This window comes from Microcoleus sp. AS-A8, assembly GCA_039962225.1.
In the GTDB taxonomy this organism is placed as follows: Bacteria; Cyanobacteriota; Cyanobacteriia; order Cyanobacteriales; family Coleofasciculaceae; genus Allocoleopsis.
In genome coordinates this window covers 1-57671 of sequence record JAMPKV010000011.1, presented here as the reverse complement: position 1 = coordinate 57671, position 57671 = coordinate 1, and the positions used below count along the sequence as shown (strand labels likewise).

Annotated in this window: 46 protein-coding genes and 1 pseudogene (1 of these 47 running past the window's edge); 28 read left to right on the top strand and 19 right to left on the bottom strand. The window is 47.3% G+C overall.

Annotated features, from left to right (window positions below; translation table 11 throughout):
- Both NDI48_18580 and NDI48_18575 read left to right on the top strand, forming a co-directional pair.
- Nucleotides 1-377 carry the 3' portion of an ATP-binding protein gene (locus NDI48_18580; GenBank protein MEP0833180.1) on the top strand. 994 nt of this gene lie to the left of the window's left edge, so 377 of the gene's 1371 nt are visible here — the last part of the coding sequence; its start codon lies off the left edge, out of view; it ends in the stop codon at nt 375-377.
- 292 nt (nt 378-669) lie between these two features.
- Nucleotides 670-2043: a hypothetical protein gene (locus NDI48_18575; GenBank protein ID MEP0833179.1), complete on the top strand. Its 1374-nt coding sequence runs from the start codon at nt 670-672 to the stop codon at nt 2041-2043.
- On the opposite strand, the gene NDI48_18570 is transcribed toward NDI48_18575, so the two are convergent.
- Entirely contained in the window at nt 2040-2300 is a 261-nt protein-coding gene (locus NDI48_18570; GenBank protein MEP0833178.1) for a hypothetical protein, read from the bottom strand. The two genes, NDI48_18575 and NDI48_18570, sit on opposite strands and share 4 nt — an antisense overlap.
- Nucleotides 2301-2373: 73 nt before the next feature.
- Between NDI48_18570 and NDI48_18565 the strand changes: the two genes are divergently transcribed.
- Nucleotides 2374-3696 (top strand): ATP-binding protein, encoded by a 1323-nt coding sequence (locus NDI48_18565; protein MEP0833177.1) that lies wholly within the window; start codon nt 2374-2376, stop codon nt 3694-3696.
- A gap of 295 nt (nt 3697-3991) precedes the next feature.
- Here NDI48_18565 and gshB read toward each other — a convergent pair whose 3' ends face one another.
- Both gshB and grxC read right to left on the bottom strand, forming a co-directional pair.
- The gene (gene gshB, locus NDI48_18560) at nt 3992-4966 is read right to left on the bottom strand and encodes a glutathione synthase (protein ID MEP0833176.1); all 975 of its coding nucleotides are present in this window, start codon (nt 4964-4966) and stop codon (nt 3992-3994) included.
- 276 nt (nt 4967-5242) lie between these two features.
- On the bottom strand, nt 5243-5518 hold the full coding sequence (gene grxC / locus NDI48_18555) for a glutaredoxin 3 (GenBank protein ID MEP0833175.1): 276 nt from the start codon (nt 5516-5518) through the stop codon (nt 5243-5245).
- A gap of 978 nt (nt 5519-6496) precedes the next feature.
- On the opposite strand from grxC, the gene NDI48_18550 reads away from it, so the two are divergent.
- The 6 genes from NDI48_18550 to NDI48_18525 all read left to right on the top strand — a co-directional run bounded on the left by NDI48_18550 (nt 6497) and on the right by NDI48_18525 (nt 12294).
- Entirely contained in the window at nt 6497-7396 is a 900-nt protein-coding gene (locus tag NDI48_18550; GenBank protein ID MEP0833174.1) for an MBL fold metallo-hydrolase, read from the top strand.
- Between the two features lie 234 nt (nt 7397-7630).
- Nucleotides 7631-8677, top strand: a complete 1047-nt coding sequence (locus tag NDI48_18545) for a bifunctional riboflavin kinase/FAD synthetase (GenBank protein ID MEP0833173.1) — start codon at nt 7631-7633, stop codon at nt 8675-8677.
- Between the two features lie 55 nt (nt 8678-8732).
- Nucleotides 8733-9641 (top strand): MoxR family ATPase, encoded by a 909-nt coding sequence (locus NDI48_18540; GenBank protein MEP0833172.1) that lies wholly within the window; start codon nt 8733-8735, stop codon nt 9639-9641.
- A 61-nt stretch (nt 9642-9702) separates the two neighbouring features.
- Entirely contained in the window at nt 9703-10386 is a 684-nt protein-coding gene (locus NDI48_18535; GenBank protein MEP0833171.1) for a cytochrome C, read from the top strand.
- Between the two features lie 363 nt (nt 10387-10749).
- On the top strand, nt 10750-11100 hold the full coding sequence (locus NDI48_18530) for a hypothetical protein (GenBank protein ID MEP0833170.1): 351 nt from the start codon (nt 10750-10752) through the stop codon (nt 11098-11100).
- Between the two features lie 414 nt (nt 11101-11514).
- Complete coding sequence (locus NDI48_18525; GenBank protein ID MEP0833169.1) at nt 11515-12294, top strand: PRC-barrel domain-containing protein; 780 nt, start codon at nt 11515-11517, stop codon at nt 12292-12294.
- Between the two features lie 291 nt (nt 12295-12585).
- Here NDI48_18525 and NDI48_18520 read toward each other — a convergent pair whose 3' ends face one another.
- The 4 genes from NDI48_18520 to NDI48_18505 form a co-directional block, all read right to left on the bottom strand.
- A complete protein-coding gene (locus NDI48_18520) occupies nt 12586-13797 on the bottom strand; it encodes an aspartate aminotransferase (GenBank protein MEP0833168.1) in 1212 nt (403 codons plus the stop codon).
- Between the two features lie 164 nt (nt 13798-13961).
- The gene (locus NDI48_18515) at nt 13962-15116 is read right to left on the bottom strand and encodes an iron-containing alcohol dehydrogenase family protein (protein ID MEP0833167.1); all 1155 of its coding nucleotides are present in this window, start codon (nt 15114-15116) and stop codon (nt 13962-13964) included.
- Nucleotides 15117-15309: 193 nt separating this feature from the next.
- A complete protein-coding gene (locus NDI48_18510; GenBank protein MEP0833166.1) occupies nt 15310-15831 on the bottom strand; it encodes a Ycf51 family protein in 522 nt (173 codons plus the stop codon).
- 196 nt (nt 15832-16027) lie between these two features.
- Nucleotides 16028-16249, bottom strand: a complete 222-nt coding sequence (locus NDI48_18505; GenBank protein MEP0833165.1) for a hypothetical protein — start codon at nt 16247-16249, stop codon at nt 16028-16030.
- Between the two features lie 763 nt (nt 16250-17012).
- On the opposite strand from NDI48_18505, the gene glf reads away from it, so the two are divergent.
- From glf to NDI48_18455, 10 genes are all read left to right on the top strand, one after another.
- Complete coding sequence (glf, locus tag NDI48_18500; protein MEP0833164.1) at nt 17013-19598, top strand: UDP-galactopyranose mutase; 2586 nt, start codon at nt 17013-17015, stop codon at nt 19596-19598.
- A 344-nt stretch (nt 19599-19942) separates the two neighbouring features.
- Nucleotides 19943-20386, top strand: a complete 444-nt coding sequence (locus NDI48_18495) for a hypothetical protein (protein ID MEP0833163.1) — start codon at nt 19943-19945, stop codon at nt 20384-20386.
- 89 nt (nt 20387-20475) lie between these two features.
- Nucleotides 20476-22734, top strand: coding sequence for a sugar nucleotide-binding protein (locus tag NDI48_18490; protein ID MEP0833162.1), 2259 nt, complete (start codon nt 20476-20478; stop codon nt 22732-22734).
- 24 nt (nt 22735-22758) lie between these two features.
- Entirely contained in the window at nt 22759-23835 is a 1077-nt protein-coding gene (galE, locus tag NDI48_18485; GenBank protein ID MEP0833161.1) for a UDP-glucose 4-epimerase GalE, read from the top strand.
- A gap of 82 nt (nt 23836-23917) precedes the next feature.
- The gene (locus NDI48_18480) at nt 23918-24292 is read left to right on the top strand and encodes a signal peptidase I (protein MEP0833160.1); all 375 of its coding nucleotides are present in this window, start codon (nt 23918-23920) and stop codon (nt 24290-24292) included.
- 454 nt (nt 24293-24746) lie between these two features.
- Entirely contained in the window at nt 24747-25151 is a 405-nt protein-coding gene (locus tag NDI48_18475) for a response regulator (GenBank protein MEP0833159.1), read from the top strand.
- A 14-nt stretch (nt 25152-25165) separates the two neighbouring features.
- Entirely contained in the window at nt 25166-26326 is a 1161-nt protein-coding gene (locus NDI48_18470; protein ID MEP0833158.1) for a PAS domain-containing protein, read from the top strand.
- Nucleotides 26327-26373: 47 nt separating this feature from the next.
- Nucleotides 26374-26904: a hypothetical protein gene (locus NDI48_18465; protein ID MEP0833157.1), complete on the top strand. Its 531-nt coding sequence runs from the start codon at nt 26374-26376 to the stop codon at nt 26902-26904.
- A 108-nt stretch (nt 26905-27012) separates the two neighbouring features.
- Nucleotides 27013-27723, top strand: a complete 711-nt coding sequence (locus tag NDI48_18460; protein ID MEP0833156.1) for a Crp/Fnr family transcriptional regulator — start codon at nt 27013-27015, stop codon at nt 27721-27723.
- A 156-nt stretch (nt 27724-27879) separates the two neighbouring features.
- A complete protein-coding gene (locus NDI48_18455; GenBank protein MEP0833155.1) occupies nt 27880-28278 on the top strand; it encodes a hypothetical protein in 399 nt (132 codons plus the stop codon).
- 31 nt (nt 28279-28309) lie between these two features.
- On the opposite strand, the gene NDI48_18450 is transcribed toward NDI48_18455, so the two are convergent.
- The 6 genes and pseudogenes from NDI48_18450 to NDI48_18425 all read right to left on the bottom strand — a co-directional run bounded on the left by NDI48_18450 (nt 28310) and on the right by NDI48_18425 (nt 34851).
- Nucleotides 28310-29410, bottom strand: coding sequence for a M24 family metallopeptidase (locus tag NDI48_18450; protein ID MEP0833154.1), 1101 nt, complete (start codon nt 29408-29410; stop codon nt 28310-28312).
- Between the two features lie 118 nt (nt 29411-29528).
- A pseudogene (locus NDI48_18445) lies at nt 29529-29741 on the bottom strand (galactose-1-phosphate uridylyltransferase).
- Nucleotides 29656-31638: a glycoside hydrolase family 2 gene (locus NDI48_18440; protein MEP0833153.1), complete on the bottom strand. Its 1983-nt coding sequence runs from the start codon at nt 31636-31638 to the stop codon at nt 29656-29658. Before NDI48_18440 ends, NDI48_18445 begins: the two are co-directional and overlap by 86 nt.
- 329 nt (nt 31639-31967) lie before the next feature.
- Nucleotides 31968-33338, bottom strand: coding sequence for a DUF3370 domain-containing protein (locus NDI48_18435; protein ID MEP0833152.1), 1371 nt, complete (start codon nt 33336-33338; stop codon nt 31968-31970).
- A 73-nt stretch (nt 33339-33411) separates the two neighbouring features.
- Entirely contained in the window at nt 33412-34059 is a 648-nt protein-coding gene (locus NDI48_18430; protein MEP0833151.1) for a response regulator transcription factor, read from the bottom strand.
- A gap of 285 nt (nt 34060-34344) precedes the next feature.
- Nucleotides 34345-34851 (bottom strand): ferredoxin, encoded by a 507-nt coding sequence (locus tag NDI48_18425; protein ID MEP0833150.1) that lies wholly within the window; start codon nt 34849-34851, stop codon nt 34345-34347.
- Nucleotides 34852-35336: 485 nt separating this feature from the next.
- On the opposite strand from NDI48_18425, the gene groES reads away from it, so the two are divergent.
- Together groES and groL are read left to right on the top strand one after the other, a co-directional pair.
- Entirely contained in the window at nt 35337-35648 is a 312-nt protein-coding gene (gene groES / locus NDI48_18420; GenBank protein MEP0833149.1) for a co-chaperone GroES, read from the top strand.
- A gap of 106 nt (nt 35649-35754) precedes the next feature.
- Entirely contained in the window at nt 35755-37395 is a 1641-nt protein-coding gene (gene groL / locus NDI48_18415; protein ID MEP0833148.1) for a chaperonin GroEL, read from the top strand.
- Between the two features lie 186 nt (nt 37396-37581).
- Here the strand turns inward: groL and NDI48_18410 are convergent, their stop codons facing one another.
- Entirely contained in the window at nt 37582-38589 is a 1008-nt protein-coding gene (locus NDI48_18410; GenBank protein ID MEP0833147.1) for a glycoside hydrolase family 5 protein, read from the bottom strand.
- A 534-nt stretch (nt 38590-39123) separates the two neighbouring features.
- On the bottom strand, nt 39124-39390 hold the full coding sequence (locus NDI48_18405) for a Precorrin-3B methylase (GenBank protein ID MEP0833146.1): 267 nt from the start codon (nt 39388-39390) through the stop codon (nt 39124-39126).
- A 108-nt stretch (nt 39391-39498) separates the two neighbouring features.
- Here NDI48_18405 and NDI48_18400 point away from each other — a divergent pair, with 108 nt between their 5' ends.
- The 5 genes from NDI48_18400 to NDI48_18380 all read left to right on the top strand — a co-directional run bounded on the left by NDI48_18400 (nt 39499) and on the right by NDI48_18380 (nt 50556).
- Nucleotides 39499-40284 (top strand): DUF3891 family protein, encoded by a 786-nt coding sequence (locus NDI48_18400; GenBank protein MEP0833145.1) that lies wholly within the window; start codon nt 39499-39501, stop codon nt 40282-40284.
- A 322-nt stretch (nt 40285-40606) separates the two neighbouring features.
- Nucleotides 40607-42466, top strand: a complete 1860-nt coding sequence (locus tag NDI48_18395; GenBank protein MEP0833144.1) for a cellulase family glycosylhydrolase — start codon at nt 40607-40609, stop codon at nt 42464-42466.
- A 422-nt stretch (nt 42467-42888) separates the two neighbouring features.
- Nucleotides 42889-43101 carry a hypothetical protein gene (locus NDI48_18390; protein ID MEP0833143.1) on the top strand — a complete coding sequence of 71 codons (213 nt, stop codon included), beginning with the start codon at nt 42889-42891 and terminating at the stop codon, nt 43099-43101.
- A 43-nt stretch (nt 43102-43144) separates the two neighbouring features.
- Nucleotides 43145-49159, top strand: coding sequence for an AAA family ATPase (locus NDI48_18385; GenBank protein ID MEP0833142.1), 6015 nt, complete (start codon nt 43145-43147; stop codon nt 49157-49159).
- A 116-nt stretch (nt 49160-49275) separates the two neighbouring features.
- Nucleotides 49276-50556, top strand: coding sequence for a response regulator (locus NDI48_18380; GenBank protein ID MEP0833141.1), 1281 nt, complete (start codon nt 49276-49278; stop codon nt 50554-50556).
- Nucleotides 50557-50575: 19 nt separating this feature from the next.
- On the opposite strand, the gene NDI48_18375 is transcribed toward NDI48_18380, so the two are convergent.
- Nucleotides 50576-52045, bottom strand: coding sequence for an SGNH/GDSL hydrolase family protein (locus NDI48_18375; GenBank protein MEP0833140.1), 1470 nt, complete (start codon nt 52043-52045; stop codon nt 50576-50578).
- Nucleotides 52046-52138: 93 nt separating this feature from the next.
- Nucleotides 52139-53479: a glycosyl hydrolase family 8 gene (locus NDI48_18370; GenBank protein ID MEP0833139.1), complete on the bottom strand. Its 1341-nt coding sequence runs from the start codon at nt 53477-53479 to the stop codon at nt 52139-52141.
- Between the two features lie 313 nt (nt 53480-53792).
- On the opposite strand from NDI48_18370, the gene msrA reads away from it, so the two are divergent.
- Complete coding sequence (msrA, locus tag NDI48_18365; GenBank protein MEP0833138.1) at nt 53793-54263, top strand: peptide-methionine (S)-S-oxide reductase MsrA; 471 nt, start codon at nt 53793-53795, stop codon at nt 54261-54263.
- 166 nt (nt 54264-54429) lie between these two features.
- Here msrA and NDI48_18360 read toward each other — a convergent pair whose 3' ends face one another.
- Both NDI48_18360 and NDI48_18355 read right to left on the bottom strand, forming a co-directional pair.
- Nucleotides 54430-55824 carry a UDP-glucose/GDP-mannose dehydrogenase family protein gene (locus NDI48_18360; protein MEP0833137.1) on the bottom strand — a complete coding sequence of 465 codons (1395 nt, stop codon included), beginning with the start codon at nt 55822-55824 and terminating at the stop codon, nt 54430-54432.
- 194 nt (nt 55825-56018) lie between these two features.
- Nucleotides 56019-56975 carry an SDR family oxidoreductase gene (locus NDI48_18355; protein MEP0833136.1) on the bottom strand — a complete coding sequence of 319 codons (957 nt, stop codon included), beginning with the start codon at nt 56973-56975 and terminating at the stop codon, nt 56019-56021.
- Between the two features lie 370 nt (nt 56976-57345).
- On the opposite strand from NDI48_18355, the gene NDI48_18350 reads away from it, so the two are divergent.
- Entirely contained in the window at nt 57346-57507 is a 162-nt protein-coding gene (locus NDI48_18350) for a hypothetical protein (protein MEP0833135.1), read from the top strand.
- Nucleotides 57508-57671: the final 164 nt, after the last annotated feature.

Sequence of the window (57671 nt, the reverse complement as noted above, 5' to 3'; positions counted from 1 at the left end):
GAAGTGTAACCGCTCGTCCGCCCAATGTTGTCGTTTATGCTACCTCTAATCGACGACATCTGATTCGGGAATTCTTTGAGGATAGACCCCGTCCCCGCGATAGTGATGAAGTCCATGCTTGGGATACACTTCAGGAGAAGTTGTCGTTTAGCGATCGCTTTGGCTTAACCCTCACCTTTGAGCCAGCCAACCAAGACACCTATCTGAAGATAGTCCACCACCTAGCCGAACAATCCAAAATTGCTCTGAGCCATAATGAATTAGAGTATAGTGCTTTGCAATGGGCGACTCGTCATAATGGGCGTTCTGGACGCACGGCACGGCAGTTTATTGACTTCCTAAAGGGCGAATTAGCTCTTTCAAAGTCACATCACTAAAACTAATGTGTGGGTAATGGGTAATGGGTAAACTCAGATCTTGCATCAGTTGCAACAACCGCCTGTGGTTAAAACCACTGTCTCATAGATAAAGTCGTCTTCATACGACTGGATAAGAGTTTCAGTCCATTTCAATGGACTTGAGCTATAAGCCAAGAAATTAATTTCTTGGCGGGTGTGGAGGCTTACTGACAAAGGGGCAAGATGTCAGTAAACAGACTCCAATCAATGATCATTTCTCCATTACCGATTTCCCTCGTTCGTCTATTGACTGGGTTCAAATACAAGCAAGATGCAATCAATAAGGGTAGTCAATCGAATTCTGCTCGGTTCAGTTGCTTTCAGTGTCAGCTTTTTGCTGGGACTGCTGGTGAATCGAGACATCAATAAAGCACTACTGACGGGTGTCATTACAGTTCCTGGGACTTTGGCCGGAGCGGCTATCGCTGAAAAACGGCGAATTTATCAGGAAAAGTTACTCAGAGGCTCCCTACAAAACCAGATTCAAGAACTTCTGGAAGAGGAAAACCAACTTTATGAATCTCTGGCTTCAGCAACCGCGACGAGACAAGAAGTAGAAGCTAGCATTAATGCCTTGCAAGGCGAACGCAGTCAGCTCCTCAACCGAGTTTCAGACCTACATATCCAAAGGAACGAATTATATCGGGAACTGAGTGATTTTCAGAAAGAAAAACAGCAACAAGAGACTGAGTTTTATACCCTACAAACTCAACTTCAACAGCTAGAAAGACAACAAATTGAACTAGAGCAATCTATTTCGGCTAAAACGTTTCAGCTTAATCAAACAGAAGTTCAAACTAATCAATTAAAGAAGGAAATTGAGCGGCTACATAAACAAATTTCTTATAAAAAGCAACAAAAAGAAAAACTACACCCCGACTTAATTACTTTAGAAAATCAAAAACGAAATTTAGAAGGAGAAGCTTACGACTTACAAACCCAAATTCAGGTTCTTCAGCAACGTCAGGAACAACTCAATCAAGTTTTAGCACCCTTGCAGGAACAGCAAAAGCAAGTCGAAGTGAGCTTAATGGCGGGTAAAGCTAAACTCGATCAGTTACTGAGCCAAATTTCTGAAAAACGTAAGCAGCAGAAAAAACTTGATCGTGACTTAAATAATTTAGAAAGTCGCAAGCAGCAATTAGAAGCCGAGTTTCAGCATTGGCAAACTCAAATTCAAGTGCTTGAACCCCAGAAAACCACCCCATCTCCAATTTATACCCTGGATTTTTATAGCGTCATTTCTCAAATATTACCTGAAGAATGGCACGAGTGGTTGGAATTCATTCAACAACTCAGCCATCAGGAACAAAAGGCATTGAAGGCAATTCTAGAGCAAGACAGAGCTACTCTAAAAAGAATTGCTGACGAACAGTCAACCATGCCCGAAGTATTAATTGACTCTATTAATGAAAAGGCTCTGAATATCTTTGGAGATACTCTGTTTGTGAGTAGTTCAGTTGTATTAATTCCAGAAATACATGAGGATTATTCTATTACCTTGAAGGAGCCAATAATTCTGTATTTTAAAGACCTATTAGCTCTTCAATCTGCGCCCTTTAATATCAGCGATACAATTAACGATAAACCTGCAACTTCATCTTCTAGTAGGGAAATTATTGTGCCACCTCAATCCAAAACTTAGTCCTGTCTGGGGCGAGTGGGATTCTCAGTGGAGGAGCACCAAGCACATAAAGATTCAACTTTCGCCTGCTGCATCAATTGGCGGATTATTTCGTCATTGCAACCGTAGTCTTTTACCAACAATTGCTCGGCTTGGCGTTGCACTTCCTCCGCCGAGGCACCAAAAGTCATCAGTTCCTCATCCGGATTCCCTGTAACACTCTCAATCGCAATAACGCAGCTATAAAGCGGTTTTTCCTGCCTGGGTTGCTGTACCATGACTTGACCCCCTTTTTATCGAGTTTAAGCCAACATAGATAGATTGGGAAAGCCAGTAGCTTGATGAGTGATCATGCAGAAAATTCCGAAACGAGTCTCAACTGCCCTGATTAATGCCTTGGCAGCCGGTGTTGTACCAAGAGTGGGCTTAGAACATATTGCGGTGGGCAGAGAAAAGGAAATTACCGCCCTTGCTCAAGATTTGGCAAATATCGGCGAAGGGGGTGCCGCCTTCCGCTTTATTGTCGGGCGTTATGGTTCAGGGAAAAGCTTTTTGCTCCAACTGATTCGCAACCAGGCAATGGAGCAAGGTTTTGTGGTTGCGGATGCGGATTTATCCCCAGAACGCCGCCTTGCCGGAAGCAAGAATCATGGGGTAGCAACCTATCGAGAATTGATGGGAAATATTGCCACGCGAACCAATCCGAATGGTGGCGCGATCGCACTAATTCTGGAAAAATGGATTAGCTCTATTCTTAGCCAAGTTACCCAACAAAGCAGCAAGCGTTCTGGCGATGAAGGCTTTGACGACCAAGTTGAACTAAAAATTCGAGAAGTCGTCGATAACCTAGAAGGCTTAGTGCATGGCTTTGACTTTGCCAATGTGATCATTGCCTATTGGCAAGGCTACCGCGAGGACAACAACGATAAGAAGGATGCTGCACTACGTTGGTTGCGGGGAGAATTTTCCACCAAAACGGAAGCCAAATCAGCCTTAGGCGTGCGAGTCATTATTGATGATGATACCTGGTATGACTACATCAAGCTGTTTGCCCGGTTTGTTTCCGATATCGGCTACAAAGGATTATTAGTGCTGCTAGATGAAGCGATTCATTTGTACAAAATCACTCATACCGCTTCCCGCCAGAGCAATTATGACAAGCTGCTAGCTATGTTTAACGATGCGATGCAGGGTAAAGCAGAACATCTTGGCATCCTCATTGGGGGAACGCCTCAGTTTTTGGAAGATTCCCGCCGGGGACTGCACAGTGATGAAGCGTGGAGGACTCGCTTAGCCAAAAGTCGTTTTCTCAAGGAGGGTTTGCAAGATACTTCTGCACCTGTCATCCAACTAGAACCATTGACTTCAGAAGAACTTTCCCAGCTTTTACAGCGCTTAGCTGAGGTTCATGCTATCCACTACAACATCAAGAAAGCTCTCTCGGCGCGTGAAATTGAGGAATTTAAACAAGAGGTTGTTAACCGTTTAGGGGCAGATAAACTCTCAACGCCGCGTGAAGTTGTACGGGACTTCATCAGTGTTCTGAATATTCTCCAACAAAACTCACAAATTACATTCAAAGAATTAATTCATGGTTCTAATTTTCAGCCCACTCGTGTCGGCAAAAATCCTGATGTGGATGAAAATAGTGAGTTCGCTGAATTTACGCTGTGAAATTAAGTCCAGTAAATTCCTGTTCCCTAAGCTTTGATTCTTGTGGGGTAGCTGTCTCGCCTGCCCATCTCATCGCAAATGTGGGTTGACTACCCCTTTTTTGTACGAACCACTCCAGACGCAGAGTTCGCAGAGTAGAGAACCAGAGAGAATCACGAAATAAAGGCGGTTTATAGAGTCGGATTGAGTGTCATCTTCTCATCTCACCGACCCTGTATAGGGCGCGGGCAGGATGCCCACCCCACAATAAAATGAGATTTCTACAAGCATTGGGAGGCTCTGGAAGGCATCCCCATCATCCATTACCCCTTTTCGCCCCCTCTACCCACTCAATCACCTGTTTTGCCAACTGCACGTTATTGAGGCGATCAATTTCACGGATGCCGGTGGGACTGGTGACATTAACTTCGGTGAGATACCCGCCAATCACGTCAATACCGACAAAATATAAACCATCCTGTCGTAGCTTTGGCCCAACTGTGGCGCAGATTTTCTCCTCTTGCGGGGTAATCTCCGTGACTGCAACTCTACCGCCGACTGCCATGTTGCCGCGAAATTCGTTGCCGGTGGGAATGCGATTGACGGCACCAATGGGTTCGCCATTGAGCAAGATAATTCGTTTATCTCCCTCTTTGGCTTCTGGGAGGTAAGTTTGCACCATCACAGGTTCACGCCCCTGTTTGGTACTGACTTCGATCAGGGAGTTAAAATTGCGATCGCCCGGTTCTAGAAATAAAATTCCTTCACCCGCTTTGCCACCCAAGGGTTTGAGAACTGCCGCCCCTTTGTCCTCAACAAATTTGCGGATAACTGCCTTATCTTGGCTGACAATGGTTTCTGGAATCACGTCCTTAAACTGAAGGGCGTACATTTTTTCATTCGCCGCCCGTATTCCCGACGGTGAATTAATCACCAGCGTTTTTTCAGGGTTGATATAGTCCAGAATGTAGGTAGCATACAGATAAGGAACCGTCACCGGTGGGTCTGTCCGCATGAATACCGCATCCATTTCCTGTAGCGATCGCCAAACCCCGCCTCCAGACGTGTACCAGTCTTCACTAACCAGCCATCGCCCTTCCACCAGTTCCACTGGCGTCAGTTTTACCTCCTCCAACAGCGCCCATGCCTGACTATTCACCACACTCAACTTTTCAGCCTGAGTGGCCCAAACTTCGTGACCTAATTCTTGTGCGGCTTCCATAAGCGCCACACTGGTATCATGACCGGGGTCGAGCTTTGAGAGCGGGTCAATGATGAACGCAAATTTCACGCCAGAAATCCTTTAACTCGTCGGACAAATGCATCGGGTGTTTCTTCCAGGGACTGTCTCCTCCTGCCAATTGCACTTGCAGTATTGACAGTAGCTTGTGGAATTTCAGCTCACCCTGCAAAGGCTACCATGTTTTGGGAGGAATCCACTTCACGCCTTCCCTTCTTTTTAGTCATCACAATTAGCGCTCTTTTCATTGAGATAGAGAGCGAGTGAGAAGTTAGAACAGCAAGCTGTGCGACTTCCCAGGAGAATGGGTCACGCGGATTGGGTTTGTCAGCTAGCGGCAGCGTCTCCCTTTAACAGGAGATCTAATTTACCTTGAAATTCCAAATCGTAAATATCATCGCAACCGCCAATGTGTTGGTCTTTAATGAAAATCTGCGGCAATGAGCGGCGTCCATTGGCTCGCACAGCCATTTTGGCGCGTGCCACCTCATCCCCATCGATACAATACTCGGTGAAATTCACACCTTTTTGCTTTAATAAAGCCTTAGCACGGATGCAGAAGGGGCAACGACTCCAAGTGTAGATTTCCACGTTGGCTTCCATAATAGCCTCAAGTATTAATTAATATTTCTTAAATTTTAGCTCGCTGCCCGTCGCAAAAAATAACGAAGTAGGTCATTCCCGCACAGGTTGATTATGATAAATGTATAAGCATATACTGGGAATCCGTTTGATCGTCCCGTTGGAATTTGATGGGTCGCATCTCCTTAAGATAGTTCTAAGGGTCGCCAATCTATCTGGCTTCTATGGGTTAACTAGAAGTTGTCATGGCTTAAGAGTCCAAGGATGTTGCTAAACCGGAACGCCATTCTTTGCTGGTTGTTTGTAAGTCTGAATGACCCATCAACTAAAATCAATTCAAGCCGAGGGGTTGCTAACGAAACACTCTCTATGCAAAGTGATCATAATCACAAGGTTTTGTTGCATCAAGAGCAAGACAGGGTTGAGTCAAAACTGTTAATCTTTTGACAAGGGCAGGTATACCGGGAGTCCTACTTGGTAAGCAGTGTACTTCACGAAAGGATTGGCATTACGCGTGAAAATTGCGAGAGGAAACCTTCGTAGAATAGGATTGTAGATATCCCCCCTAGGGGGATATTTCCGTTGATTGGATCAGCTAATTTTGCAACACTGCGCTATGAGCAAATTCAAAAAAAACTTAAATGTAAGACGCTGGTTGTTTAATATTCGCAGGTTAGACGCTGATCAGTCTTGCTGAGCTAAGACGACCGAGGGAGTGTGTTCTGGCTCCACTGACGCTTACTAGCATTTATGAGCGGTACGCGTCACGAAATCAGTGATCAGGGTGAAAACTTCTCTTGGCTCAGTTGTTTGAAATGTTCATTTCGAGCAAATGGCGACCCTCAGCCAAACAGGGCTTGTCAACTCCGTCAAACTTTACTAAAACCTAGATGGAGCTTGAGAGGATAAACGAAAACAGACATTCCCGCTCCGGCACAACCTAAATAACCTGGTAAAACTTACTGATGAACTGCCTGAAGAAGCCTGCAAGGAAAAATTATGTCTAGTACGCAAAACTTATTCACAATTCAGTTTTGGGGCGTCAGAGGAAGTATCGCCTGTCCAGGGCCGGAGACTGTCCGCTATGGAGGCAACACGCCTTGCATCGAGATGCGAGTGGGTGGTAAGCGTCTAATTTTTGATGGGGGCACGGGTTTGCGAGTTTTGGGGCAGTCAATGCTCTCGCAAATGCCTGTAGAAGCTCATATGTTTTTCACCCACTCCCACTGGGATCATATTCAGGGAGTTCCTTTCTTTATACCTGCTTTTATCAAAGGCAATTGTTTTCATATCTATGGCGCACCCGCACCCAATGGGGCAACGATTGAGAAGCGTCTCACGGATCAGATGCTTCACCCTAATTTTCCCGTTCCCATACGAATCATGCAGGCCGATTTGAAGTTCAATGACTTAGAACTTGGGGAGATGGTTGAGATTGGGGAAATTAGGGTTGAAAATGCGCTATTAAACCATCCCGGAGAAGCTGTAGGCTACCGAGTTAACTGGCGAGGTTACTCGGCGGCTTACATTACAGATACGGAACATTTCCCAGACACTCTCGATAAAAACGTCCTCCAGTTGGCGCGGAATGCCGATGTGATGATTTACGATGCGACCTACACCGATGAAGAATACCACTCGAAGGCATCGAGTAAAGTCGGTTGGGGTCATTCAACCTGGCAGGAAGCCGTCAAAGTTGCCAAAGCCGCCAATGTGAAAAAATTGGTCATTTTTCACCATGACCCGCTGCATAATGATGATTTTCTGGATCATGTCGGAGAACAAGCCTCTCAGCAGTTTCCCAATACCCTTATGGCCCGCGAAGGTCAGACCCTACATTTAGTGGACACTGCCACAGAAAATCTCGTTGTGGTTGAAGAAGCCAAACTCACTGTTTAATGCTATTTCAGAGCGATGAGTCGTCATACGCTTTGAGATAGGGAAAAAGCCTGTGCAGGGATTGAGGCTCGTCAGAACAATTGAAGGGCTTTAAGCCATTGCTTGGGTCAATTATCCAAAGTATAGTAGTCGGTTGCATTGCTGGTTAGCCGTTAAGCAATAATCCTGGCGCAGTCGTGCGTCCTCTTGTAAACGACTAGCCACTAATCCCTTAATTGTGTAAAAATGTAAAGCGTGTGGGTTACTTCGTCTTTCGCTACTGTTTTAACTCCAACTGCTGTTGCCCTAGGGAACTTTGATGGCGTTCACCGAGGGCACAGTCAAGTTATTCAACCGATTTTGCATCCCTCTGGGGCGGCTCAATCCATTGCCATGACGCCACCCTTGGGAGAGGGTCAAGGTCGGATTGAAGGGTTGAGATTACCCAACCATAAAGAGAATGTTGAACACCCAATCCGGCTGGGGAAAGGTCATACTTACAGCACGGTAGCGACGTTTAATCCTCATCCCCGTGAATTTTTTTCCGGTCAAAGCTGGAAACTGTTGACCACAAGGTCAGAAAAAGTTCAACAACTCAGTCTTCTGGGTGTGGAACAGCTTGTTCTGTTGCCCTTTGAGCGCGAACTCGCTTCCTTGAGTCCGCAAGAATTTGTGGAAAAGATTTTAATCCAGCGGTTGCAAGCGACCCATGTGAGTGTGGGAGAAGATTTTCACTTCGGGCATCGCCGTGCGGGGACGGCCTATGAGCTGCAAGCGATCGCATCGTCCTATGGTGTTGAGGTGAGCATTGTGTCGCTACAAATGTGTCAGGGAGAACGTATTAGTAGTTCAAGTATTCGCCAATCTTTACAAGAGGGTGATATCTCGAAAGCCAACCTCCGACTGGGACGCCCTTATACCCTGACGGGCGTTGTCGTCAAAGGACAACAATTGGGCCGAAAGCTAGGATTTCCCACCGCTAATCTTCAACTCCCTCCGGAAAAGTTTTTGCCCAAGCATGGCGTTTATTGTGTGCGAGTTCATCACCCTACCTTGCCCTCCCTTGCCTCGTCCCCCTGCGCTGTCATGAATATTGGGCACCGCCCCACGGTCAGTGGCATTGGTGTAACCGTCGAGGTTCACCTGTTAGATTGGTCAGGAGATCTGTATGGTCAGACCTTAACGGTAAGTTTGGAGCAGTTTTTGCGACCTGAACAAAAATTTGCGTCCCTAGAAGACCTCAAGCGGCAAATTCAGGTAGACTGTGAGGCCGCAAGAGCCGTGTTAGGGTGTCGGGACTAGAAGCTGAGGCTGTGTTGAAAAAGGAAAATAGGGCTGTGGGGGGTATCTACCTGTCATGAGACAACAGATTGAGCAGCTAACAGAAAATCTGGGTCATACCATTGTCGGCAAAGCACAGGCTATTCGACTGGTACTGGTGGCGCTACTAGCGGGCGGTCATGCCTTGTTAGAAGATGTTCCTGGGGTTGGGAAAACACTTCTGGCTAAATCCCTAGCTCGTTCCATCGCGGGACGGTTTCAGCGGATTCAATGTACACCCGACCTTCTGCCCACTGATATTACGGGAACCAATATTTGGAATCAGCGCAGTGGAGAGTTTGAATTTCTCCCTGGCCCCGTGTTTGCTAATGTGCTGCTGGCGGATGAAATTAATCGGGCGACCCCCCGCACCCAGTCCGCCTTATTAGAGGTGATGGAGGAGCAACAGGTAACGGTGGATGGTGTTTCGCGTCCTGTACCCAAGCCGTTTTTTGTGATTGCCACCCAAAACCCGATTGAGTATCAAGGAACTTTCCCTTTGCCAGAAGCCCAAATGGATCGCTTCATGCTGTCTTTGAGCTTAGGCTATCCTACGGAAGATGAAGAACTCCAGATGCTGGAACGGCATCAGGAGGGGATGAGGGTTTCGGAACTGGGCACCTGTATCTCCGCAGAAGATGTTCTGGAGTTACGCCGTCTTTGCCATCAAATGAAAATGGATAAGTCGTTGCAACAATATATTGTTAACTTAGTCCGAGCGACACGCTCCTCGGAAGACGTGACATTGGGGGTGAGTCCTCGTGGTACTGTTGCTTTGCAGCGAACGGCTCAGGCATTGGCTTTCTTGGAAGGTCGAGACTATGTGATTCCAGATGATGTGAAGTTCCTAGCACCTTATGTGCTTGCCCATCGTCTGATTCCGGCAGGTGGGCGTCGAGCGAAGCCGATTGTGGAGCAGTTGCTGCGATCGGTGCCTATTCCTTAAAATTGTTTCTTTGATTATGCCCAAGCGTGTGAGGTCTAGAATTCGAGGACGTAATACCATTTTGGATTTTAGATTTTGGATTTGGGATTTTCCCAGCCTTGCTAGTAGGAGGTTTGAGAAAATTAAATCCGTCAAGTCTCAACCCAAAGGGTATCAGCGAGGGCGTTCCCCTATCGTGTTGTTGTTTTTGCTGCTCGTGTGGAGTATCTCCTTGGGGTGGGGAATGGCGATCGCATTTGGCAGCCCTCAAGCGGTGATCGCACAAATCGCACCGCAACAAGCGGAGATCTCGCTGGGAATCCCTGCCCAACCCAATCTCATCGCTCAGGGGACAGCTGAAGAGACGGGTACCGTAGACCCCGTTACGCCTCGCTATCAGCTTGGGAAAGAACTTTACTTAGAAAACTGTGCCAGTTGCCACGTTCCTCTCCCTCCCGAAGTTTTGCCTTCAGAAACTTGGCGTCGTCTGCTTTTAGAGCCAGAGCAGCATTTTGGTCAGCAATTAAAGCCGTTGATCGGTCCCGTGCTAATCACGATGTGGGACTACATACGGGCGTATTCGCGTCCAGAGGAGGCCAAAAAACCGCTTCCCTATCGGATTTCAGAATCTCCTTATTTCAAAGCGCTGCATCCACGAGTGAAGTTCTCTCAAACGGTGAAGCCTGCAAGCTGTGTGATCTGTCATCCGGGTGCAGCTCAATATAACTACCGTCGTCTTACGCCAGATTGGGAAAACTCACCTTAGGGATTAAAATCACCCTTGTCTGTATTTGGCTAAGAGCAGTTTTTCTTGAGATTCAATACGGAATTTGTCAGGCACGATCAGATCGTGCCTCTATTGTTTGGTAGGTATAAATGAAAGAAAAAATTAGTTTTTCTGCTGGCTCAGGGAGGACTAATGGGGGTCAAAAAGAATCGTTCTTAATTAGCACTTGAATCCTTAGATTGCTAATTTATAGTTAGCACTTTAGCGTTCAGAGTGCTAACAAAAAAATTCCTCCTAATGGTTTACAAAAGACCTGAACTTGAGTTAGATGTTAAGGAAACATCCACTGAGCATAATAGGTTCAATCTTTTGTAGAGCTTACCAAAAAAGAGGGGTATAGTAGTGAAATATACATTTGAAATCTTAGGAATTTCTCCTGTCCTCGATTTTTTCAATCATCAACAAAATTTTGTCCAAAAACCTCTAACCGCAGGAATTGAATACTTGGGAAGCTATGAATGTAAGCTTGACGCTTTCCTGGAATCGATCGAGACTGTACCCCCCAAACAAGGTTGGAACATGGATGAGGTCGTGGACACAGTGATTCAATTCTGGGTCAACCACTCGGAACCGATTCGGTATTGGAAAACACGGTTATGTGATGCAGGTCGTGATAATTTGTTAGTGGCAAGAGTTGCTGATATCGGCTCATTAAAGGCGGAGTTTGAGACTCTACTCGATAAAAATATTTGAGACAAAAGTTAAAAGACGATTGTCAGCAAAACTTCCCCTAGTACAGTCATTTGATTTACATAGGTGGTAATTTTGTGGGAACTCTCCTACCCATTAATGATATAAAGGGTAGGAGGATGACTTCCTGAATCATTTTTGGCGTGTTCTTTTAAACTGAGGCCATTTCGCTTGTGTTTCGCTACACATCAACCCCCACTTCCTTAACCCCTAGCTTAGTTTTTACAGGCTCTCTCTCAACCTCTGTGATGCTCTTGAGAGGCTTTGAATTCTCTAGCGTTCTCGTTCTTCCAGTTCTCTCATCCTGAAAATGAGGAAATTTGAGGGCAATCGCGAAGAAAAATCACAGCGCCTTCCTGTTCCGACTGGAAAGCCAATGCAGATTGCATACTAGATGCATGGCTAAGGAGTTTATCTATGAACACACAACCACAGAGCGTTAAGCAGAGTGAGGTACTCAATCGACTGGTTCTAGATCGCCGCACAGCGGAAGAAGTTGGGCGTGTTGAGCAACTGTGGTTAAATCCTCAATCGCATCATGTTGTGGGTTTGACGTGCAAATCAGGATTCCTCGGCAATAAAAAACGCTCGTTTCCTTGGACGCAAATCGAGGCGATTGGCAACGATAGCATTTTAGTGAATGTTGATTCAGAGGCGATCGCTCCAGAGAAGCCGGAGGGTGCGGTTGCTTTAATCGGTCATGAGCTATGGACGGATGCGGGCAACAAAGCAGGCAAGATCGTTGACTATCTATTTTTGCCTCAAACCGGTACTGTCGCCAGCTATCTATTTACATCTAACGGCTGGCGTGGGGTTCTCGATGGGATTTACTTGCTCCCTGCTACAGCAATCGCGAGTGTTGGTAGTAAACGGGTGATTGTTCCCGATGCGATCGCTCAAGATCCTCAACAATATGCTGAGGGATTCAATCAAAGAATTTCTCAGACGGCAGATTTTCTCATGGAAGACTATAAGAAAACTCATGAGGATTGGCAGGCACTCAAGCGCGGTGTTCAAAACCTTCAAGAACAAGTTAAAGACAAAGCTGAGAAGGTAACCAATATTGCTAAAGACAAACTGGAAGAGGTGAAAGCCAAAGAGCAAGACGGTATTCAAGCGGATGATACGGTGAAGACGATTGATACGACGGCTGAACCGGTGCAGAGTACTCTTGAGTTACCGGAGAGTAATCCGTAGCGTTATTTGAGGGGGGATGGGTGGCGATCGCTCGTTCTGGATTTTGGGAGCGATCGCTTGAGTATTAAGCTAATCGGCAACTACTTCGTCACAGAGTTGGGCAAGATTAGCGAAAGCGTCAGTGAAGGATATTGGGTTGAGCATACTGAAGAATTCCCTAATCTTGTAGGGAGTTACTGTAGATTTTAGTTTGATTGATTGGAGAGCGAGCGCTCGTTCAATTCTCCAAGCCTGTTCGCCTCAACTAGCGTTGAGCATGGCTTCTATATCTCTGCTACTTATGCAAGGAGTTTATCCTTCAGCCTTCAGGAGTGCTTCCGGCTGATAGTAGATTCCAGATTGCTTAAATCGGCGCAGAACTTCGGCTAAGCGATCGCACTCGGCAATCAAACTAATCCGCACGTACCCCTCACCCGCTACTCCAAAGGCATTCCCCGGCGTGACAACAACACCCGTTTGCTGCAACACGTTGAGGGCAAAGTCGGTTGAACTCATCCCTGGGGTACAAGGCACCCACAGATACATCGTTGCTTTCGTTTTGGGAATCGTCCACCCCAACTCGCCTAACCCTTCAATCAGAAAATCGCGGCGGCGACGGTAACGCGCTTGGACTTCACTGACATAAACATCCGGTAGCTGTAAGGCGGTTTCGGCAGCCGTTTGCAACGCCGCAAAAATACCATAGTCCAAATTGGTTTTTAAGGTTCGCAAGCCTTGAATAACATGGCGATTTCCGACCACAAAACCAACGCGCCAACCCGCCATATTGTAGGTTTTTGATAACGTATGAAACTCGACGCCAATTTCCTTGGCACCGGGAATTTCGAGCAAGCTAGTGGGCTGATAGCCATCAAAGGCGAGTTCGGCGTAGCACAAATCATGAACCAGTAAGATTTCGTGCTTACGGGCAAAAGCCACAATATCTTTAAAAAATTCACGCGGCGCGGTGGCGGCAGTGGGATTACTGGGATAGTTGAAATAGAGAATTTTGGCGCGTTGGGCAACTTCGTCGGGAATGGCTCCTAAATCGATAATCCAGTCGTTTTCTGGTTTTAGAATCAAGCTGTGCAGAGTACCGCCAGCAATCAACGGCCCCCGGAAGTGAGCCGGATAAGCGGGACTGGGGACTAAAACCAAGTCACCTGGATTGACGTAAGCTAGGGCAAGGTGAGTCAGACCTTCTTTGGAACCCAACAGGGGTAAGGCTTCGCTATCGGGATCGAGTTCAACATCATAGCGACGACGGTACCAATTGGCGATCGCACGGCGAAAACTGGCAGTGCCTTCAAAGGGAGGATAGCCGTGATTGGCGGGATTTTGCAGGGCTGCGATCGCCGCTTCAATCACCGGCTGAGGTGCTGGGCCATCGGGATTACCCATCCCTAAGTCTATTAAATCAAGTCCCTGCTCACGGGCACGCGCTTTCAGCTCGTCTAAACGAGCAAACACGTAGGCAGGCAGGGCACTCACACGCTGGGCTGGGGTAATCCAATCTAACTTCATCAGAAAACCAGGCTTTTCCTAAACTTAAAAATTATAAAGGTATCGTTCCTCAATTAACCTGGCACGGTGATAATTTTCATCATGCCTGATCAATGCTCCTAACTTCCCCTTTAATGGACTTGAGCTGTGAGCCAAGAAATTGATTTCTTGGCGGGTGCGGAGGCTTACTGAGAGTCAGTGACAGCTACCGTCATACCCAACGGGCTGCGACTTTTATCCACTGGCGTTGTTGTAGAAACCATCGCCGCCATGAGCTGATCCGGCACTACCTCAAAGGGTAGGCGATGAATGTCGGAATTAGGATTACAGGCAATTTCAGCCGCTTTCCGTAACTCTGCCAAGGTGATGTTTCCTAACCCCAAATCTTCCAGCGTTTGAGGTAAACCAATTTCGGCGTAAAATTTCAGCAGTTGTTGCCGTGCAGATGCGGCTAATTGGTTACCCTGAAGCATTTCTTCTAAACGCAACTGCACGAGAATTCCATAGGCAACTTTCTCACCATGTAAGGCATCGTGGGCAGAGGGAAGATGTGTCAAGCCATTGTGAACAGCATGGGCGGCAACAGTCCGACACTGGGCACCCCCCAAACCGCCAATCACACCTGCGAGTAAAACCGTAGCATCCACCACTTCTCGCCAAGCTTCACTGCCTGGTTCTTTCAGGGCATCTGCTGATTTTTGAAACAGGATATCACGCAAAACTCTGGCCTGTTGGACAGCGGCAATAATTAGGGTAACGGGTGAACTAGCGCTACTGACAGACGCTTCATACCACTTGGCTAAGGCATCACCAATCCCGGCAACTAAGGTGCGTTGTGGTGCCGTCTGAATCAGGTTGTAATCGAGGATTAATAAGTCTGGGCAGTGGTTAAGAGGCACATCATAGAGGAATGCGCCTTCGTCGGAATAGATATTGGATAAAGCCGTCCAAGCCGCACAGGTGGCACCCGATGTCGGAATTGTCACAATAGGTAACTGGCACTGATAGGCTAAGAGTTTGGCGGTGTCTAAGGCTTTTCCGCCACCAATCCCAATAATCAAATCCGCTTGATGGGAGGCGGCAGCTTCTTTGAGTGCGGATAAAGAAGCTTCAGAGCAATCAGGACTGTAGGAGGCTGAGGAATAGCTGAGTTGCTGTTGTTCTAGGACAGGTTTTAGTTTTGAGGTGAGAGAAGCTAGGGTGCGATCGCCTCCCACGACTAAGGGACGCTTCCCCAGACGTGCGATCGCATCTCCAGATTGTTCCAGTGCTTGGTTACCCCGCAACACTTGAGCGGGTGCAACCGATAAGGACAGTAATGAAGTAGGGGCTTGGTTCATGCCTGTAGCAGAAAAGTCAGTTGAGTAGATCGGCCTATCATCCCGTTGGTGGGAGATCGTAATTGAGATCTTGACGAGTTGACCATAATACTATCAAAACAGTCAATTGCTCAACTTGGCAGATTTGGACTGACACTTGCTGAGGGCTGGTGTGAACCCGCCCATACCAGGACATGTCCTATCTGGAAATCCCTTAGGCGCTGGGTTTTGGCAGTTGGGCAAAGCTTTCGGGGTCGATATCAATCGCCATTTGTTCATCATCGCGGGTAGCCAGCGATCGCTTCACCTGCCCCAAAAATAGTGGCTTAGAAACACCGGGTTTTGGATGAATAATAGTACGCGCCCGAACCGTTAACTGGTTATCTGCCCCGCCACCCAAGCGTCCGTAAGAAAATAAGTCACTTGCGGCTTGGCGGAGAGTCGCTTCCAATTCAGTTTCGGTGATTTGCGAAGGGACAGTAATCACCGTTAGATTCCCGCCATTGTCATACACCCTTTTAAAAGGGACAGCACCTGGAATCGCAGTGTGGGTAAAAGGTACCAGTCCCAAGGCAAAGAAACTCCCTGTGAGAACTCCCATAAAGCTGGTAACTCCCACGAGGCGAAACCGGATGCCCCATTTGAAAATAAAAGCCAGTGTCGCCAGGGCACCGCAGACTACGGTCAGAATAGCTGACCATTGGGTAAAGCTATGAAAATCAGCGTTGTTGACCATAAGGAAAAGAAGTTGATCGTTACCTGTTCATTTTCCTTTTCATCTTCCCTGAATGATATTGAACCGTCAAATTGCTGATTTGTTGATGGGTCAGCTCCATCTGAGGAACTGTGGCGACCGCTTCAGCCAATTTATCTATATTAACTCTCAATAAACAACTCATTTACTCACTTTTTCGTTAAATTGAAGTAGCTGATTAACCCAGTACCTGCATCCAAATCCTTCTAACTAGAATTTCTTCTTCAGGCGAACACTTCGGCTTTTTAAATAACGGTGCTACCTGATGAGCATCCTCTGGGGAAACTCCAGCACGGATGAGGTTCCGCTCGCAAATTTTTTCTTGAACTGGGTTTCTACCTTGAGCAAGGAGCTGTAAATACTCGTAGTCATACATACCTACATCTAAAATTTCACACATAATTATTACTTCTTGATTTCTGCTATTTTCGAGATTTTGTTAGATACTTAAAGTGGAACCTAGAAATTTTCTAGACAGAAGACAACAACCGCGATGAACTTGTCAAACAAACAGGAGTGAATCGAGATAAAAGAATTGCTGTTTTCCTGGCACTTTAGAAACTTTACTATGGATATACTAAAGCTTCATGATTGTCCTTAGTAAGCAAAGTAACTCATCGAGTTTTCTCCACCGTCTAACTCAAGGATGGAGTTTCCATTAAGTTCTTCTGTAATCATCACTACAAAGAAGCGGTTTGCTGACATTCATTAATAATTCACCCACTGCGCCCTAGAAGCTGTTGTTAGATTCAATGAAAATGAAATTATTCATTGGAATTTGGGTGTTAAGCGTGACTGTATTTATAAACACACTCCCACTTAACATAACCTGAGTCTTAAGACATAAACATTTTTATTCCTGGGATAGACGGAAGGTTAAAGAGTACCCGCTATTGTTTGGTAAGCGACGGCGCTGATTTGAATAAAGGCAAATAGCTATGGAAGTTTTCATGAGGTAAAAGCAAGAACAATTATTTAGGTCGTGACGGTGTCTCTTCTTGACCTAACGTACTGAAATCAATAATTATTCTTGTTTTTGCGTTGAAACTATTCGTCACTCATAAGGATTAAATGAAGACTTTTCCCTAGGTATTATCTGCCTTTGGCAGCGCACAATTACTCTTAAGCAATCAATTTTAAAACAATCAAGGATGAGGCAGTATATGTCCCAAAATAAAAACAAAACGAAGAACAACAATCTCAGTAATATTGCCTCCGAAAATATGGGTGAACAAAAACGATCACTGCAAAACAAGTCCAGTAGTTTGAAGGGTAGTATCTTGTCAAGCGCTAGATCATCTAGACGTACATCTAATGCAGAAACGCAAGAATCCTCATTTCTACACTTATCTAACAAAGACTTTCTAGGTGGCGATGGCTCTACAGGAGTACCCGACCTAGTTTGCTTGTCCCATTTGCGTTGGAATTTCGTATTCCAAAGACCCCAACATCTTTTAACCCGCTTTGCCCAAGGACAGCGGGTATTTTTTATCGAAGAGCCAATTTTTAGCCCTGACTCCCCCGTAGCGCCGCAAAATTCTGGAGGGATAGAGGGGGTTGGCTGGTTGGATGTGACCAGACACGAGAGTGGAGTCTGGGTAGTGGTTCCCCATCTACAAGAAGGTCTGAGTGAGCAGAAGGTAAGTGTGGCTCAGCAGGTACTGCTGGATAATTTTTTTACAGAACATAAAATCCACAAGTACATCTTTTGGTACTACACACCAATGGCTCTGGCTTTTACCCGCCACTTAGAACCGATGGCAGTTGTGTACGATTGCATGGATGAGCTATCTGCTTTTAAGGGAGCGTCCCCTATTTTAAAAGAGTGCGAGGCTGAACTATTCCGTCGTGCAGATATCGTATTCACAGGGGGACAGAGCCTTTACGAAGCCAAGCGCAACCAGCACGAGAACGTCTATGCATTTCCCAGTAGTGTAGAGGTGGGACACTTTGCACAGGCGAGAACCAATCAAGAAGACCCCGCAGACCAAGCAAACATTCCCCATCCGCGCCTTGGATTTTATGGGGTGATAGACGAACGGATGGATATCGCACTGCTGGAAGGAATTGCCGACACTCGACCCGACTGGCATCTGGTGATGATTGGGCCAGTTGTCAAAATCGACCCAGCCAGCCTACCGCGCCGCGAGAACATCCATTATTTGGGTGGTAAAGACTATAAAGAGCTGCCTTCCTATCTGGCTGGCTGGGACTTGGCGATGCTGCCGTTTGCACGCAACGAGTCAACCCGCTTTATTAGCCCCACCAAAACGCCAGAGTACCTTGCCGCAGGCAAGCCAGTTGTCTCTACCTCGATTCGGGATGTGGTTCGTCCCTACGGGCAGGAACACTTGGTGCGGATTGCAGACACGGTTGCAGAGTTTGTCGCTGCCGCTGAAACGGCGATGCGTGACGATACTCAAGCATCAGGATGGCTCGCTCGCGTTGATACTTTCCTAGAGCAGATTTCTTGGGATCGCACTTGGAGTTCGATGATGCAACTGATTGAGTCGGCGTTAGGAACGCGGCATGAAAGGCTCATCGCTAGTCAGTCGTCTTCCACAAACGGAAAAATCCGGGAAGTGATAGACCTCAACGAACCCCCTAGTATCGTTACGAGAGACTTCGTTTTCGATTACCTAGTTGTTGGGGCAGGCTTCTCTGGCAGCGTCATCGCTGAACGCATTGCCACTCAATTGGGTAAGAAAGTTCTGGTTGTGGATAAGCGTAACCACATCGGCGGCAACGCTTACGATCATTACGACAATTCAGGCGTCCTCGTCCACAAATACGGCCCCCACATCTTCCATACCAACTCACGGGACGTCTTTGAGTACCTCTCCCGCTTTACCGAGTGGCGCTCCTACGAACACCGCGTCCTTGCCAGTGTAGACGGGCAACTCCTTCCCATTCCCATTAACCTCGACACCATCAACAAACTCTACGGACTGAAACTCACCTCGTTCCAGGTTGAAGAGTTCTTGGCGTCGCTGGCTGAACCCAAGGAGCACATCCGCACTTCAGAAGATGTTGTTGTGAGCAAGGTAGGGCGGGAACTCTACGAGAAATTCTTCCGTAACTACACCCGCAAGCAATGGGGACTCGACCCATCTGAACTCGATAAATCCGTCATCGCCCGCATCCCCACCCGCACCAACCGCGACGATCGCTATTTCACCGATACATACCAGGCAATGCCACTGCATGGCTTCACGCGGATGTTCGAGAACATGTTGAACCACCCGAACATCAAGGTGATGCTCAACACAGATTACCGTGAAATCCAGAAGGCAATTCCCTGCCGCGAGATGGTCTACAGCGGCCCCGTCGATGAATTCTTCGAGCTTCGCTACGGGAAGCTGCCGTATCGCTCGCTGGAGTTCAAGCACGAGACCCACAACAAGCCGGTGTTTCAGTCAGCACCAGTCGTGAACTACCCCAACGAGCAGCTCTACACCCGCATCACGGAGTTCAAATACCTGACGGGACAGGAACACGCCAAAACTAGCATCGTTTACGAGTTCCCGCGTGCCGAGGGCGACCCTTACTATCCCGTGCCACGTCCAGAGAACGCCGAGATTTACAAGAAATACAAGGCGCTAGCCGATGCAACGCCGGGAGTACATTTCGTGGGCCGATTGGCGACCTACAAGTACTACAACATGGATCAATGCGTGGCTCAAGCACTCACTGTTTACAAACAAATTAGCACCAAACAGCGAGCGGAAGCTGTGGGAGGACGTTCGTAGGAAGCGATAAAAGCTCACACACGAAGGTTCGAGCCCCCCTAGTCCCCGTCAAATAACAACGAAGTATCCTATCCTGTGCTTCCCCCTTTAAACAGGGGGGCAGGGGAGGCTCTAACAGGGGGAACAAAGGCTCCCGTTCCAAGTTATTTCAGCCCCAGGAAAACTCTCTGAAAAACGAGGAAACAAAGCCCCTCTTTGTAAACCGGAACTCATACCAGGAGGTTGGGGACGCTCTCAAAATTGAACATTACTAACCCAGAAGTATTGCTTCTCCTCCTACAAGTCCGGTTTCCTCATTCAGTAATATCTCACCTCTATCTAGAGCTTTTTTCCGAAAAGTTTCTATGCCTGAAGCTACCATCCTGCCAAAGCCAACATCTGCCGCTGAACTTTACCGCATTATCCGCAAACGAATTGATGACGAAGAAAACTTGCTCAATCAAAGAGTAATTTGGCTTATCTTCTCACAGCCTTTTCTGGTTAGTGCTGATGCGCTCATGCTGAACTCACCGCCAGAACCAAAAAGCCCAAGGTATGGCGATTTGCCATGTTGTCTTATTTGGCTTCTTCCTGCCCTGGCGCTGATATTAAGCCTTATTATTTATGCCAGCGTTATTAACGCCATATACTCTATAGCTGAATTGTGTGAGTCATTCGAGAGCTATTTCAAAGACGACACAATTGAGCATTTTCCTGCGATGAAAGACACGTTTTTTATACGTTGGTTAGGGGGTTGCCTCCTATTCTCGTGTCGTTACTCTTCATCGGAGCCTGGGTTTTCCTTTTGATCAAAGAATTTGCTTGAGCCTTGAATTATCACAGGGTGCATCTATACCCATTCACTATTATGGCAGCCCTGTAGCAGGACACTAATCTAATGAAGAGAGAGCCAATTACTATCTCACCCCTAGAGGTGTGGGCTGGAGTCGAATGCACCGTTAATCGCGTCGGCGACCAATATTTCGACCAGCTGGAGCTAAACGGTCATGCCTCCCGCATAGATGACCTCGACTTATTTGCAGAATTGGGTGTGCGTAGCATTCGCTACCCCGTACTGTGGGAGCGGACTGCACCCAACGGTAAGATGAGTGCTGACTGGTCATGGGCAGATGAGCGGCTTGGGCGTTTGCGTGAACTCGGTATTCGTCCCATCGTGGGTCTAGTTCACCACGGCAGCGGCCCTCGCCATACCAGCCTCATCGATCCAGCCTTTCCTGAGAAACTTGCTGAGTTCGCCCGTGCGGTTGCAGAGCGTTATCCGTGGGTAGAAAATTACACACCTGTCAACGAGCCACTGACGACGGCACGTTTCAGCGGACTGTACGGTCATTGGTATCCTCACGGACGGGATGGGTTAACCTTCGCTCGTGCCTTGCTTACGGAGTGCCGCGCCACTGTGGTTGCGATGCGGGCAATTCGTGAGGTAAACCCTGCCGCGCAACTGGTGCAGACGGAGGACTTGGGTAAAACCCATAGCACACCGCTTCTCGCATATCAGGCAGAGTTTGAGAATGAGCGCCGCTGGTTGAGCTTCGATTTGCTGTGCGGTCGCCTGCATCGCTCTAGCATAATATGGAATCACCTGTGCGACTTGGGTGTGGATGAAGCCGAACTACAGTGGTTTTTGGACAATCCTTGCCCACCAGACGTGCTTGGAATTAACCACTACCTCACGAGTGAACGCTTCCTAGATGAACACACAGAGAACTATCCAGCTTGCTCTCATGGCGGCAATGGTATACACAAATACGCAGACGTAGAAGCAGTACGTGTCTGTGCTGAGGGGACAGCCGGAACCCGTGTACTCCTGAAAGAAACATGGGAGCGCTACGGGCTGCCGTTGGCTATAACTGAGGTACACCTCGGCTGCACCCGTGAAGAGCAACTGCGCTGGTTGAAGGAAGTTTGGGATGGGGCGGTTTGGTTGCGGCACGAGGGCGTGGATGTGCGGGCGGTGACGGCTTGGTCTCTCCTCGGTGCCTACAACTGGAATAGTCTGGTAACTCGCGCTGAGGGTTACTACGAGCCAGGGGTGTTCGACCTGCGTGGCCCACGACCCCGACCCACAGCAATTGCCCGGATGGTAAGGGATTTAGCCACTAGGTACGAGTCCGATCACCCGTTACTTGAGACACCAGGCTGGTGGCACCGACCTGAGCGACTGCTCTACCCATCAGTCAGTTGTCGCCCAAAGGATTTAGGTTTCGAGACTGAGGACTGGCGACTAGGGACTAGGCAAGATGATTCTCAATCTCTAGCTCATCCACCATCCACCATCCACACTCCCAAATCAGTACGTCCCCTGGTAATCATTGGAGCGAGAGGGACTCTGGGCAAAGCCTTTGCCCGTGTGTGTGACGTCCGAGGTATCCCATACCACCTGCTGACTCGCTCAGAAATGGATATTACTAACCCCGCTTCCGTTGATACGGCTCTTACTCAATTAAATCCATGGGCGATTGTGAACGCGGCAGGGTACGTTCGTGTGGATGATGCGGAGCGCGAACCTGACATCTGCCTGCGTGTAAACGCTGAGGGGCCTGCTATCCTCGCGCAAAGTTGTGCTCATCGGGGAGTGGCGCTGCTCACCTTCTCATCAGACCTTGTATTTGATGGGACTGGTGCCAACCCTTATGTAGAAAGCAACGCAGTTGCACCTCTTAATGTGTATGGTCGCAGCAAAGCTCTGGCGGAGGCGAGGGTTTTAAAGGCTTATCCATCATCGCTAGTAATCCGCACGAGTGCATTCTTCGGGCCGTGGGATGAGTACAATTTTGTTACCATTGCACTACGCCAGTTGGCGGCTGGGCATCGGTTTATAGCCGCAGACGATTCTGTGATTTCGCCTACCTATGTGCCGGATTTGGTGAATGCTAGTCTAGATCTGTTAATTGACGGCGAGTGCGGCTTGTGGCACTTGGCTAATAATAGCGCGATCGCGTGGGCCCAGTTGGCGCGGCTGGCTGCTTCTATGGCTGGTGTTGATGCATCTGGTGTTGAAGCTCGTCCTACACGAGAACTTGGTCTTACCGCTCCCCGTCCAACGTACAGCGTTCTCGGTAGCGAGCGTGGTGTACTACTCCCCAGCCTGGATCATGCCATGGCCCGATATTTCGATGAGCGCCAAAAAGTTTAGATGTTCGAGGAGGAAGAAGTAAACGTGTCTCAGGGAAAATCTACCATTTTAGTAACAGGGGGGGCCGGATACATTGGCTCCCACGCTGTATTAGCTCTGATTCAGGCAGGTTACGAGGTAATCGTTCTGGATAATCTGTCCTACGGCCATCGAGAACTTGTGGAACAGGTGTTGAAGGTTAAGTTGATTGTGGGTGATATTAGCGATCGCGCCCTTCTCGACCAACTATTTACAACACACAATATTACGGCGGTGATGCATTTTGCGGCTTTTATTGCCGTCGGTGAATCTGTCACCGATCCCGCCAAATATTACCGCAACAATGTCGCAGGTACCCTGACGCTTTTAGAAGCAATGGTGGCCGCTTCTATTAATAAGTTTGTATTTTCTTCTACTTGCGCTCTTTATGGGGTACCAAAGACGATTCCCCTGGTAGAAGACCACCCTCAAGACCCCATCAGCCCCTATGCAACTACCAAGTGGATGGTGGAGCGAATGTTGTCTGATTTTGATCAAGCCTACGGTTTAAAGTCTGTGTGTTTCCGCTACTTTAACGCCGCAGGGGCGGACCCAACTGGCTTGCTGGGTGAAGACCACACGCCTGAAACTCACCTGATTCCACTGGTACTTTTAGCGGCTTTGGGTAAACGGGAATCCGTATCTATTTTTGGTACCGATTATGCTACCAGAGACGGCACTTGTATCCGGGATTATATTCACGTCACCGACTTGGCTCAAGCCCATGTTTTAGGTCTAGAGTACTTAGTTAAACAGGGAGATAGTGAGGTATTTAATCTAGGAAATGGTAGTGGCTTTTCTGTGCGAGAAGTGATAGAAACGACCCAGGAAGTCACGGGAAAAGCCATCAACATCGTAGAATGCGATCGCCGACCGGGCGACCCACCTGTCTTAGTGGGCAGTAGCGACAAAGCCAGAAAAGTTTTGGGTTGGCATCCTCAATACCCCAAGATCAAGGATATCGTAACTCATGCATGGCAGTGGCATCAGCAGCGGCATGGATCTTCCTTTTCACGGGAAATCCCGGAACTTCCAGATGAGGGAACAACAGGCACTAGGCAGAAGGCAGAGGGCACCAGGTAAAAAGAACAAAAGACATAGGGCAAAAAGGGGTTATTAATGCAGATTTGGTATGAGTTGCTCTCCCTTAGGAACAAATTAGCTAATGCCGCCTAAAGTTGTTTCTGGAAACGCCAGTGTTGAAGGTGCGAATCGATGGGGTTGGTTCCTCGGTCACTTTATTACTCCAAGCGATGACCCTCGTTCCACCCCCCTTCTAGAAGTGAAATGGGGTGTCCATCAAGCTGGAGACGGCAGAACCCAGTGGGCCACGAACATTGAAGCAACCACACTTTCCATCCTCATTAAGGGACGATTTCGCCTTCAATTCCCGGAGCAAGAGTTCCTAATGTCTCGTGAAGGCGATTATGTTCTCTGGCTGCCGGGGGTGCCTCATTATTGGTCTGCTGAAGAAGATTCTACTGTTCTGACTGTCCGATGGCCCTCGAAGCCAGAAGATAGCCGAGAAATTCCTGGGTAATACCAAATCCGACTTATAGACCCCTTTTTTAAACGTCTAAACAATATCTTCCCCACTCTCCCCCACTCCCCCACTCCCCCACTCCCCCCCTCTCCCACTCTCCCACTCCTCATTTAGGGAATAAGAGAGTTATCGAAACGGATTGCGTATTCAGCGGTTGCGGGGCTGTATTTTGCCGTTAGCATGAATAGGTTGCTTCAGTACCAAACCGTACTGAATCTCGATGCGGGTTGGAATTAACCTGAATGAAAGTTGGCAATTAGGCTCTCAACCCTTGCCTGTTACTGGTTGCTGTTCTTTAACTAGCTCTATCTTCAGAACTTCCAGTCTATTGACTAAAGAGCCTAATCATGCAATTAACAATTGCTGGCATTTGTCTATACACAAAACCGTAGGCAAATGCAGTCTGCTTAATTTGGCAGTGCTCTTTGCATATGGACAAAGTATCTCAAGGATGGTGTGTTATCAATCTTTATCGCTCGATGAGCTGCAAGTCCTCGTTGTTGAGAGTGACCCTGATTCTCGATATCTGCTGACCCTGTTGTTGGAAGAGTATGGCGTCGAGATGATCGCAGCAACATCGACAGATGAAGCTATAAAAATCCTGAAACAACTTAAACTAGACCTTTTAATCAGTGAAATTCGGTTGCCCAAGGAAGATGGCTACTCGCTGATGCACAAAGTGAAAACCCTTAAGATGCAAAAGCAAGTCCAGATTCCAGCAATTCCTCTGACAACATACGCCAGAAAAGGCGATCGCGCCCACGGTCTATCGGTCGGCTTTGAGGAGCACTTACCTAAACCGTTTGATATCAACAAGTTAATCACAACAGTTACTTGCCTAACTCAACACGTTTAATAAGTACCTACAACATGAATGCCACTGTCTTTACTCAACAGGTCGAAGCGATGTCTAATCGCTTAGCCAAGCTGTATCAAGGAATTAACACATCCTCTTCACTGCCACCGACTTTACTGCCATCAGCCCTGAAAGAACTCGGTATTGCATCTGAGCGACTTGAGGTAGCTGCCGAGATGCTACAGCAGCAGAATCAACGGTTATTATTGGCTGACCAGACTATGGAAGCCTTGCAGCAGCGCTACCAAGCGTTGTTGGAGTTTATCCCCGATGCTTGCCTGCTCACAGATGCAGCAGGCACGATTCAGGAAGCTAATTCGGCGGCTGCCAAGTTGCTTAACCTCTCGCAATCGTTGCTGATTGGTCGGTCACTAACGTCTTTCGTCACTCATGAAATTCGCCAACAGTTTCAGACCCAGTTGCAGCAACTCCAGCAAAGACAGTGGAAACACAAGTGGCAGGTTCGCTTGCAGCCCTATGAAGGTACGGTGTTTAATGTCACTCTACTTGTAGAGGTCAACTCTGCGGAAGCCAACCAACCGCTGACCCTGCGTTGGCTGTTGCGCCACCCCAGCGATTGCCATGCGGTCGAAGCACCAGAACAGGCAGAGAGCAAGGCCACTGAGGGTTACCCTGTGCACCTCTATCACAAGGGGGAAATCGTGCCTTTAAACCCTCAGGTAATTTGGCAGGTTCGTTCGGGACTGGTGAAGCTCACAACATTTTCTCCTAGCGGTCAAGAGGTGTTAATTGGGTTAGCCGGTCCCTCAGCCCCCTTTAGTTCGACGCTGACTGCCCTGCCACTCTATGAGGCAACAGCCCTCGCCGATACTCAGCTATGGTGCATTCCCTTGAGCGAGTTTGCGAACTCTCCTGAACTCAAGCAGCGCCTTTTACCCCAAATTAGCAAACGACTCAAACAAACGGAATCGCTGCTAGCGGTTTACGGACAAACACGAGTTCCAGACCGCCTGTACAGTTTATTAGAGTTGTTGAAACAGGAAATTGGGCAACCTGTAGCGAATGGTACTCGGCTGAGTGTTCGTCTAACGCATGAAGAGCTTGCCACTGCCTGCTGTACAACCCGAGTCAGCATTACTCGGTTGCTGACTCAACTGCAACTGCAAAAGAAGCTGAGCTTAGACTCCCAGCATCACCTGATTTTGAAGGGATAGGAGAGCAATGAGTTATGGGATGAGACAAGCGTACTTATGGAGAAACTGTGATCAACCAGCGATTGAACACTTACCCGTATTCCATCGATGATGGCAAACCTAAGAAACAGCGCCAAGCTGCCGAGAAACAGCGGAAGCAAGCACAGAGGCAACGCCATCTAGTAACTCAGCAACAGCTTGAATTAGTAGTCAGTTGGGCCGCCGCTGAGGAGCAAAGGCTAATTAACGAAGAACTTCGAGTCAGCGCTGAGGCTGAGCGTCAAGAATCCGAGGAGCAGCGTCGCGTGTCCGAGCAGTTGCGTATCTCTACTGACAATTCGTACCAAGCCGCAGAGCAAGCGCGGCAAGCTGCTGAGAAATCGCGGCAAGCCGCAGAGCAAGCGCGGCAAGCTGCTGAGAAATTGCGGCAGGCAACTGAAGAAGCGCGGGTGGTAGCCGAGATGCTACGACAAGCCGCTGAAGACGTCCGTCAGTCCACCTATGAGCAGCAACTTGTGATCGATGAGATGCGTCAGGCTGTCCAGGAGTTGGAGCGCATGGGCTTGGAGTTGAGACCTAGTGATACATGGCAAAAATAGACTTTTTGCACAAGGGCTGCAATGAGGTTTGGTCCAGCGATTTTTGCGTAGCAAAAATCGCTGGTAAGAGGTCTAATTACGGGTATACGACTTCTAACACTTTTCCACATGGTTACTGAAAACCGCCTGCTTGCCGCCCTGCCCCGTGAGCTATACAAAAAGCTTGCCCCCAACCTGAAGCGAGTCTCGCTGAAACAGGGCACCATACTCCACCATCCGGGCGAGACGATCAAGAATCTCTATTTCCCCATCGATTGCCTGATCTCGATCACAGTCACCATGAATGACGGCTCCACGGCTGAGGCGGGTATGGTCGGCAACCGTGAAGTGGTCGGCGTCAATGCCTTCATGGGCGGAAGGGAGACTACACAGACGGAATACATCATACAAATAGCAGGCAGCGCAATCCAGGTAGAGGCACAGCCGTTGCTGGAGGAGTTCGATCGCAATAAGGATCTGCGTGACGTGCTGCTGCGCTACACACAAGCCCTGATCGCCCAAATCTCGCAGACCACAGGCTGCAACAGCCTCCACGTTTTAGACCAACGCTTGGCACGCTGGCTGCTCGAATCCCAAGACCGCATTAACTCAGATGACCTTAAGCTTACCCAGGAGTTCCTCGGTCACATGCTGGGCGTGCGCCGCGCTGGTGTCACCCAAGCCGCCCAAAAGCTTCAGGAGAAGAATCTGATCCGGTACCACCGAGGCCACGTCCAGATCATCGATCAACAGGGGCTGGAATCTTTTTCCTGCGAGTGTTTCAGGGTTATTAGAGAGGAATATGATCGCTTGCTCGGAGCAAAGGACAGAGATGGCTGACGGGAGCGTTCTCACCTTCACTAGTGCGGCAGAAAGTGAAGCACCAAGCCGAGGCTCCCCATCTGAGTGCGACAGGCTAAGTCTCGTCAGGCTGTAATATCTCTCTTCACCTCAGTCTGCGAGTAACAGTTCTATAGACAAGCAAACGGGGAACTCATGAGCCAGAAAACAGATGCGCCGCCGACAATCCTGATGATCGAACTGGATGACGACACGCGCCCGATGCTGAAGTATAACCTTCACCGCCGAGGCTACTGCGTAGTTGTGGCGCTAGAAGAAGAAGACGCGATCGCCCTAGCGCGTGGTATGGGCGATCGCCCTAACTTGATTTTGATCAACCAGGTCGATCTGCCGATAGACGATGTCTTGAACATGGGGCGGCACATCCGTCAAGGTGCTGAACTCCCTAGCCGCACGCCGATTGTCGTTATGGCTGAGCGGTACGGCGAGGATATGGAAGGTAAGGATGTTAAGGTGGGCGAAAGTGAGTACCTGACTTACCTGGAAGATGGAGAACAGTTGATGAATCTCCTGCACCGCCTTTGCCCTGTCTAAATGCGAATTCTCTTCGTCAGGGTAACAATTATTATCCAACCTCCAAAGGCACAGGACGCAACCGTCCTTCTATCTCAACACTTGGCCAATTGGGATCGAAAGTGAGATTTTCCAACTTTCCATCCTGGAGAATCACAAAAGTATCTTCAACCTTTGCTCCCGGTAAACTTGGATTCCAAGCCATAGGAATGCCCTCGACTAAACTGTCAGTCGTAGTAGGAGTTGCCACAATTTCTCGTGCTAAATATCCTGTTGTGCCTCCCTGGTGATGTTCCTGGATTGCATGGGGAAATCCGTGCTGTTCATAAGCCTGATTTAGGGCGTGATAAACTGCGTCCAGAGATGTTCCAGGTTTGCACAAATTCAGCACTTGGGATTCAATTTCTCGGACGTGGCTGTGCAATTGGGTGTGTTCATCCCCAAGGGCACCAAAACTCACAAAACGGGTAAGATTTGCAAACAAACCATATCCCCTAGCGCAAAATACCATCATCGCGACGCGTCCGATCGCTTCCCCAGTCGCGGTAGCATGACGGTAAAGCGGCAAACGCCTCTCGCCAGCCACCAAAGTCACCGCCGGATGCAACCCTCTTGCCCACAATGCCTCGGCACCTGCACCCGCAAGCTGATATTCTGTCCAGGTCGGTTGAGCTTTTGAGAGTACCTCCGTCATCGCTTCACTCGCCTTACGTCCGACTTCGCGATATCGATCTAGCTCACTTGACATCATTACCCGTTTATGCTGTTGTAGAGACGCGGGTAATCGCTTCTCGATATGAGGGATGGGGCGATCGCTGATCACTTTCCCTTCATTCGTCACCTCTCGCATAAAAGACTCACGCGCCGCAGCCTCAGCCCAAGGGCTAACGTGCAGCTTAAAGTCCGCCGAAAGTTCCTCATCTTCTAAACGCTGGGCTTCAATTTCATCCGTCAATACCCAGGCATCTCGAAGCGTTACCAACACTTCTGCCACTCCGGTTTCAGCCGTGAGCAACACGGTATTGGAAGCGCCAGCCGTTGCCCAAGCAAACCAGTCTGTTCCCTTCAGGCGAACACCTGTGGCTCCAGTTTCAGTTAGGGCATTCCGGATTAACTCCAGTTTGCGGGAGACTTCTTCATTTAATGGATTCATAGCATTTCTTGATTTGGCTGCTACATTTTCGATCCCCCCCTTCAAGAATTAACGATACCGCCCGCAACTCCTTAGCTTTTGCTTGTGGCAGGGCATCATGAGCAAACATTCCAGCTACCAGTGGGTTGTATTCAGGGGACGGCCTAAACGTCCGCCCCTGATGATGACTGGCGTAAGCCATCCATTCACCTGGCAAGGGATGCCAGCGCAGGTGTGGATTGGCCTGAATTGGCTCATGACCAGGACTAGGAGGCTGGATGCCTTCCGCAATGGGGTATCTGCTGTATAGAGTCATTGGACGCCCATCCGGGTTTAACCGCTGGGAATACATTTTCCTCTGGGGACCATTTCGCTTTGCTGCTAGAGAGCATAGCGTCTTCCTCTTCCTCCTCGCCCCTGCCTAGAGTGGCATAGGCGATCGCTTCCAGCGGAAACTTCGGCGTGCGGTCTGCATACAATAGACCATTGGCTTCCTGGTAAGTATCGGTTAACTGGGTGTAACAAAATCCGCTGAACAGTTCGACTTTGTTAACCACGCTGAGTAGCGCTGTATACCGAATTTCCAACTCGGAGACATTCGACGACCGCACATATCCCCAGATCTTATGAGCATCAGGCTCTTCAGGAGCGGCATAAGCAATGCCACCAAACTCCGTGAGCATGATCGGCTGCCCGTTATGAGGATGACCATCAAGGGTGAGAACACGCCCTCCCGGACGTTGGCGATCAAACAAATCTGATAACTTGACTTCTGGCCCATAACGCTTGAACAGCCGAGTTGGCTTATTATCGTAGTCATGGATAGCCAAAATGTCAGTGGCTGCGCTCTCCCAGCCGTCATTGCCGATGACTGGACGAGTCGGGTCTAAAGTTTTGGTCAAATGATAAAGCGCTTGGACGCAGTGCTGATGAGCGTCTGTCGCTGTTAAATCAGGAACGCCCCAGGATTCATTGAACGGCACCCACACCACGATACAGGGGTGGCTGGCATCCCGATTGATCACCTCAGTCCACTCTTTTGTAATTCGTTCCACAGCTTTGGGCGTGAAGCGATAGGCACTTGGCATCTCTTCCCAAACCATCAAGCCCAGCACATCTGCCCAATACAAGAACCGAGGGTCTTCAATTTTTTGGTGCTTGCGGACGCCGTTGAAGCCCATGCTCTTGACTAACTCGACATCGCGCCGCAACGCCTCATCAGAGGGTGCCGTCATCAGGGTGTCGGGCCAGTAGCCTTGGTCTAGAACTAAGCGTAAATAGTAGGGACGCCCATTGAGCATGAAGCGATCGCGCTGAATCGCCACTGTCCGCATTGCTGTATAGGACTTCACTTCATCCAGCAGTTTGCCCTCGTACCACAGTTGAATTTCCGCATCGATTAGGGTTGGCTTCTCAGGACTCCAGAGCAATTCGTTGCGGTAGTCGTCGATACCCGGGTCAGACAGGGCAATGCGTCGGTGAATTTCCCCGTTGATTACCTCGTAGGTATCGTTCACCAGCAAATGACAATGGGCTGTCAGTTTGACCTTCACTTGTAGACCATCGTACTGCTTACCCGCGACAAAGGCTTCAAAGCCAATCTCCCACCGCTCGAAGTGCGGCGTCCAACGGATGCGATCAATATAGGTGGTAGGGACAACCTCAGCCCAAACCGTTTGCCAAATGCCGCTAGTGCGTGGATACCATATACTATGTGGCTCTAGCTGCCAATCCTGCTTACCACGTGGTTTAGCCAGATCGAAGGGGTCATCTTGCGCCCAGACGGTTACCCTCTGTACTCCGTTTTCATTCAACACAGGTGTGATGTCGATGCTGAACGGGGTGTGTCCGCCTTCATGGTCAGCCATAAATTGACCGTTGACCCAAACACGAGCACGATAGTCTACAGCCCCGAAATGGAGTAGCACCCGCTCCTCACCCTTGGGTAAGTCAAATTCGCGCTGATACCAGCAGTTGGGGTGAAAACCCGTGTCGCCGATTCCACTTTTAGCGGATTCTGGAGCAAAGGGAACTTCAATGCTATGAGTCCACTCAGAGATATCACTGGGTTGAACAAATTGCCCAGCGTCGTCAAATAGAAACTTCCACGAACCATTGAGACAAATCCAGTGGTCACGCCGCAACTGTGGACGCGGATATGCGGTATCGGACTGGCAAGAATTACCCCTGGTAGCGGGATCGCAGGCCAATTCATAGCAATTTTCCAGCTGCTTACCCAACGAGTGCATACAGACATCTATCCTAGGTTATATATCTAGAGTACCCACAAGAATCTCGGTTTAACCATTGCCATCGGTTGATTTACAAAACTTTTACAGCTTTATAAAGCTTGTGCTTTACTTCTTTTAGGTTGATCAGGGCACTTCACAATTAACTCTCTGTGGCTCATCACCAAGGGCTAGCCACTTACTCTGTACTAATTTCGTGAAAACCTTACACACACGCAAAAAGAGTGCAGCCGAGCTTCTGCCTACTACTTTTTGTCAACCCTTTGCAGGTTAAATTTTATTAAACGGCGGTTAGGCGATCAAGTCACTCGATGCCCCACACAGATAGGTTATTGTTCTAACGTCCTCACCGTCAAAACCTGCGGTGGAGAAGCGTCTGGAGGATAAAGGAAGTCTACTTGGACTAAACGTTGAGCAGAAGGAGGCATCTTCAGGGTTACTAAGGGTTCCCCTTGTTGACCGCGCCGTTGGATCAAATGTACATAACGATTCTGGGGCAATCCAGTATCTTCAGTATAGCGGACTTGAACAGTACCCCGAAAAAAAACCTGGTTGCTGGGTGGTTCTAAAAAGCGCAACCCTCCCTGAAGTTCATCTTGTTTAATCGGTGTCTGAAGCGCCAGAGTGACGATTTGAGTATTCCGAGTAGGATTCATCAGGGGCAAAGTTAGGCTATATTGCACCCCATAGTTCCCATGAGCAAAGTAAGCCGTATCTGGATAACGTACCAGCATTCTCGCACTCTGGCTTTGACCTGTGCCCAATTTGCCGCCAGGGAGGGTACTCAGCCCGTAGGAAAAGGCTTGTCCAGGCGCGGGGATACTTAAATATTGAGCATGAGGACGATCCACCAACTTGACTTGCCATTGAGAACCTTGAGCCACACCGGCAACACGACCATAGATGATTCGCTCGGTGGTGGCATCAGGAGGCGTCGGAATGCGATCGCGTGGCCCTGCTAGTTCACCTGTATCCAGTAACGTCTGCCATTCTTCCAAGGTAGGAGGACGCTCGTTACCCTGTGCATCAACAGGGGCATAGCGGGCGAGACTGGCAGCGTACACTGACCCGCCACTGTGCAACCGCATCAAGGTGGAACGACCATTCAATGGAGGTTCCAACGTCCGCACAGGAATGGGTAGATTCAGCAACATGCGGCTTTGCCGGGGGGGAATCACCAACCGGGAAGGAAACCCGACTTGCCGTTGTCCACGCAGGATATCATTCATGACACGACTGCCAGGACCGGCATAAACAGTACCCGTAGGATTCTCTACAAAAGACGGCAACTCAATAAACGGCGCATCCGGTTGACTCAAGTAACTTGCCGCTTGCAAGATATCGACATTGACGGACTTACGCCCCGGATTGTACACAATAATCCCCAGATAAAGAGTCCGCAAATCTTCGGGTGTCGGGGGTTTAGCAATATGGTGGGCAAAGATATCAAAGCGTCTCTTAAAAGGAAAATTTAAGTGAGCACTGGGGGTGCTTTTGCCATCAGGGGGAAAGGTGGAGAGTAAAATGCCTTCTTTTTGTACCAGTTCAGGACTGTTGCTATTGAATACCGGGACAGTATCTAGTTTTCCAGGAAGTATTCGCACGGGTTGGGGTTGCACGATTTCTACCTGGGGTGCAGGTGTAGGGATTGGCGTCGAAGCAGCTTGAGTCTGGGTAAAAATGGGCAAAAACGGCAGCATAGATGGATAGCTGTGGGTGACTCGCAAAGACACTACGATACAACACCTGCAATCTTCACACTTGCGGCTGGAGCTAAGCCATGCAACGCTCAATCGCCCAGCGTGCCAATTCCGTGCGGTTATGAAGACCTGTCTTACCCAGCATGTTAGAAACATGACTTTCAATGGTGCGCTGGCTCACATTCATCTGCTCAGCAATTTCTCGATTCGCCATACCCCTGGCTACGAACTGCACCACTTTCAATTCGGTTGGCGTTAACTCAACATCAAAGGGAACCTGAATTGTTGATCCGGCCTCTGCTCCTGTACCAGAATGATGAATCAAACGATTGGCTTGTTTCAGGGAGGATTCCACCTGCGCGACCAATTCTTCCGGTTCAAAGGGCTTCACCATGTAGACATCTGCACCTTTGTTGAGACCCTTGACCTTGTCTTGACTTTGACCCTTGGCGGAAAGAAATAAGACTGGAATCCAGTTGGTGCGAGGGTCTTCCCTAACATGCTCTACGAGGGCATAGCCGTCCATCTCTGGCATCATGACGTCACAAATGATCAAATCAGGCACGTCCTGGTCTAAAACCTCCAGCGCTTCTCGACCATTTTCAGCGGTGATGACTTCATAGCCCCGGAATTCCAGGTAGTCTTTGACTAACAAGATGAGATTGGGGTCGTCATCAATCAGCAATAGTCGCTTGTTATCTCTGACACCGTTATCTTTCATGTTGTGACACTCGTCATGCCGGATTGCTGAGATGGGTAATAACGCCTTCTGTAATGATCCGCAGATTGGTCTAGACGCTACAACCGACTACGACCAACTCGTGCCGGGAGAAACTCTGTTCCCACACTGGCTGAGGCACAGAAGTGGCCTGTAAGGCGATGGAGCTGAGTTTTGTGCCATTGCTGTTCGACCAGCACCCAAGGTGCTAGAAAGCTTTGCTAATCATTATGCTACACCAATGCGAAATTCCTTGGGTATCAAATTGTTCCAGGCTATTTCGTCAATTTACTCAATACTTAAGCCTTTTAACTCCAAACTCTGGGTAGCCGTCATCAGCTGTGGCAAGTTGTTCTGTGACGGGGCGTTCTCTTCGGAACTGCTTGTAGCGGGTGGGACAGGTTCTGGTAAGGGATGAGTCGCAATGGCATATTCTTCGACAACTTTGTTGCCGATGAGATGCTCCTGAATAATCCGTTCGATGACTTCTGGGGTAGCGTTGCGATACCAGACACCGTCCGGATAAACCACCAGAATTGGGCCTACTGCACACACTCGCAGACAGTTAGCTTTGGTGCGGAAGATACAACTGGGTTGAGCTTCGGTTGGTTGGTCAAGGTTTAGCTCTTTCAGGCGATTTTTCAGGTACTCCCAGGATTCTAGACTGATTTGTTTGGCACAGCATTTAGGTTTAGTCTGGTCGGCACACAGAAAAACGTGCCGCTGAATTTGATTGATGCCTAAACTTTGGATATTAGCGGCTAAAGCGTTTTTTGCTAAAACCTCATTGCGGATTGAGAGTTCAGGATTAGATAATTCTGGTGGATTGTGATCAGTTTGGTTCGCTGGCATTTCTACGGAGTTGTTTTCGCGAATGATTTCACTTCAAGACGCCCAAGCGCCGCGACTAATACTCTATCTATTCTCATCCATAGCGTGATTAGCTAGTGTTAAGCCGACGCTTCTAACGTGGCTACCCCTGATGTTATAGGCAATCACAATAGACTTGGGTCACAATCAGTCTTGAACTCTTCACCAATTGAGTATTTTTACTTAGCTTTGGTGGGAATTGCTCGTTACGGCTTCAATACATAGCTTTTTTATAGATTTCTGCCTAAAGCTTTCCAGGCAAGGGTTTGAGTCATCATGAATCGATAAGTTCGGGAACCCGTACAGGAAAGTTTGTTGCGCTCACATACATTAGTTGAGTAAATTAGCACTCAGGAGCTGAGAGTGCTAACTCAGTTCAAAAGAATCTAGATCGGGAGAGATTTATATATATGGCAGCTGTATCTCTAAGTGTTTCCACTGTTAAGCCGTTAGGCGATCGCGTTTTCGTCAAGGTTAGCGCCGCTGAAGAAAAAACCGCTGGGGGCATTTTGTTACCCGATAACGCGAAAGAAAAGCCTCAAGTCGGTGAAATTGTGGCTGTCGGCCCTGGAAAGCGTAACGATGATGGCAGTCGTGGCGAACCTGAAGTGAAAATCGGCGACAAGGTTCTCTATTCTAAGTACGCGGGTACCGACATCAAACTGGGTACAGAAGAGTACGTCTTGCTGTCGGAAAAGGACATCCTTGCCGTCGTTAGTTAATAACGAGAGCAAGTTGTAAAGTTGGCAAGTTGTAAGTGTCAACCTTCAATCTTAAATCTTCAACCTTTAAACCTTCAAACTCTTTACTGACTGAACTCGACATATTATGGCTAAGCGCATCATTTACAACGAAAATGCTCGTCGTGCTCTGGAAAAGGGCATGGATATTCTAGCTGAAGCTGTGGCTGTGACCCTTGGCCCCAAAGGTCGCAACGTTGTGCTAGAGAAGAAATTTGGTGCACCTCAAATCGTGAATGACGGTGTCACCATTGCTAAAGAAATCGAACTGGAAGACCACGTTGAAAATACTGGGGTTTCTCTAATTCGTCAAGCCGCTTCTAAGACCAATGATGCCGCAGGTGATGGCACCACAACAGCAACCGTGCTGGCTCACGCCATGGTCAAAGAAGGCTTGCGTAACGTTGCTGCCGGTGCGAATGCAATCTCTCTCAAGCGTGGGATTGACAAAGCAACGGGTTTCTTGGTAGGCAAAATTGCCGAACATGCCCGTCAGGTTGAAGATTCCAAAGCCATTGCTCAAGTGGGTTCAATCTCTGCCGGTAACGACGATGAAGTCGGCAACATGATTGCCGAAGCCATGGATAAGGTGGGCAAAGAAGGTGTGATTTCCTTGGAAGAAGGGAAGTCTATGACCACCGAACTGGAAATCACCGAAGGGATGCGGTTTGACAAAGGCTACATCTCGCCTTACTTCGCTACCGACATGGAGCGGATGGAAGCCATTTTCGATGAGCCATTCATCCTGATCACCGATAAGAAAATCACCTTGGTACAAGACTTGGTACCTGTGCTAGAGCAAGTGGCTCGTGCCGGTCGTCCTCTGGTGATTATCGCTGAAGATATTGAGAAAGAAGCCCTGGCTACTCTGGTGGTGAACCGCCTGCGGGGTGTGCTGAATGTGGCGGCTGTTAAGGCTCCTGGTTTTGGCGATCGCCGCAAGGCTATGCTAGAAGACATCGCCATTCTCACGGGTGGTCAACTGATCACCGAAGATGCGGGTCTGAAGTTGGACAGCACCAAGCTGGATATGCTGGGCAAGGCACGTCGCATCACCCTCACCAAGGACAACACCACAATTGTGGCTGAGGGGAACGATAAGGAAGTTAAGGCTCGTTGTGAGCAAATCCGCCGTCAAATGGAAGAAACCGATTCTTCCTACGACAAAGAGAAGCTGCAAGAGCGCTTAGCTAAGCTGGCAGGTGGCGTTGCTGTGGTGAAAGTGGGTGCTGCCACGGAAACCGAAATGAAAGACCGTAAGCTGCGCCTGGAAGATGCCATCAACGCAACTAAAGCGGCTGTGGAAGAAGGGATTGTTCCTGGTGGTGGTACAACCTTGGCTCACCTCTCTCCTCAGCTGGAAACTTGGGCGAATGACACCCTGAAAGATGAAGAACTGACGGGTGCTCTGATTGTGGCTCGTTCGTTGGCTGCACCGCTGAAGCGGATTGCTGAGAACGCAGGTCAAAATGGTGCGGTCATTGCTGAGCGCGTTAAGGAGAAGGACTTCAACGTTGGCTTTAATGCCGCAACGAATGAGTTCGTTGACATGTTTGAAGCGGGTATCGTTGACCCTGCTAAGGTGACTCGTTCCGCGCTGCAAAACGCAGCTTCCATCGCTGGTATGGTGTTGACCACCGAGTGTATTGTGGTTGACAAGCCTGAGCCGAAGGAAGGCGCTGGTGCTGGCGCTGGCGGCGGCATGGGCGGCGGCGACTTCGACTATTAATTTCTGGTTGGGTGGGCAAAGCCCACCCACGGGTTACAACAGCTACTTCCTGATGGAGGTGGCTGTTTTTTGTTTTTATTGGGTAAACCTGCTGGCGAATAAGTTCTTTTTTGTCCAAAGTCCTATAGCAGTTCTCAGTTGGAATATTTGCAACTCCTACAAGGATTGCTATACCAGCATTCTGTTCTATCGGAAATTCAAACTCCTTGCCATCTTGAGAATATATTGAGGGCGAACCGAAGTATTTTTGATGCTGTTTGGATCGGTTAGAGATACCTCTTTCCCCCACTTTTCTAAATCCTTAAACAGCCCAGTAGGCGTCATATCCATTTCACGGCAATCTGCATTATGCGGCTCACCTCCCCATTCCCAAGCCATCCATCCTATACCTAAGCGCTGACCCTCTTTCAGAATATGTTTATAGGCAATATTTCCTTTACAGCCCACTTCTTTATGGGCAAATTCTCCAACAATGAAAGGCAGGTTTAAAGCCACAGATTTTTCTAAAGCTGTTGTTATTCTTTGTGTGTTATTATCGCTGTGCCACCAGTGAACTGAAAACATTAAATTGTGGTCAGGGTCTTGCTGTTGCAACCAAGGGCCTGTATTAAGAAGCTGTTCTGCATTCCTGCCCCAACCTGATGCATCGATAAATAAAGGAACACGTATACCTACTGCCCTCATCCGAGTAACTGCTGATTTATAGACTTTTTTGAACTCTTCATCCGAAACATCTGCTCCCGCCTCATTGGCAATATTGACTAACAAATATTTTTCATGACGCTTGATAACACTGGTTGTAGCTGGATTAGTCCAGTAATCGATTACCTCCGGAAGTTTACTCCAATCTCCTGTGGCATCATGAATTTCAATCATCGGAATCATGCCAAGTTTAACGGTTCTCCTGACGATTTCATCAAATTCTTCTGCGGATTTTCCCATCGACCACATGATTCTTACAACATTAGCCCCTGTTTTTTCAATTTCAGGTAGCGTTAAGTTGCCTGTTGGCTCCGCCCATACAGCCATCCTATTTACCCCACGTAAGATAACTTTTTCTCCATTTGGGGTATAAAGATAACGACCCTGGACATAAAATCTTGGAGGGGCTGCATGTAAAGAACATGGAATTAGCAGACCGATTAATAAAAATAGTATAAAAATCAAATTAATTTTCGGGAATTGCTTTATCATCTATTAATCCTTTTTAGAAAAATCTAAATAGTCGGTATTGATGTCAATCTTGATTTGACATAGCTCATCTAAATTTGTAACAACAAAAATTTGATCTGTCATTTTTAAAAAACTAATTCTGGAATTTTTTAATGAAAATTTATAAATTCAATTACAGTAAATAAGAAGAGTGAGTAAGAATACCAAAAAGGGCGCGCTCTGCGCTGACGCTCGTTCGACGAAGTTGTTCCCGTTCCCCGAATGGGTTCGGAGAAGGGTAGGGTAGATTTGAAGAGAGCTTTGCGACCGCCTGGTTGAGTTAGCCCAGAAACGGGGAATCGCTCCGGCTCAAATTGCTATAGCGACTGCTGGACTAGCGATCGCCTTAACCCTGCTTTCTGGTCTTAATAGCACCGGTTCCAAATGAACAAAGAAAGATGATTGTCGGTTATGTTGGTTGTCACCTTAGGACTGTGAAATACTCTAATTAATCTCAAGATTCAAGAGTTTTTCTAAATATTTTGAATAATCAGCGATCGCACTTTCCCCACAATCCTATTTCGACTTTCGTTTCGACTTAGGCGGCGTTCGGTGTGCCCCAAAGTACTTTTCACTGCGATAGCGCAACCACACCCGCAACTGCTGCGGAATCTGGTCTTTTTGTTCTTTCGTCAGCGTATTGTAAAGCGCTAAAGCACGCTCTCGCTCCCCCCGACAGGCAGCGTTATTGTGAGCATCCCAGTAGCTACGGGCAACCCGAATCCGCCGACAGACTTCCTTAATGAGTGCAACTCCCGTGAGGGGATGTTCCTGCTTTGCCATACTTCCATCAGAACGCCCTACCCTAAAATCCTAACCCCTAGAATGAAGGCATTTGCCCTTTCTGCGGTCTAGTGTTTGAACATAAGGATTGTGCAAACAGGGGCAGTCATGTTGTACCGCACCATCGGTGAAAATCGGATTTGTATTACTCAACCTACCCATGCCTGGGTTTCTGGACAAATGGCTCAAGTCTGGGGTAACGAGATGTTTGGCTCGGTTACTCCCTATGAAGCCGTTTGCTTGGGGGCTGAACAACATGACATTGGTTGGCTACCGTGGGAATCGGCTCCCACCCTTAATCCTGACACGGGCTACCCTCACAGTTTCCTGGAAGTCGCACCGGAAGTCCATACAAAACTATGGGCAGGGGCAAAACACCTGGTAATGCCGATGGGGCGGTATGCCGCACTGCTAGTTTCGCTGCATGGAACAGGATTGTATGAACGCTTTACCCACTGGAAAAAGTCACCGGAATCGACAAGAGTTGTCGAAGCCTTTTTGCAGCAGGAGAAAGAATTCCAACGGCATTTGATTAACCAATTAGCTGACGATTCGGCTTATGAATCGTATGTTACGCCAGAAGCGATCGCTCACAATCAACGACTCGTCGCGACCCTAGATGCCTTGTCCTTGGCAATTTGTATGGGCGTAACCGCACCAAAGCAGATTGAGCAAGTTCCATCGGCAACGGGAGAAACAACTTTAACCTTGATACCTATTAATGATGACCCAACTCAGTTGTGGGTAGATCCGTGGTGTTTCCAGTCTGATCCGGTGACAGTGGTGTTTGAGGGACGGACTTTAACCCAGAAAGCCAACGACGAGCAAACCATGCACAAGCAACTTGCGATCGCTCCTTGGGTAACACTCACAGCAACACTTCGCCCCAAATAGAGGCGCGAATCGATCAGGATTTGTTTGCGATCGCCCAGTCTGACGAAACACTATATATTGTCTTTCCAGAGAATTAATTGGCAAGCGCAAATCCACGAAAACCATTGAATTTTCGGAGTAATTAAATAGGCTTGCTATCCTCGAAATAGAATAATATTTTTGCTGTAATCCGACGGCATGATGGGAAACAATACCCGCTAAATGTTGTCAATGTAAGCAGGGTGGCAGACAGCAAAAGCTAAAAACATTTAGCCAGTCATGCGTTGAGTTAACTTCTGTTCTCTCGTTTTGACCCAGTCAACTGCTTCACTTTTCACTAAAAATGTCTAGATTTTCTCTGTACCCAATCTCGCGTGTTGCCCATGTTGCATTAGCGAGTCTACTAACCGCATTCCGCCGCTTGGGAGGTCAACGCCAACGCCCTGTCGCGTCGCGGCAAACAACTCGCTATAGGGCGACAGCCGTCAACCCGCCCCACCGACAACGTCCTAAAAATGGCTCACCCTATCCCCCTAGATCCAGAGGGAACGGTATGAGAACCTATCCAGGACTCATGGGTCTTGGGTTAGCCGTTGTGTTAATGTCCCTGATTGGATTGGGCTGGTCTTCTCCAAGCCGTGTGGATGCGGCCTCTGCGATGACCATTAAGCTACCCCTCTCGACCAGTAGCTCTAAAATCGTCGATGCGTCAGGGCGACCTGTTTTACTCAGAGGTGTGAACTGGTTTGGCATTGAGACCGAGTTACATGCGCCTGACGGTTTGTCGAGCCGAGACTATAAGGAGATGTTGGCGCAGATTAAAAGCTTAGGCTATAACCTGATTCGCCTTCCTTACTCCGTGCAATCTCTGCGATCGCAAGATGTACAGGGTATTAACTACGAATTGGGCAGCAATCAGGAACTTCAGGGGAAATCGCCCCTAGAGGTAATGGATGCTGTAATTCAAGAGTCCAATCGGCTAGGACTATTAGTTCTGTTAGACTCTCACCGACTCAACGACCAACGCATTCCGGAGTTGTGGTACGGTGATGGGTTCACGGAAGCCGACTGGATCGACACCTGGAAGATGTTGGCAACCCGTTACAAAAACTACCCCAACATCATCGGGGCAGACCTGAAAAATGAACCTCATGGTCGCGCTAGCTGGGGTACCAACAATCAAGAAACAGACTGGCGATTGGCAGCCGAACGCGCTGGGAATGCAATTCTCGCCATCAACCCGAATTGGCTGATTGTTGTCGAAGGTGTCGAGAAGAACGTCCCCGGTCAAAAACTAGCCGCTCATTGGATGGGTGCCAATTTAGAGGGCGTCGAGAAATTCCCCGTGCGCTTGTCTAAATCCAATAAGCTGGTTTATTCTCCCCACGAGTATGGCGCTGGTGTCTATAATCAGCCTTGGTTTAACGAACCCAGTTTCCCCAACAATCTGGAAAGCCGTTGGGAAACGGGATGGAACTATATTGCAACCAAAGGCACTGCACCGATTTTGATTGGAGAGTTTGGGGGACGGCAAGTCGATACGAGTTCCAAAGAGGGCATTTGGCAACGCAAACTCGTTGATTACATCCGTCAAAAAGATTTGAGCTTCACTTACTGGAGTTGGAATCCAAACAGTGCGGATACCGGGGGAATCCTGCAAGATGACTGGCAATCTGTTCAGACTGCCAAACAAGAACTGCTCCAAGGACTGGTGGTGGCAAACGGTTTTGGCCCATCTACAACCAGTAATCCCATCATCACCCAAACTCCGACGCCTCAACCGACTTCTAGTCCGGTTGTGACCAATCCTTCTCCCAGTCCTCAACCGAGTTCTAGCCCGGTTGTGACCAATCCTTCTCCCAGTCCGCAACCGACTCAGCCTGTTGTAACAACAGGTCAAGGGCAGCTAAAGGTGTCCTCTAACCTGCAAGCGGATTGGCAAAGTGGATTTTGTATGGGCATGATGGTGACTAATACGGGCAGTACACCGGTTCAGGATTGGCAACTGACCTTCCAAATGAATCAGGCTTCCATTAATAATAGTTGGAATGGTAATTTCCAACCCCAAGGTTCGCAGTATGTCGTCACTCCCTTGGATTGGGGTCGGGTGATTGAACCTGGACAAAGCCGAGATTTAGGATTTTGTGCCAACAAGATTGGGTCTGATTACCAACCTCAGCAATTCTCTGTCTCGCAGCGATAACTTCATTGCTCGCTAGTTAAATGGGGTGATGGGAAGGTGAAGCAATTTACTCTTTTCCTATCACCTCATTACATATATAGCAAAAGGCAGAAGGCAGAAGGCAGACCAGAGCTTTAGTGAGGACAGAGGGCAGAAGGTTTCTTACTGGTACGTGGTCGTTTCAGCAGTTAAATCTGTCCTACCCTTTATGGCGACAGCTATAAAAAAACTAATCTGCACCCCCTAGAGAAGGGAATACTATATAACTCAATAATTATATTAATGTTAATAGAGGTCAGAGTTGTTAAGTGGGATGACACTAAAGCTGTATCAACAAGGGTGAGAAAGCCTATATTCCTTATAGGATAAGCACTTAGCTCCTAAAAATTCAAACCTTCCAAAAGAAGAGAGCTGTAGTCTTTTCGGTTCAGCACTCCTGAGTGATGCACTGTTCGATCTCAATCGGTTTAACGAATGACAGACTGAGCGATCGCAATCCCCAACGCACGAACCAAGGCACTGATAGACCCCAGGCGTATCTGGGTGAGGAAGAATTTATCAAAAGCGATTTTACTCCAGTTCACCCAACAACCTGGAAGCGCGATCGCTCGTCGCCGCTTTTCCGTAACCGCATCAGCTTCCCAGTGAAGATGTGAATCTGCGTCAAGATAGAGTTTTCACTCCTAGAAGCACTTCCAGATGAATATCTTATCTCAATACCAAATCATCTCCACTCTGCACGAAAGTGCCGAAACAATTATCTATCGAGGACAGATACCCTCTCACCAAGAGACAACAATCCTCAAACTCCTCAAAGCCAAGTATCCTAGCCTTAAAGCCATTACCCACCTCAAGCACGAATATCAAATACGGCAAAATTTAGACCATTCTAATATTGTCAAAGTTTTAAGTCTCGAAACCTTTAACCATCATCTAGCACTACTCCTAGAAGACTTTGGCGGTCATTCCCTCGCTCAACATTTGCAAACCAAAAAACTCTCTCTTACGACTTGCCTGAGAATTGCCATTCAACTCACTCAAGCTTTAGATTATCTGCATCAAAATCAGATTATTCATAAAGACATTAAACCCAGTAATATCATCATCAACTTTCAGGAACAAATTGTTAAATTAAATGATTTTGGGATTGCCTCACGCCTGTCTAAAGAAAACCCTGTTTTCAATAATCCCAATTCGGTAGAAGGGACTCTCGCTTATATGTCTCCCGAACAAACAGGGAGGATGAATCGCACCCTAGACTATCGGACAGATTTCTATTCTTTGGGTGTTACTTTATATGAAATGCTCACGGGTCAATTGCCGTTTCAGAGCCATGATCCGTTAGAGATTGTTTATAGCCATATTGCCCAATCCCCCACACCGATACCGCAATTAAATCCAGAAATTCCTTCAGCAATCTCAGCAATTGTGATGAAGTTGATGAGCAAAAATGCGGAAGACAGATATCAAAGTGCAGCGGGACTATTAGCGGATTTTGAATTTTGTATCAATCCCTTCACCAAGCCAATAGAAATTACTAATTTTAGTCCAGGACGCTTAGATATTTTAAGCCAGTTATTAATTCCCCAAAAATTATATGGTCGAGAAACCCAAGTCAATCAATTATTAGCTGCTTTTGAGCGAGTTTTTAGAGGAAAAACACAGGATAAAGAAGCATCCAAAATCCCAATTTCCAAATCCAAAACTGAGTTGATGCTCGTTAGTGGCTACTCTGGTATTGGAAAATCGGCTGTTGTCAATGAAGTGAATAAACCTATTACCCGCCAACGCGGTTACTTTATTGCTGGAAAGTTTGACCAATTTAAGCGGAATATTCCCTATGCATCACTGACTCAAGCGATTGGGTCATTGATGCGCCAATTGCTGACGGAAAGTGAGGCCAAATTACAAGACTGGCGCAACAAAATTTTAACGGCTGTTGGGTCAAATGGGCAAGTGATTATCGATGTGATTCCAGAAATAGAATTAATTATCGGCAAACAGCCAACAGTCCCCCAACTGGGGGCAACAGCATCACAAACTCGTTTTAATCGAGTATTTAAAAAATTTATTCAGGTTTTTACTCAAAAGCAGCATCCTTTAGTTATCTTTTTAGACGATTTGCAATGGAGTGATTCAGCTACTTTAAAGTTAATGCAATTACTGCTCACTGACTCAGATAGTAAATATTTACTATTGATCGGTGCTTATCGAGATAATGAAGTTAGTCCTACCCATCCTTTGATTCAGACCGTAGAGGAGATTCAACAGGCAGGAACAGTGGTGAATAATATGGTTCTGCAACCTCTTGACTTAGCTGACGTTACTCAATTAATTACCGATACATTCAATGATTCTATTGAAGAAAATGTAGATTTAACAGGTCTCTTACACCCTCTGAAGGAAAGAGTAAAACAGTTAGCAGAATTGAGTTGGGCGGTAACGAAAGGTAATCCATTTTTCTTAACTCAATTCCTTCATACTCTTTATCAAGAAAATCTATTAAGATTTGATTTTAATACCGCCTCTTGGCAATGGAGCTTAGAGGAGATTCAGTCCATTAGCATTGCTGAACAGACTGTGGTGCAACTCGTCGCCAGAAGAATACAAAACCTGCCAGAAGCAACCGTCGAAGTTTTGAAATTAGCGGCTTGCGTCGGGGACAAATTTACTTTAGATGTATTGTCAATTGTCAGTGAACATTCTCCTAATGCAACGGCTACTGAACTCTATGCCGCTTTACAAGCGGGATTAATTCTGCCGTTGAGTGAATCGTATAAAATTCCCATTGTGTTTGAGGAATACGAAGTAGAAAGTGGTGAGAATGGAACTGAATATTCGAGTAAAACAGAGGATAGCTTACCATCCAAAATCCAAAATATACAATCTACAATTGCTGAAGTCAGTTACAAATTCTTACATGACCGAGTGCAGCAAGCGGCTTATTCTCTGATTCCCGAATCTTCAAAACGAGAAACCCATCTAAAAATCGGTAAATTGCTACTTCAAGGTATTCCGGAATCGAGAATTGAAGAAAATATCTTTGAAGTTGTTAACCAACTAAACATTGGTGTTGAGTTGATTTTTGAACCCGCAGAAAAAGTCAAGCTAGCTCAACTTAATTTAATCGCCGCTCTCAAAGCAAAGGCAGCAACGGCATACGAACCTTCCCTTAAGTATTTAAAGGTAGGGATTGGACTGCTTTCCGCCGATAGCTGGACTCATCAGTATGATTTAACGCTGGCTCTTTATGTTGAAGCGGTGGAAGTCGAATACTTAAACACAAACTATCAACAATCTAAAGCTTTAATTGATATTGCCATAAAACAGGCAAAGACAGTCTTTGATCAAGTCAAAATTTATGAAAAGAAAATTCAGTTTTATACCAGCCAAGGCGATTTTATGGCAGCCATCGATACAGGATTGGAAATTCTAGCGCTGTTAGGAAATCCGCTATCCAAAGACTCAGAAGGTATTCGTCAAATATCAGAACAGTTACGCTCACAATTAAGGTTTGAGACGAGCCAAATTGCTGATTTGGCAACTTTGCCTAAGATGAATGATGTTGTCAAGCTGGCAGCAACACGTATCTTAGTGACTCTCATCCCGCCAGTTTACTTTGAAAAACCAGAATTGTTGTTTCCGGTAATATTATCACTGGTCAGTTTATCGGTTAAGTATGGTAATGCCGCCTCCTCAGCTTATGGGTATTGTCTCTACGGTTTGCTCCTATGTGGTGCATTGGATGATATTGAGTCGGGGTATGAATTTGGGCGATTGTCTTTGAACGTGTTAGAGCAATTTCCCTCCGATCCGATTAGGTGCCAAGTCCACAAAGTCTTTGCTAGTCATATTCAACCCTGGAAAGAACCCCTTCGGGAAGCGATGAAAAATTTCCTAACGGCATTTCAAACGGGGTTAGAAACGGGTAATGCTGAATATATGGGTTATGGCAGTGCCGAATATACGATGTACCTACTTTTTAGTGGGGAAAATCTGGATGTTGTAGCTCAAAAGAGTGCGTCTTATGAGGAGTTACTGGAGACGCTGAAACAGGAATTCGGTATTTTTTACCTGAAAGTGGGTCGGCAAGCTGCCTTGAATTTAGCTAATAGAGCTAATAATTCATGCATTTTAACAGGGGAAAGTTTTAGTGAAGAGACGATGTTCCCACTGCTGATAAAAGCAAACTACAGGATGATTATTTTTTGCTTTTACCTGCTCAAACTAATGCTCTGCTATTTGTTTAAAGATTATGCGATCGCGCAGCTTCAAGCCGAGCTAGGGACACCCTATCTGGATGCCGTCATTGGTACACTCTATGTGGCTGAGCATAATTTTTATCATTCTCTGGCTCTTCTAGCTAACTATTCCATTGTCAGTGCGAACGAGCAACAACAATCTCTCCGCCTAGTGGATACCCATCAAGAAATTATGCAGAACTGGGCGTTACATGCTCCCTGCAATTTCCAGCATAAATACTACTTGGTAGAAGCTGAAAAAGCGAGAGTTCTAGAGCAAAAAATCGAAGCGATGGAATATTATGATCGCGCCATTCAAGGTGCCAGAGAACAGGGATACATTCAGGAAGAAGCGCTAGCGAATGAACTGGCAGCCGAATTTTATCTCGCTTGGGGTCGAGAGAAGGTTGCCCAAACTTATCTGACTGAAGCCTACTATGCTTATTTTCGCTGGGGAGCGATCGCTAAAGTTCAAGGCTTAGAATCCAAATATCCTTTTCTAGTATCGCAAACTCATAACACAGACATCCCCAAACATCAGGTCACTCACACCACGACAAGCAGTACCAGTAACGGCAGCTTTAGCAATTTCTTAGACTTAGCGAGTTTTATCAAATTTTCTCAAGTCATTACCAGTGAAATTGTCCTGGAAAAGTTGTTGAATAAATTAATCAAGATTTTGTTGGAAAACGCCGCTGCTCAAAAAGTTGTACTGCTGCTGCTCAAAAATGACCAACTCTACATCGAAGCCACGGGTAAGACAACCGATGAAGTAGTGATGGTTTTACAATCGATTCCGGTTGAGACAAGCCAGGATTTACCTCTCTCGGTTGCCAACTATGTCTTGAGGAGCAAAAAAAATCTTGTCTTAAACGACGCAACGATTGCCGAACCGTTTAATGCAGATTCCTATATTCAAAACTCTCAACCCAAATCAATCCTTTGTTTACCGATTGTTTATCAATCCAAGCTGCAAGGCATTATTTACCTAGAAAATAATTTGGCAGTGGCGGCTTTTACTCAAGAGAGGGTAAAAGTATTAGAAGTCTTAGTTTCACAAGTCGCGATCGCAATTGTTAATGCTCAACTCTACGCTCAAGTCCGCGAAAGTGAGAGCCGCATGAGGCAATTCCTCGATGCGATGCCAGCGGGCGTGTTTGTCACCGATAGGCAAGGTCAGCCCTACTATACCAATCAAATTGCACAACAGATTCTCGGTCAAGGCGTCGTCGATGCACTCACAGTCGAGCAATTACCAGAAGTTTATCAAGCCTATCTCGCTGGAACTAATCAATTTTACCCCAGCGATCGCGCAGCGATCTCTCAAGCCTTGCAAGGGCGAACGGTGAAAGTTGATGATATGGAAATACGCCACCCTGATAAGACTATTCCCATAGAAGTGTTGGGAACGCCCATCTATGACGAAGAGGGCAATATTGCTTACGCGATCGCTGCTTTTACAGATATCACAGAACGTAAACAGGCAGAAGCAGAACGAGAAAAGTTTCTCAATGAACTGTCCCATCTCAATCACGATTTAGAACAAGCCAACCAGCAACTTGAAGAGTATTCCCACACCCTAGAAGAGAAAGTCGAACAGAGAACTGCCGCCTTAAAAGCGGCGCAAAGGCAGATTATTGCCAAAGAAAAACTCTCCTCTCTGGGTGCTTTAACCGCTGGGGTGGCGCATGAAATCAGAAATCCGCTCAATTTCGTCAACAATTATGCCGAAGGTTCGGTGGAGTTAACAGAGGAACTGCTTGCAGAAATGGACAACCAAGCAGAACATCTCGAAGCAGACACCTTGGATTACATTAAACAGATGTTAATCGACATTCGAGATAATGCTGCCGCCATTCATCAGCATGGTCAACGTGCCGAGGGTATTATTCACAGTATGATGCAGCACGCACGCACGGATAGCGGTCAACACCAACCCACTGACCTCAATGCTTTGCTTGACCAAGCGGTGCAGTTAGCGTATCACAGCAAACGTGCGAACGATAGTCAATTTAATGTAGTGATTTGTAAAGACTATGACGACTCTATCGGTCAATGGGAAGTGGTATCCGGCGACCTTAGCCGCGCTTTTATCAACCTGATCGATAATGCTTGCTATGCTGTCCAAGCCAAGCAGAAACAGGAGCAACAACAGCAGGGTAACAACCCACAAGGGAACTTGTCTCACGAGGGGGAAGTCTTTATTCCCACGCTTTGGGTCAAAACCGAACCTCTAGGGGAGGCTGTAGAAATCCGTATCCGCGATAATGGTATAGGAATTCCGCCAGAACTTAGCGAGAAAATCTTCCATCCCTTCTTTACCACCAAGCCGACAGGAGAAGGCACGGGATTGGGATTGTCACTGACTCATGAGATTATTGTGGGGCAACATGGCGGCACCTTGAAAGTGAATACCGAACCAGGAGCTTATACGGAGTTTATCATCACTTTGCCGAGGTCTTTATCCGTTTGAGCCGGAGACGCTTCCTCAAGCGATCGCTATGATATCTGGTCTATAACATACAGTGGTAGGTCGTTTTTCCTCCCACTTCTTCTAGAGGTGAGCTTCCAGAGTGCCCGGAGGTTTATGTGAGTTTTGATCAAGAGCCAAGCGACGTGACACCAGCCAGAATCTTAATTGTCGATGATGAATTAGAGTTAGAGCGCCTAATTAAACAGCGATTGAGGAAGAAGATCATTGCTAAAGAATTTGAGTTGATATTTGTCCACAATGGTAAAGAAGCGTTAGAGAAACTGAAAAGTGAGCACCAAATCGACATGGTGTTGACGGATATCAATATGCCAGAGATGGATGGTCTCACCTTGCTCCATAAACTACGCGAAATCGATGAGACGCTTAAGGCTGTGGTGATTTCCGCCTATGGTGATATGAAAAATATTAGAACCGCCATGAATTGTGGTGCTGTTGACTTCATCACCAAGCCGATAAATTTTGAAGATTTAGCGATTACTATCAACAAAACCCTGAAGGATGTTAAAGAAGTTAGAGAAACTCTGAATCAGTTGCAACAGACCCAGCTTCAACTCATCCAGCATGAAAAAATGGCGGTTCTTGGTCAGTTAGTCGCCGGTATTGCCCACGAAATCAATAATCCACTGACCTGTATTTCTGGCTATACCGAGCTATCCAGTGAGGGAGTCGCAAATTTAATTAATCATATCCACCTCTATCAAGAAAAAATTCCTGATCCAGGCTTAGAGATTGAGCAACATGCGAAAAATATCAAATTAGATTATTTTTTACAACGCTTACCTAGGATGCTTTCTATAATGACAGAAAGTACCAGCCGCCTCGTTCATATTAGTAACTCCCTGCGAAATTTTTCGCGTGGAGATACAGACTCTCAAGTATCAGCCAACATTCATGAGGGAATTGATAGTACCTTGATGATATTACAACATCGATTGAAAGGTAACAATACCCGTCCCGAAATTGAAGTCATTAAAGACTATGGCGAAATTCCTTTAGTTCCATGCTATTTGGGTCAACTGAATCAGGTATTTATGAATATTTTAGCAAACGCGATCGATGCTTGTGAAGGCTCAAATGAGAGTCTTACCTTTGCTGAAATCACTGAGCAGCCTAATACCATCACGATTCAAACTCAACTGAGTGATGATCATCAAAGTGTCGTGATTAAGATTAAAGACAATGGCACCGGGATGCCAAAAGACGTGGAGTCGAGAATCTTTGACCAATTATTTACAACCAAAGCCGTCGGGCAAGGAACAGGATTAGGGTTATCCATTAGCCGTCAGATCGTGGAAGAAATTCATGGCGGTCGTTTGACTTGTCATTCGGTGTTGGGAGAGGGAACGGAGTTTGCGATCGCTATTCCCATTACCTAACCGATGAAATTTTCATCCTTCACTCTTCAGTTAGAAGTGGAGGTCGGTACACGCGAATAGATTGAATCGGCAAAATCCCCTTTTCATTGGGGATAATTTCCAGCGTATGTTTAGCATTGCTCAAATTCTGTGCCAACGTTGAAAGATACTCTTGGCTTGAGTCTTCAACCTTGGGTACAACATATTCATCCACAAACATCGGTAAAACTTGCCACTTAATCTCAAAGCCTTTTGGAATCGGCTGACGAGAGTATTCATAGGCATTTTTCAACCACCAGTGATCCGGTTCGATCACGACTCGACCGGATTTAGACACAAACTTGCGATCGCTCACACCACTGCCATCGAACCCAGTCTTAGAGCCTCTGACTTCAAATTGAAATTGGCTAGAATCTTGGTTAATTTCAGTAATTCGCGCCGTCCAATCTTCAATAATCAGTGGTTTTTCCCAAGAGACTTGTATGATGGCTGGCCAATCCACACTAATCGCTTCACTCGGACGCGTAAGGGTATACAGTTCAGGAAATTGGGAGGGTGGTTTGCCATCAATTAAAATCCGCCCTCGGTGGGATTTGCGATCAGTGGCTTTGGCAGCAATAGCATCTACCCGATTCCCCTCAAACTCTAAAACAAGCTTGCCATTTTTCCACTTCACATCTTTGCCAACAACATAAGTTTTCACCAAATCTTTCCAGGAGTTGCTGGGAAATTTTGGGTTGTAGCGTAGTTGTCGCTTGACGAGACTTCCTAGCAGAAAATTGCCGTGATCATTTAAGTGGATGTCGTCCGAGAGCAAATCTTTCGGTTTCAACCAATTATCTTTTAAGTATTGTTTCCAAGGTTCACGAATCTCGATTAATTCACCGTCATACTTTTGCGCTATCTGGGGCAACCATTCAGTGGAATGAGAGTCGTGCCACTGATAGGCATTGAGCTTTTCTTCGTTATCCAAAAACGTGCCCGTGGGTAGCCAAGTGATGTGGTCGGAGTGAATTGCAATTTCGCTGGTTGTGCGGCGGCGCACGTTGGCGATAATTGACTCATATTCCGGCTCTGGCCCATAGACATGGAAGATCAAAAGATCCGGATAGAAGGGGTATAGGTCATGTTCAGCGGGATGGATTAGCAAAGGAGATGCGAATCCCCCAATCGCACGATTCTCGATTTGCAAATCCGCGTCAGGAAAGCGTTGCCTCAAGTCCTTCGCTACCTCAAGCCACCAATCCTGTTTCGTAATCGATTGACCGTAGAAAAGAATCCGTACCCGATGGCGATGCTTGGGAGTGCTGGTTGCCAACAGCGTCATAGTTCGCTGGATTTTCGCACCAAAATAGGAGTCATCTTTCGCGGGTGCAGGTGGTGGATAGTCTGCCGTTTTGTCTAATGCTCTCAACATCGGAACGCACAGCACAACCAAGATTAGGACAACGAAAGATAGGCATAGCTTCAACCAATGCCGACGCCTGAATTGACGGATGGTAGATTTCATAGATGGGTAATACTTCCTAGAGAATTGGTATTACTGACCTTCAAACCTTCAAGCCTTCAACCTTCAATTTATTTCGATTAGCGGGTTAGGATGTCACTTCGACTGAGGTTGTAGAAGTTGAGGGCTAAGGACATTGGGAGGAAGTAGCCCTATCCAGGCCAAATTCTGGGTGTAGTAAGCAGATTCGTCATCCCAAATCCCCTGTTTATATTGGGGTAAGAGTTTATCCTTAACTAACTGCTGGGCTAAATCGGGGTTGGTTAACCGAAAGGCGGGTATTAGCATCGCGTATTGGGATGTCGCCTCGTAGTTCACAGTCGGTTTTCCCTGGAGGTCAATCCGAGCATTCAGGCGCTTTTGCTCACCCCATTGTTTCTCTAGGTGTTTGGTCGCTGTGCTTAAATATTTTTGAGCTTCGGGAGCGTTAAACCAAGCCGCATCCCAAGCCACTCGCCACCAAACTCGATAGGCATCAAAACTATACACGCTCTGAAGCTTGCTCTGAGGCGGTACCGGCTGGTACTTCCCGGTTTGGGTGTCTAGGGCAATCCAGTCACTGGGTAAGCCAACAGCGGAAACCTTGGACGACTGTTCGAGTGCCTCGTAGCTACTTTTAACCAAACTCATCCAATCGTGCTCTTTGTCAACCTGGGCAAAGAGACGAAAAGCATAAGGGGCAAAATAAGAAGGATTGAGATAGATAGTAGTGGGTGTGGGCGCAAAGGCTTCTGCCGGTCCTGGTAGGAGATAGCGTTTACCTCCCGGCACCTCAATCGTGGAGAAGTACCACAAATCTCGCAGCTTGCGGCGTGCTAACTTCAGGTATTCTGGTTGATTCCAGCGGCGTGAAGCCAGGATGAGAGCCGTAATTGCATCAATATCCGCATCACTGGCAAAATTTTTGTCAATTGGCCCCCATTTTCCGGGTTGAGCCTGTCCCCACTTCCACGCCCAAAGTTGGTCGCGATGAGTGCCTGTTTCAGAAAGTCGGTGGAGGTTTTTTTCCGCCCAGTCTAAGGAGAGAGCGAACGTGGTTGGGTCATCAATCAGAACAGCTCGCAGCATAGCATAAGCTTGTCCTTCAGATGTAGAGCGATCGCTATCTTCATAATCGATGACTCGCCCATCAACTTGAATGAATTGTTGCCGATAAATGTCCCAGCTGTCTTCGAGTAGCTCCCGGTTGGCCGTTGATTTTGGCAAAGATGGCGCATTCCTCAACCCAGGCAGCGTGGGTGTTGGTAACTTGAGCGTTGGTGTTGGCTCTGGTGACTCCCAGGAATCGGATGAAGTTGGTTGTGGCGTTTCCGGTTGTCCCTTGGAAGAGCCGGAAGTACAGCCAGCTAGACTGAGCAAAAGTGCGACGGCTGTAACCGCTCTCAAACACCGCTGACGCGGATTGAGAGAGACAATTTCAGTAAATTGAGGGAGCATTGGGTTCATTGCCCATGTGGTTTAAGTAGTTACTGTTTTCCCTGCACCCTGTCGCCACTTTAACAAAGGCATGGGTGTTTGGCGACTTAACAACAACCTGATATACTTAAGACGCTCAGTTTTTTATGTAATCCGGATTTTTTTAAGTTTAATTGACGATTCGCTTCATTGCTCCACCGCCACACGCACACAACTATCGAGCAATAGGGTGAAGGGTTCGATCAAAGGTGAGTTTGTAGCGGCTAGTGAGCTGATGAAATTCAGCTAATAATAGGGAATTAGAGAACTGCTCTAAATTGGAGTGAATACACCAATGGAAAAGGCAACATTTGGAGCGGGTTGTTTTTGGGGTGTGGAGGCAGCGTTTCGGAAAGTTCAAGGAATAACATTAACTTCTGTGGGGTACATGGGAGGGCATTTTCCAAACCCTTGCTATCTCGATGTTGTGTCGAGAATCACAGGCCATGCGGAAGTTGCACAGGTCGAATATGACCCCAATCAAGTGAGCTATGATCAGCTTCTTGATATGTTTTGGAATATCCACGACCCCACATCCTTAAACCGTCAAGGTCCAGACCGAGGGGAACAATATCGATCCGTCATCTTTTTCCACAATCCTCAGCAGGAGGAAGCAGCGAAACGCTCAAAACAGAAGCTGCAAATGTCTGGCAAGTTTGACAAAGATATCGTGACGGAGATTAAGCCTGCGAAGGAATATTATTTAGCCACCGAGGAACATCAGCAGTATTTCGAGAAAAAAGAAGAACGCCTAAGCGGGGCTTAGCCCCGCTTAGAAGGTGACAACTTGAAGGTTTGGAAGCTCAAGTTATCACCGATGAATTTGGAACCTATCAACTTAGTCTTCTCCTGGTGCTTGGAACAGTAGGGCATCTCGCCTCGTTAACGCGAACGGCAACAGATACGCTCACAAATTTCAACGTTCAACTCTTCTATCGACCAATTCCTCGGAAGTGGAAACCGGCACGTTCTAACATTTCCCGGTCTAGGAAGTTACGACCATCAATCATCACCGGATTGTTCATTAGCTTCGCCATCTTGGTATAGTCCAGCTTGCGGAACTGTTCCCAGTCAGTGACGAGGACTAAAGCATCGCAACTGTCTGCGAGTCGCTCTGGATCGGTTTCCACAATTACGCCCGATAGCCCGTGACGCATTCCAGTTTGGGAAATAATGGGGTCGTAAGCCTTGACTTTTGCGCCCAATCGGTTGAGTTGCTCAATCAGATTGAGTGCCGGGGCATCGCGCAAATCATCAGTATCGGGCTTAAAGGTTAAGCCGAGTAGTCCAATGGTTTTCCCCTTGAGGATTTTTAGTTCTTGCTGAAGTTTTTCTACGGAAATCAAGCGCTGACGCTCATTAACACTAACAGCCGCTTTGAGAAGTTGAGCTTCATAGCCATAATCATCGGCGGTATGAATCAGTGCAGAGACATCCTTGGGGAAACAAGATCCACCCCAGCCAATGCCGGCTTGCAAAAATTTACTCCCAATCCGCGAGTCTAAACCAATGCCTTTGGCAACTTGAGTGACATCAGCACCGACGCGATCGCAAATATTGGCAACTTCATTAATAAAGCTAATTTTGGTAGCCAAAAAGGCATTCGCCGCGTATTTAACCATCTCCGCCGAGCTAATGTCTGTCACTAACACCGGCACTGGAGGCAGAGATTTGTCTTCTGCAAACTGGCGCTCGGTGATCGGAGCATAGAGTTCCTTCATCATAGCGATCGCCCGATTACTCGTACTCCCCAGAACAATTCGGTCTGGGTTAAATGTGTCGTAAATAGCAGAGCCTTCCCGCAAAAACTCTGGATTACTCACCACATCAAACTGGGTGCCACTTTGTGATAGGGCTTCTTCTCCAGAAACACCCCCACCCGCAGTCACCAAAGCTGTCTGACGTTCTGCAACACCATCGAGCACAATCATCCGCACCCAATCACCAGAGCCAATCGGTACGGTTGACTTATTGACAATTACCTTATAGCCGCCGTCAAGATGGGAACCAATGCCGCGTGCTACGGCTTCGACATAACGCGTATCGCTTTCACCGTTCGCTAGGGCAGGTGTTCCTACAGCAATAAACAAAATTTCCCCATGAGCCACACCCGCTGCTAGATCTGATGTAAACTCCAGATTCCCAGAATGGCTGGCCTCCTGCATAATTTCTGACAGTCCAGGCTCGTAGATGGGCGAGTGTCCCGACTTCATTAACTTGACTTTTTCTTCATTATTGTCCACGCAGATGACCTGGTGCCCAATGTGCGCTAAGCAAGCACCCGTCACCAAACCGACATATCCAGTCCCAATCACACAAACACGCATATTCTTGCTCCTGGCTAATACAAATAGGAGTTAGGGAAGATCAGCTCTTTGAAGATCTCAAGACTAATACACGAGGTCTAGAGGTATAACAACCCATTCCTCTCAAGCCTCTACTAGTAGTATTTGGCACGGGATTGCTCAATCTAAGTTAAGTTTTGTATCCTTTTTCGGCACCCTGAGATTCTGTTGATTGCTTAAATGGAAGCTAAGCGATATTCGTCAGCAGAGGCTATACGATTTTGAAAATCTTCCACTGTCAGTTTTAACCCTTCTTGTAAGGGTACCGTAGGTTGCCAATTGAGCAAAGTCTGGGCTTTCGTAATGTCGGGGCGACGGCGGCGCGGGTCATCCTGCGGAAGAGATTTAAAGATAATTTCAGCATCCGGATTCACCATCTTCTGCACCGCCTGAGCGAGTTCCAGAATTGTGTATTCGCCGGGATTCCCTAAATTAATCGGTCCGGTATGCTCACCATTCATCAACCGCATCAGTCCGTCTACTAAGTCAGAGACATAGCAGAAGCTACGGGTTTGTGAACCATCTCCATACACGGTTAAAGGTTGACCTCTGAGGGATTGCACCACGAAGTTGCTGACAACCCGACCATCATTTTCGAGCATACGAGGCCCATAAGTGTTAAAAATTCGAGCTACGCGAATTTGTACATTATTTTGCCGATGATAGTCAAAGGCGAGGGTTTCCGCGACTCGCTTACCCTCGTCGTAACAGCTACGAATACCAATCGTATTAACGTTTCCCCTGTAATCTTCTGATTGAGGATGTACTTCCGGATCGCCGTACACTTCAGACGTAGATGCTAATAAGAATCTTGCCTTTACCCGTTTGGCTAACCCTAGCATGTGCAGAGTGCCCATGACATTGGTTTTGATGGTCTTAACGGGATTGTATTGGTAGTGAACTGGCGAAGCTGGACAAGCGAGGTGGTAAATTTGGTCTACTTCTAACCGAATCGGTTCGGTGATGTCGTGGCGAATCAGTTCAAAGTATGGGTTACCTAGCCATTTCAGGATATTGCGCTTGTGGCCGGTATAGAAGTTATCTAAGCAAATAACATCATGCCCCTCTGCCATTAGGCGATCAATCAGATGGGAACCAATGAAACCGGCACCGCCTGTAACCAGAATTCTCATAGTTTTACGTACAGATCTACCAATCTTGCAGAACTATGCTAATCGCTTTCAGCTCTAAGTGCCACAATTTCTGAAATTCGTCCTGAAGAACGAATCTGATCAAAGTAAGAGGATACCTAGCATAGCCATATCTAGGCATAGGCGTGAAATAGCCTCCTCGCTCGTCATTTTTTTCTCTTCTGCAATAAAGATTGCATCAATCTTAGATCAGCTATATTGGGTTAGCTAAATGCTCTGCTCCGACCTGTAGTGCAGCCATCGCTTGAAAACTGAATTCCGCCATCAATATTTTCCTTAGGGTAGCGTCTGAGCTTCATCTATATCAAGCATTTAGGGGATTGGTATAAAGGCATACTTTCAGGACAAGAGGGTGCGGGAAAAAGCAGATGGAGCGAACATGATCGCCTTTCCCCCACGAATGCCTTGCCTAGAGCGTCGGTTCAGTAATCCAGCCTGTGACGAAAAATGGCTATTTGGGCGCTCATCACCAACGAAAATCAAGGTTTTGATGATTAGAAAACTGACCCTCTAGAAGTTGCGCCACAGCTTATTATAGCGCTACGCGCTAGGGTTAGGACAAAAGCATGATAAGATGCAGTAATAGCTAGCGTTCAATAGTTATGCCTGCACCTTATAGTTACGATTTACGCTCAAAAGCCGTTGCAGCGGTAAAAAGAGGAGAAAAGAAAATAGAGG

Bases quoted from the DNA above. Each gene is read 5' to 3' on its own strand.
- NDI48_18575 (MEP0833179.1), top strand. From the start codon at position 670: ATGCAATCAATAAGGGTAGTCAATCGAATTCTGCTCGGTTCAGTTGCT.
- NDI48_18570 (MEP0833178.1), bottom strand. From the start codon at position 2,300: ATGGTACAGCAACCCAGGCAGGAAAAACCGCTTTATAGCTGCGTTATT.
- NDI48_18565 (MEP0833177.1), top strand. From the start codon at position 2,374: ATGCAGAAAATTCCGAAACGAGTCTCAACTGCCCTGATTAATGCCTTG.
- grxC (MEP0833175.1), bottom strand. From the start codon at position 5,518: ATGGAAGCCAACGTGGAAATCTACACTTGGAGTCGTTGCCCCTTCTGC.
- NDI48_18550 (MEP0833174.1), top strand. From the start codon at position 6,497: ATGTCTAGTACGCAAAACTTATTCACAATTCAGTTTTGGGGCGTCAGA.
- NDI48_18540 (MEP0833172.1), top strand. From the start codon at position 8,733: ATGAGACAACAGATTGAGCAGCTAACAGAAAATCTGGGTCATACCATT.
- NDI48_18525 (MEP0833169.1), top strand. From the start codon at position 11,515: ATGAACACACAACCACAGAGCGTTAAGCAGAGTGAGGTACTCAATCGA.
- NDI48_18520 (MEP0833168.1), bottom strand. From the start codon at position 13,797: ATGAAGTTAGATTGGATTACCCCAGCCCAGCGTGTGAGTGCCCTGCCT.
- NDI48_18515 (MEP0833167.1), bottom strand. From the start codon at position 15,116: ATGAACCAAGCCCCTACTTCATTACTGTCCTTATCGGTTGCACCCGCT.
- NDI48_18510 (MEP0833166.1), bottom strand. From the start codon at position 15,831: ATGGTCAACAACGCTGATTTTCATAGCTTTACCCAATGGTCAGCTATT.
- NDI48_18505 (MEP0833165.1), bottom strand. From the start codon at position 16,249: ATGTGTGAAATTTTAGATGTAGGTATGTATGACTACGAGTATTTACAG.
- glf (MEP0833164.1), top strand. From the start codon at position 17,013: ATGTCCCAAAATAAAAACAAAACGAAGAACAACAATCTCAGTAATATT.
- NDI48_18495 (MEP0833163.1), top strand. From the start codon at position 19,943: ATGCCTGAAGCTACCATCCTGCCAAAGCCAACATCTGCCGCTGAACTT.
- NDI48_18490 (MEP0833162.1), top strand. From the start codon at position 20,476: ATGAAGAGAGAGCCAATTACTATCTCACCCCTAGAGGTGTGGGCTGGA.
- NDI48_18480 (MEP0833160.1), top strand. From the start codon at position 23,918: ATGCCGCCTAAAGTTGTTTCTGGAAACGCCAGTGTTGAAGGTGCGAAT.
- NDI48_18475 (MEP0833159.1), top strand. From the start codon at position 24,747: ATGGTGTGTTATCAATCTTTATCGCTCGATGAGCTGCAAGTCCTCGTT.
- NDI48_18470 (MEP0833158.1), top strand. From the start codon at position 25,166: ATGAATGCCACTGTCTTTACTCAACAGGTCGAAGCGATGTCTAATCGC.
- NDI48_18460 (MEP0833156.1), top strand. From the start codon at position 27,013: ATGGTTACTGAAAACCGCCTGCTTGCCGCCCTGCCCCGTGAGCTATAC.
- NDI48_18455 (MEP0833155.1), top strand. From the start codon at position 27,880: ATGAGCCAGAAAACAGATGCGCCGCCGACAATCCTGATGATCGAACTG.
- NDI48_18450 (MEP0833154.1), bottom strand. From the start codon at position 29,410: ATGAATCCATTAAATGAAGAAGTCTCCCGCAAACTGGAGTTAATCCGG.
- NDI48_18440 (MEP0833153.1), bottom strand. From the start codon at position 31,638: ATGCACTCGTTGGGTAAGCAGCTGGAAAATTGCTATGAATTGGCCTGC.
- NDI48_18435 (MEP0833152.1), bottom strand. From the start codon at position 33,338: ATGCTGCCGTTTTTGCCCATTTTTACCCAGACTCAAGCTGCTTCGACG.
- NDI48_18430 (MEP0833151.1), bottom strand. From the start codon at position 34,059: ATGAAAGATAACGGTGTCAGAGATAACAAGCGACTATTGCTGATTGAT.
- groES (MEP0833149.1), top strand. From the start codon at position 35,337: ATGGCAGCTGTATCTCTAAGTGTTTCCACTGTTAAGCCGTTAGGCGAT.
- groL (MEP0833148.1), top strand. From the start codon at position 35,755: ATGGCTAAGCGCATCATTTACAACGAAAATGCTCGTCGTGCTCTGGAA.
- NDI48_18410 (MEP0833147.1), bottom strand. From the start codon at position 38,589: ATGATAAAGCAATTCCCGAAAATTAATTTGATTTTTATACTATTTTTA.
- NDI48_18405 (MEP0833146.1), bottom strand. From the start codon at position 39,390: ATGGCAAAGCAGGAACATCCCCTCACGGGAGTTGCACTCATTAAGGAA.
- NDI48_18400 (MEP0833145.1), top strand. From the start codon at position 39,499: ATGTTGTACCGCACCATCGGTGAAAATCGGATTTGTATTACTCAACCT.
- NDI48_18395 (MEP0833144.1), top strand. From the start codon at position 40,607: ATGTCTAGATTTTCTCTGTACCCAATCTCGCGTGTTGCCCATGTTGCA.
- NDI48_18390 (MEP0833143.1), top strand. From the start codon at position 42,889: ATGCACTGTTCGATCTCAATCGGTTTAACGAATGACAGACTGAGCGAT.
- NDI48_18385 (MEP0833142.1), top strand. From the start codon at position 43,145: ATGAATATCTTATCTCAATACCAAATCATCTCCACTCTGCACGAAAGT.
- NDI48_18375 (MEP0833140.1), bottom strand. From the start codon at position 52,045: ATGAAATCTACCATCCGTCAATTCAGGCGTCGGCATTGGTTGAAGCTA.
- NDI48_18370 (MEP0833139.1), bottom strand. From the start codon at position 53,479: ATGCTCCCTCAATTTACTGAAATTGTCTCTCTCAATCCGCGTCAGCGG.
- msrA (MEP0833138.1), top strand. From the start codon at position 53,793: ATGGAAAAGGCAACATTTGGAGCGGGTTGTTTTTGGGGTGTGGAGGCA.
- NDI48_18360 (MEP0833137.1), bottom strand. From the start codon at position 55,824: ATGCGTGTTTGTGTGATTGGGACTGGATATGTCGGTTTGGTGACGGGT.
- NDI48_18355 (MEP0833136.1), bottom strand. From the start codon at position 56,975: ATGAGAATTCTGGTTACAGGCGGTGCCGGTTTCATTGGTTCCCATCTG.